This window comes from Rhizobium sp. 01L419 (assembly GCF_056400025.1).
The window spans coordinates 112,607-168,414 of sequence record NZ_JBFTSM010000004.1 but is presented as its reverse complement, the minus strand read 5'-3'; the positions used below and the strand labels follow the sequence as shown (position 1 = coordinate 168,414).

Annotated in this window: 57 protein-coding genes and 2 pseudogenes; 29 read left to right on the top strand and 30 right to left on the bottom strand. The window is 60.2% G+C overall.

Annotated elements, in window-relative coordinates; translation table 11 throughout:
- Positions 1-135 precede the first annotated feature (135 nt).
- Both AC1DUP_RS10835 and AC1DUP_RS10830 read left to right on the top strand, forming a co-directional pair.
- Positions 136-1,680, top strand: a complete 1,545-nt coding sequence (locus AC1DUP_RS10835) for a sigma-54-dependent transcriptional regulator (RefSeq protein WP_113296078.1) — start codon at positions 136-138, stop codon at positions 1,678-1,680.
- 179 nt (positions 1,681-1,859) lie between these two features.
- Entirely contained in the window at positions 1,860-3,737 is a 1,878-nt protein-coding gene (locus AC1DUP_RS10830; protein WP_113296079.1) for a peptidoglycan L,D-endopeptidase MepK, read from the top strand.
- A gap of 160 nt (positions 3,738-3,897) precedes the next feature.
- Here the strand turns inward: AC1DUP_RS10830 and AC1DUP_RS10825 are convergent, their stop codons facing one another.
- The 3 genes from AC1DUP_RS10825 to AC1DUP_RS10815 all read right to left on the bottom strand — a co-directional run bounded on the left by AC1DUP_RS10825 (position 3,898) and on the right by AC1DUP_RS10815 (position 5,362).
- Entirely contained in the window at positions 3,898-4,161 is a 264-nt protein-coding gene (locus tag AC1DUP_RS10825) for a DUF2312 domain-containing protein (RefSeq protein WP_113296080.1), read from the bottom strand.
- A gap of 89 nt (positions 4,162-4,250) precedes the next feature.
- Positions 4,251-4,556, bottom strand: a complete 306-nt coding sequence (locus AC1DUP_RS10820) for a DUF1244 domain-containing protein (RefSeq protein WP_113296081.1) — start codon at positions 4,554-4,556, stop codon at positions 4,251-4,253.
- 17 nt (positions 4,557-4,573) lie between these two features.
- On the bottom strand, positions 4,574-5,362 hold the full coding sequence (locus AC1DUP_RS10815; RefSeq protein ID WP_477832647.1) for an N-formylglutamate amidohydrolase: 789 nt from the start codon (positions 5,360-5,362) through the stop codon (positions 4,574-4,576).
- 214 nt (positions 5,363-5,576) lie between these two features.
- On the opposite strand from AC1DUP_RS10815, the gene AC1DUP_RS10810 reads away from it, so the two are divergent.
- Both AC1DUP_RS10810 and pyk read left to right on the top strand, forming a co-directional pair.
- On the top strand, positions 5,577-6,050 hold the full coding sequence (locus AC1DUP_RS10810) for a DUF1036 domain-containing protein (protein WP_477832646.1): 474 nt from the start codon (positions 5,577-5,579) through the stop codon (positions 6,048-6,050).
- Entirely contained in the window at positions 6,050-7,489 is a 1,440-nt protein-coding gene (gene pyk / locus AC1DUP_RS10805) for a pyruvate kinase (RefSeq protein WP_113296084.1), read from the top strand. The genes AC1DUP_RS10810 and pyk overlap by 1 nt, the downstream gene beginning before the upstream one ends.
- Positions 7,490-7,564: 75 nt before the next feature.
- Here the strand turns inward: pyk and AC1DUP_RS10800 are convergent, their stop codons facing one another.
- From AC1DUP_RS10800 to AC1DUP_RS10790, 3 genes are read right to left on the bottom strand one after another with little or no spacing between them, the layout of a single operon-like run.
- Positions 7,565-8,116 (bottom strand): DUF4865 family protein, encoded by a 552-nt coding sequence (locus AC1DUP_RS10800; protein WP_477832645.1) that lies wholly within the window; start codon positions 8,114-8,116, stop codon positions 7,565-7,567.
- Positions 8,113-8,517 carry a cupin domain-containing protein gene (locus tag AC1DUP_RS10795; protein WP_115036331.1) on the bottom strand — a complete coding sequence of 135 codons (405 nt, stop codon included), beginning with the start codon at positions 8,515-8,517 and terminating at the stop codon, positions 8,113-8,115. Before AC1DUP_RS10795 ends, AC1DUP_RS10800 begins: the two co-directional genes overlap by 4 nt.
- Complete coding sequence (locus AC1DUP_RS10790; protein WP_113310297.1) at positions 8,514-8,933, bottom strand: tautomerase family protein; 420 nt, start codon at positions 8,931-8,933, stop codon at positions 8,514-8,516. Before AC1DUP_RS10790 ends, AC1DUP_RS10795 begins: the two co-directional genes overlap by 4 nt.
- 107 nt (positions 8,934-9,040) lie before the next feature.
- Here AC1DUP_RS10790 and AC1DUP_RS10785 point away from each other — a divergent pair, with 107 nt between their 5' ends.
- Positions 9,041-9,973: a LysR substrate-binding domain-containing protein gene (locus tag AC1DUP_RS10785; RefSeq protein WP_113310296.1), complete on the top strand. Its 933-nt coding sequence runs from the start codon at positions 9,041-9,043 to the stop codon at positions 9,971-9,973.
- A 226-nt stretch (positions 9,974-10,199) separates the two neighbouring features.
- Positions 10,200-11,006 carry a phytanoyl-CoA dioxygenase family protein gene (locus AC1DUP_RS10780; RefSeq protein ID WP_477832644.1) on the top strand — a complete coding sequence of 269 codons (807 nt, stop codon included), beginning with the start codon at positions 10,200-10,202 and terminating at the stop codon, positions 11,004-11,006.
- A 402-nt stretch (positions 11,007-11,408) separates the two neighbouring features.
- Here AC1DUP_RS10780 and AC1DUP_RS10775 read toward each other — a convergent pair whose 3' ends face one another.
- Complete coding sequence (locus AC1DUP_RS10775) at positions 11,409-12,353, bottom strand: GlxA family transcriptional regulator (protein ID WP_477832643.1); 945 nt, start codon at positions 12,351-12,353, stop codon at positions 11,409-11,411.
- Between the two features lie 128 nt (positions 12,354-12,481).
- Between AC1DUP_RS10775 and AC1DUP_RS10770 the strand changes: the two genes are divergently transcribed.
- Entirely contained in the window at positions 12,482-13,279 is a 798-nt protein-coding gene (locus AC1DUP_RS10770) for an SDR family NAD(P)-dependent oxidoreductase (RefSeq protein WP_477832642.1), read from the top strand.
- 55 nt (positions 13,280-13,334) lie between these two features.
- Here the strand turns inward: AC1DUP_RS10770 and AC1DUP_RS10765 are convergent, their stop codons facing one another.
- The 3 genes from AC1DUP_RS10765 to AC1DUP_RS10755 all read right to left on the bottom strand — a co-directional run bounded on the left by AC1DUP_RS10765 (position 13,335) and on the right by AC1DUP_RS10755 (position 16,599).
- The gene (locus tag AC1DUP_RS10765) at positions 13,335-14,363 is read right to left on the bottom strand and encodes an alpha/beta hydrolase family protein (protein WP_477832641.1); all 1,029 of its coding nucleotides are present in this window, start codon (positions 14,361-14,363) and stop codon (positions 13,335-13,337) included.
- Between the two features lie 130 nt (positions 14,364-14,493).
- The gene (locus AC1DUP_RS10760; RefSeq protein WP_477832640.1) at positions 14,494-15,468 is read right to left on the bottom strand and encodes a threonine ammonia-lyase; all 975 of its coding nucleotides are present in this window, start codon (positions 15,466-15,468) and stop codon (positions 14,494-14,496) included.
- A 69-nt stretch (positions 15,469-15,537) separates the two neighbouring features.
- On the bottom strand, positions 15,538-16,599 hold the full coding sequence (locus AC1DUP_RS10755) for an AraC family transcriptional regulator (protein WP_477832639.1): 1,062 nt from the start codon (positions 16,597-16,599) through the stop codon (positions 15,538-15,540).
- 151 nt (positions 16,600-16,750) lie between these two features.
- On the opposite strand from AC1DUP_RS10755, the gene AC1DUP_RS10750 reads away from it, so the two are divergent.
- Entirely contained in the window at positions 16,751-17,458 is a 708-nt protein-coding gene (locus tag AC1DUP_RS10750) for a hypothetical protein (protein WP_113296094.1), read from the top strand.
- A gap of 9 nt (positions 17,459-17,467) precedes the next feature.
- On the opposite strand, the gene ggt is transcribed toward AC1DUP_RS10750, so the two are convergent.
- On the bottom strand, positions 17,468-19,210 hold the full coding sequence (gene ggt, locus AC1DUP_RS10745; protein ID WP_477832638.1) for a gamma-glutamyltransferase: 1,743 nt from the start codon (positions 19,208-19,210) through the stop codon (positions 17,468-17,470).
- 67 nt (positions 19,211-19,277) lie between these two features.
- Entirely contained in the window at positions 19,278-19,631 is a 354-nt protein-coding gene (locus tag AC1DUP_RS10740; RefSeq protein ID WP_113296096.1) for a winged helix-turn-helix transcriptional regulator, read from the bottom strand.
- Between the two features lie 106 nt (positions 19,632-19,737).
- Here AC1DUP_RS10740 and AC1DUP_RS10735 point away from each other — a divergent pair, with 106 nt between their 5' ends.
- Positions 19,738-20,067, top strand: coding sequence for a nuclear transport factor 2 family protein (locus AC1DUP_RS10735; protein ID WP_113508419.1), 330 nt, complete (start codon positions 19,738-19,740; stop codon positions 20,065-20,067).
- On the top strand, positions 20,064-20,867 hold the full coding sequence (locus AC1DUP_RS10730; RefSeq protein ID WP_113310288.1) for an SDR family oxidoreductase: 804 nt from the start codon (positions 20,064-20,066) through the stop codon (positions 20,865-20,867). The genes AC1DUP_RS10735 and AC1DUP_RS10730 overlap by 4 nt, the downstream gene beginning before the upstream one ends.
- On the opposite strand, the gene AC1DUP_RS10725 is transcribed toward AC1DUP_RS10730, so the two are convergent.
- From AC1DUP_RS10725 to AC1DUP_RS10700, 6 genes are all read right to left on the bottom strand, one after another.
- Positions 20,819-21,868 carry an alpha/beta fold hydrolase gene (locus AC1DUP_RS10725; RefSeq protein ID WP_477832637.1) on the bottom strand — a complete coding sequence of 350 codons (1,050 nt, stop codon included), beginning with the start codon at positions 21,866-21,868 and terminating at the stop codon, positions 20,819-20,821. The genes AC1DUP_RS10730 and AC1DUP_RS10725 overlap by 49 nt on opposite strands.
- A 78-nt stretch (positions 21,869-21,946) precedes the next feature.
- Positions 21,947-22,564 (bottom strand): hypothetical protein, encoded by a 618-nt coding sequence (locus AC1DUP_RS10720; RefSeq protein ID WP_477832636.1) that lies wholly within the window; start codon positions 22,562-22,564, stop codon positions 21,947-21,949.
- A gap of 99 nt (positions 22,565-22,663) precedes the next feature.
- Positions 22,664-22,789: a type B 50S ribosomal protein L36 gene (gene ykgO / locus AC1DUP_RS10715; RefSeq protein WP_007826467.1), complete on the bottom strand. Its 126-nt coding sequence runs from the start codon at positions 22,787-22,789 to the stop codon at positions 22,664-22,666.
- A gap of 137 nt (positions 22,790-22,926) precedes the next feature.
- Positions 22,927-24,033 (bottom strand): 5-(carboxyamino)imidazole ribonucleotide synthase, encoded by a 1,107-nt coding sequence (locus AC1DUP_RS10710; protein WP_477832725.1) that lies wholly within the window; start codon positions 24,031-24,033, stop codon positions 22,927-22,929.
- A complete protein-coding gene (purE, locus tag AC1DUP_RS10705; protein WP_113296137.1) occupies positions 24,030-24,524 on the bottom strand; it encodes a 5-(carboxyamino)imidazole ribonucleotide mutase in 495 nt (164 codons plus the stop codon). Before purE ends, AC1DUP_RS10710 begins: the two co-directional genes overlap by 4 nt.
- Before the next feature lie 16 nt (positions 24,525-24,540).
- Positions 24,541-24,744, bottom strand: a complete 204-nt coding sequence (locus tag AC1DUP_RS10700) for a DUF465 domain-containing protein (RefSeq protein ID WP_113296101.1) — start codon at positions 24,742-24,744, stop codon at positions 24,541-24,543.
- Positions 24,745-24,974: 230 nt separating this feature from the next.
- Between AC1DUP_RS10700 and AC1DUP_RS10695 the strand changes: the two genes are divergently transcribed.
- Complete coding sequence (locus tag AC1DUP_RS10695) at positions 24,975-25,148, top strand: DUF465 domain-containing protein (RefSeq protein WP_113296102.1); 174 nt, start codon at positions 24,975-24,977, stop codon at positions 25,146-25,148.
- Positions 25,149-25,299: 151 nt separating this feature from the next.
- On the opposite strand, the gene AC1DUP_RS10690 is transcribed toward AC1DUP_RS10695, so the two are convergent.
- Both AC1DUP_RS10690 and AC1DUP_RS10685 read right to left on the bottom strand, forming a co-directional pair.
- Positions 25,300-25,560 carry an ArsR/SmtB family transcription factor gene (locus AC1DUP_RS10690; RefSeq protein ID WP_113296103.1) on the bottom strand — a complete coding sequence of 87 codons (261 nt, stop codon included), beginning with the start codon at positions 25,558-25,560 and terminating at the stop codon, positions 25,300-25,302.
- 65 nt (positions 25,561-25,625) lie between these two features.
- Positions 25,626-26,390, bottom strand: a complete 765-nt coding sequence (locus tag AC1DUP_RS10685; protein WP_477832635.1) for a sulfite exporter TauE/SafE family protein — start codon at positions 26,388-26,390, stop codon at positions 25,626-25,628.
- Positions 26,391-26,498: 108 nt separating this feature from the next.
- On the opposite strand from AC1DUP_RS10685, the gene AC1DUP_RS10680 reads away from it, so the two are divergent.
- The gene (locus AC1DUP_RS10680; RefSeq protein WP_113296105.1) at positions 26,499-27,152 is read left to right on the top strand and encodes a thiamine phosphate synthase; all 654 of its coding nucleotides are present in this window, start codon (positions 26,499-26,501) and stop codon (positions 27,150-27,152) included.
- A 10-nt stretch (positions 27,153-27,162) separates the two neighbouring features.
- Complete coding sequence (locus tag AC1DUP_RS10675) at positions 27,163-28,245, top strand: tetratricopeptide repeat protein (RefSeq protein ID WP_115036343.1); 1,083 nt, start codon at positions 27,163-27,165, stop codon at positions 28,243-28,245.
- Positions 28,246-28,260: 15 nt separating this feature from the next.
- On the opposite strand, the gene AC1DUP_RS10670 is transcribed toward AC1DUP_RS10675, so the two are convergent.
- Positions 28,261-30,006 carry a chemotaxis protein gene (locus tag AC1DUP_RS10670; protein WP_477832634.1) on the bottom strand — a complete coding sequence of 582 codons (1,746 nt, stop codon included), beginning with the start codon at positions 30,004-30,006 and terminating at the stop codon, positions 28,261-28,263.
- Between the two features lie 342 nt (positions 30,007-30,348).
- On the opposite strand from AC1DUP_RS10670, the gene AC1DUP_RS10665 reads away from it, so the two are divergent.
- From AC1DUP_RS10665 to AC1DUP_RS10610, 12 genes and pseudogenes are all read left to right on the top strand, one after another.
- Positions 30,349-30,678, top strand: a complete 330-nt coding sequence (locus tag AC1DUP_RS10665; RefSeq protein ID WP_115036700.1) for an STAS domain-containing protein — start codon at positions 30,349-30,351, stop codon at positions 30,676-30,678.
- Complete coding sequence (locus tag AC1DUP_RS10660; RefSeq protein WP_113296108.1) at positions 30,675-31,043, top strand: response regulator; 369 nt, start codon at positions 30,675-30,677, stop codon at positions 31,041-31,043. Before AC1DUP_RS10665 ends, AC1DUP_RS10660 begins: the two co-directional genes overlap by 4 nt.
- A complete protein-coding gene (locus AC1DUP_RS10655; RefSeq protein WP_477832633.1) occupies positions 31,040-33,094 on the top strand; it encodes a chemotaxis protein CheA in 2,055 nt (684 codons plus the stop codon). Before AC1DUP_RS10660 ends, AC1DUP_RS10655 begins: the two co-directional genes overlap by 4 nt.
- On the top strand, positions 33,091-33,600 hold the full coding sequence (locus AC1DUP_RS10650) for a chemotaxis protein CheW (protein WP_113310281.1): 510 nt from the start codon (positions 33,091-33,093) through the stop codon (positions 33,598-33,600). The genes AC1DUP_RS10655 and AC1DUP_RS10650 overlap by 4 nt, the downstream gene beginning before the upstream one ends.
- A 29-nt stretch (positions 33,601-33,629) precedes the next feature.
- Positions 33,630-35,342: a methyl-accepting chemotaxis protein gene (locus tag AC1DUP_RS10645; protein WP_477832632.1), complete on the top strand. Its 1,713-nt coding sequence runs from the start codon at positions 33,630-33,632 to the stop codon at positions 35,340-35,342.
- Between the two features lie 224 nt (positions 35,343-35,566).
- Positions 35,567-36,079, top strand: a pseudogene (locus AC1DUP_RS10640) (MCP four helix bundle domain-containing protein); the annotation flags it as partial.
- Between the two features lie 102 nt (positions 36,080-36,181).
- Positions 36,182-37,504, top strand: a pseudogene (locus tag AC1DUP_RS10635) (methyl-accepting chemotaxis protein); the annotation flags it as partial.
- Between the two features lie 199 nt (positions 37,505-37,703).
- Positions 37,704-39,767 carry a HAMP domain-containing methyl-accepting chemotaxis protein gene (locus AC1DUP_RS10630; RefSeq protein ID WP_477832631.1) on the top strand — a complete coding sequence of 688 codons (2,064 nt, stop codon included), beginning with the start codon at positions 37,704-37,706 and terminating at the stop codon, positions 39,765-39,767.
- Between the two features lie 165 nt (positions 39,768-39,932).
- Positions 39,933-41,753, top strand: coding sequence for a methyl-accepting chemotaxis protein (locus AC1DUP_RS10625; RefSeq protein WP_113310278.1), 1,821 nt, complete (start codon positions 39,933-39,935; stop codon positions 41,751-41,753).
- A gap of 76 nt (positions 41,754-41,829) precedes the next feature.
- Complete coding sequence (locus AC1DUP_RS10620) at positions 41,830-42,306, top strand: chemotaxis protein CheW (RefSeq protein WP_113296115.1); 477 nt, start codon at positions 41,830-41,832, stop codon at positions 42,304-42,306.
- Positions 42,307-42,338: 32 nt separating this feature from the next.
- Complete coding sequence (locus AC1DUP_RS10615; RefSeq protein WP_113296116.1) at positions 42,339-43,193, top strand: CheR family methyltransferase; 855 nt, start codon at positions 42,339-42,341, stop codon at positions 43,191-43,193.
- A gap of 9 nt (positions 43,194-43,202) precedes the next feature.
- A complete protein-coding gene (locus AC1DUP_RS10610) occupies positions 43,203-44,300 on the top strand; it encodes a protein-glutamate methylesterase/protein-glutamine glutaminase (protein WP_113310277.1) in 1,098 nt (365 codons plus the stop codon).
- A 56-nt stretch (positions 44,301-44,356) separates the two neighbouring features.
- On the opposite strand, the gene AC1DUP_RS10605 is transcribed toward AC1DUP_RS10610, so the two are convergent.
- Together AC1DUP_RS10605 and AC1DUP_RS10600 are read right to left on the bottom strand one after the other, a co-directional pair.
- A complete protein-coding gene (locus tag AC1DUP_RS10605) occupies positions 44,357-45,097 on the bottom strand; it encodes a 3-oxoacyl-ACP reductase family protein (protein WP_477832630.1) in 741 nt (246 codons plus the stop codon).
- A gap of 76 nt (positions 45,098-45,173) precedes the next feature.
- Entirely contained in the window at positions 45,174-45,752 is a 579-nt protein-coding gene (locus tag AC1DUP_RS10600) for a TetR/AcrR family transcriptional regulator (RefSeq protein ID WP_477832629.1), read from the bottom strand.
- A 210-nt stretch (positions 45,753-45,962) separates the two neighbouring features.
- Between AC1DUP_RS10600 and AC1DUP_RS10595 the strand changes: the two genes are divergently transcribed.
- The 3 genes from AC1DUP_RS10595 (at position 45,963) to AC1DUP_RS10585 (ending at position 49,009) form a co-directional block, all read left to right on the top strand.
- Positions 45,963-46,763, top strand: a complete 801-nt coding sequence (locus AC1DUP_RS10595) for an inositol monophosphatase family protein (RefSeq protein ID WP_113295345.1) — start codon at positions 45,963-45,965, stop codon at positions 46,761-46,763.
- Positions 46,764-46,876: 113 nt separating this feature from the next.
- Positions 46,877-47,974 (top strand): flagellar motor protein MotA, encoded by a 1,098-nt coding sequence (locus AC1DUP_RS10590; protein WP_477832628.1) that lies wholly within the window; start codon positions 46,877-46,879, stop codon positions 47,972-47,974.
- 3 nt (positions 47,975-47,977) lie between these two features.
- Entirely contained in the window at positions 47,978-49,009 is a 1,032-nt protein-coding gene (locus tag AC1DUP_RS10585) for a peptidoglycan -binding protein (RefSeq protein ID WP_113295347.1), read from the top strand.
- Here AC1DUP_RS10585 and AC1DUP_RS10580 read toward each other — a convergent pair.
- From AC1DUP_RS10580 to AC1DUP_RS10560, 5 genes are all read right to left on the bottom strand, one after another.
- Positions 48,996-50,240, bottom strand: coding sequence for a DUF6596 domain-containing protein (locus AC1DUP_RS10580; protein ID WP_113508410.1), 1,245 nt, complete (start codon positions 50,238-50,240; stop codon positions 48,996-48,998). The two genes, AC1DUP_RS10585 and AC1DUP_RS10580, sit on opposite strands and share 14 nt — an antisense overlap.
- 7 nt (positions 50,241-50,247) lie before the next feature.
- A complete protein-coding gene (locus AC1DUP_RS10575) occupies positions 50,248-50,589 on the bottom strand; it encodes a YciI family protein (RefSeq protein WP_113295349.1) in 342 nt (113 codons plus the stop codon).
- 232 nt (positions 50,590-50,821) lie between these two features.
- The gene (locus tag AC1DUP_RS10570; protein ID WP_113295350.1) at positions 50,822-51,010 is read right to left on the bottom strand and encodes a YegP family protein; all 189 of its coding nucleotides are present in this window, start codon (positions 51,008-51,010) and stop codon (positions 50,822-50,824) included.
- 173 nt (positions 51,011-51,183) lie between these two features.
- Positions 51,184-52,173 (bottom strand): tripartite tricarboxylate transporter substrate binding protein, encoded by a 990-nt coding sequence (locus tag AC1DUP_RS10565; RefSeq protein WP_113310272.1) that lies wholly within the window; start codon positions 52,171-52,173, stop codon positions 51,184-51,186.
- Between the two features lie 136 nt (positions 52,174-52,309).
- Entirely contained in the window at positions 52,310-54,112 is a 1,803-nt protein-coding gene (locus AC1DUP_RS10560) for an ABC transporter transmembrane domain-containing protein (protein ID WP_477832627.1), read from the bottom strand.
- Positions 54,113-54,305: 193 nt separating this feature from the next.
- On the opposite strand from AC1DUP_RS10560, the gene rpmE reads away from it, so the two are divergent.
- Positions 54,306-54,527, top strand: a complete 222-nt coding sequence (gene rpmE / locus AC1DUP_RS10555) for a 50S ribosomal protein L31 (protein WP_007826526.1) — start codon at positions 54,306-54,308, stop codon at positions 54,525-54,527.
- A gap of 137 nt (positions 54,528-54,664) precedes the next feature.
- On the opposite strand, the gene rcdA is transcribed toward rpmE, so the two are convergent.
- A complete protein-coding gene (rcdA, locus tag AC1DUP_RS10550; RefSeq protein WP_113310398.1) occupies positions 54,665-55,180 on the bottom strand; it encodes a protease adaptor protein RcdA in 516 nt (171 codons plus the stop codon).
- A gap of 373 nt (positions 55,181-55,553) precedes the next feature.
- The gene (locus AC1DUP_RS10545) at positions 55,554-55,745 is read right to left on the bottom strand and encodes a DUF1192 domain-containing protein (RefSeq protein ID WP_113295352.1); all 192 of its coding nucleotides are present in this window, start codon (positions 55,743-55,745) and stop codon (positions 55,554-55,556) included.
- Between the last annotated feature and the right edge of the window lie 63 nt (positions 55,746-55,808).

Sequence of the window (55,808 nt, the reverse complement as noted above, 5' to 3'; positions counted from 1 at the left end):
CCAGCGCTCGAAAGGCCCTGTTACGGCACGAAAACGGCCTGTCCTAACAGTTAAAATGCAATTGTTTCTCAAAACTGGATGTTCAAGCCTTTCTGTCAGGGTGCGCTCTAAGGTTTCGCATGAAGTGAGGCGACAATGACCGGTTACAATGAGCTCAAAGCAGCAGGGCAGATCCTCGTGGTCGAGGACGATCCCGTGCAGCGCCGTCTGCTCAAGAACGCGATCGAGCGTAGCGGCCATGTGGTGCATCAGGCCGAGAACGGCCGCATCGGGCTGGAGATGGTGAAGCGCGATCCAGGCCTTTTCAATGTCATCGTGCTCGATCTGATGATGCCGGAAATGACGGGCCTCGAATTCCTCGAAGCCCTGCATGATTTCGGCACGCAAATTCCGGTCATCGTCCAGACCGGGCAGGGTGGCATCGAGACGGTCGTGCAGGCCATGCGCGCCGGTGCTTTTGATTTCGTCGTCAAGCCGGTCTCTCCGGAACGCATCAACACATCCATTTCCAATGCGATGAAGCTCGACCAACGCGAGGTGAAGGCCCGTGTCGGCCGCAGATCGCGTGCCGGCTCCGTCGGCTTCGACGACATCGTTTCGGCAAGCCCGGCGATGATCCGCGTCATCGATCTGGCGCAACGCGCCTCGCAGTCCAATATCCCGGTTGTGCTCGAAGGCGAATCGGGCGTCGGCAAGGAATTGGTGGCGCGCGCAATCCAGTCGGCAGGTGACAGGGCCAACAAGCCGTTCGTCACGGTCAATTGTGGCGCCATCCCGCACAATCTCGTCGAAAGCATTCTCTTCGGCCATGAAAAAGGTGCCTTCACAGGTGCTACCGAAAAGCATATCGGCAAATTTATGGAAGCCGACGGCGGCACCATTTTCCTCGATGAGATCGGCGACCTGCCGCTCGAAGTGCAGGTCAAGCTGCTGCGGGCCGTTCAGCAGGGCGAGATCGAAACCGTAGGCGCCCGTACGGCGCACAAGGTCAATGTCCGCCTCATCTCGGCGACGAACAAGGATCTTATCGAAGAGGTCAAGAATGGCCACTTCCGCGAAGACCTCTATTACCGCCTGAACGTCTTCCCGATCACCATTCCAGCACTGCGCAAGCGCAAGGAAGATATTCCGAATCTGGTCCGCGTCTTCACCGACCGCTTCTCGAGCGAGCAGAAGAACGGCCGCCGCATGACGGTCAACGCGGGTACGCTGGCGATGCTGACCTCCTATGATTGGCCGGGCAATATCCGCCAGCTCGAGAACGCGATCTTCCGCGCCGTGGTGCTTGCCGAGGGTCCCGAGCTGACCGAATCGGACTTCCCGCAGATTGCCGCCCAGCTTCCGAACTACGAGGTCGTGGATCACCTGGCACTTGTCGCCGACAATTCGCATCTCGATCCGGACGCCGAATTCCCCGAGGATTATCAGGCAGTATCCGTCGCCGAGACGATGCGCCGCGTGCCCGAGGCCTCCGACAGCGCGATCCCGAGCGTCAATCAGGCCGGAGATGTGCGCCGTCTTGCCGATGTCGAGGAAGAACTGATTCGTTTCGCGTTGAAGTTTTATCGCGGACAAATGAGTCAAGTGGCAAGAAAGCTAGGTATTGGCCGATCCACACTTTATCGGAAGCTCAAGGATTACGGTATCGATCCCGATAATCCTCAGAAAGATGCGGCATAGAGGCGTTTTTATTAAGAATAAGGCAACCACGTTTGGTTACCCGCCATAAACCACTTGTTAGCGGCCCGTTCACTATGTAAAGAAAAGGTTGATCATGTGTGGCATTTTTGCCATCGTGTGACCGCAATTGACAGCCATTTGAGGCAGTACGGGACATTGACTGTCTGACGGGGATCGAGTTGCCGAATCTGAATGGGAATACCAAGCCTTCGCGCTTGAGCTGGCGCTTGTCGTGCGCCAAGATTGGCGGAAAGGCAATTAGGACGGCAGCGGCCGCCCTGATTGCACTCGCGGTTTCCTCACCGGTATTCGTAAGCACACCGTCTCAGGCCGCCGGGGACACCCGCAGTCTGAAGCTCTATTTCATCCATACCGGCGAAAAGGCAGTCATCACCTACAAGCGCAACGGCAGGTTCGACCCGAAGGGTCTTGAGCAGCTCAACCGCTTTCTGCGCGACTGGCGCAAGAATCAGCCGACGAAGATGGACCCGCGTCTCTTCGATCTCATCTGGGAAGTTTATCGTCAGTCGGGCTCCAGGGATTATATCAACGTCGTCTGCGGTTTCCGTTCGCCAGGCACCAACGAGATGCTGCGTGGACGTTCGCGCAATTCCGGCGTCGCCGAAAAGAGCCAGCACATGCTCGGCAAGGCGATGGACTTCTTCATTCCCGACGTGAGGCTCGCTACGCTGCGCGGTATCGGCATGAAGATGCAGGTTGGCGGTGTCGGCTTCTATCCGAAGTCCGGTTCGCCCTTCGTACATATGGATGTCGGCGGCGTTCGCGCCTGGCCGCGCATGAGCCGCGACGAATTGGTCAGGCTCTTCCCTGACGGTAACACCATTCATATTCCAGCCGACGGTAAGCCGCTGCCGGGCTACCAGCAGGCAATGGCCGATTATAAGCGCCGCGTGGCGAACGGCAGCCAGATCATGATGGCCAGCTCCTCCGGTTCCGCTTCGGATGAAGAGCCTCGCAAGCAAAAGACACTGTTTGCTGTCCTGTTTGGCGGTGGCGCCGACGAGGAAGAGGATAATTCGGAGGATAGCGCACCGGTGGCTGTCGCCAAGGCCACGCCGCCGAAGGCTGAGGCTGTTCCGGCTGCAGAACCGCAGCCACAGACCGAAGTCGCAAGCCTGAATGCACCGGTGCCGCAGGTTCGTCCGGCTTTCAGCAACCAGCTTGCAGGCAACGAGGTTGCGAATGCTTTGGTGCCGCCGTCTGCGGCTAATGCCGCCCAGCAGGCGCTTGCCGCCATGCCGGCAGGCCAGCCGCAGGAGCCTGAGCATTTCGCCGACCTCAGCGCCTACAGCATTCCGGTTCCTTCTCTTCTCGGCCAGCGCCGCGCTCCAGGTGATGCCCAGATCGCCTCCGTCGATCCGAACCTGATGTCGACAGGCGTTCCGACCCCGGCCGAACGCCCAGCCGTCGCCGAAAACCTGCTCGCTGCACAGAATGCCGATCCGGAAGCGGCAGAGGATGAGGCCGATCAGGATACGCTTTCGCCTGCCATGGCGGCTGCGCTTGCAAAGCAGCAGGATGAGGCCGGTGAAGCGCAGGTAGCCGCGAACGCGCCTTCGGAGCCACAGACCGTGGAGCAGGCGATCAACGCTGCTGCGCCTGCAAAGGTGCCGGCTCTCGATAAGCCGCCGCTGCAGCTTGCAGCGCTGGTGCCGATGACCAAGTCTGCTAGCTTCGCTGAACCTGTCCAAGCGCCGAAGTCAGCTGTCGTCAACAGCTCGATCGCACAGGGTCTGCCCGCCAAAGGCGGTCGTCCGACGAAGCAGGAAGCGGCAGTTGCCGACGAAAGCCGCCAGACGATGCGCACCGAGCCGAAGCTGACGCAGAAGATGATCTCGCAGTGGGCTCTCACCAACGCCCGCCTGGAAATGGCTTCCAAGAAGGTGCAGGCACCACGTTTCGTCAGTCAGACGCTGCGTGCCCAGCCGACGGCGGTCTATGCCGAAGGCTTCGTGAAGACGGCTTCTGTCGATCCGGACCGCTTCAGCGGCACGGCTGTCAACTTCATGGAAGTGCGCAAGTTCAACACGCGCTGATGCGTTTATATTCCGAACAGGCATGGGGCCGCCGGGCAATGTCCGGCGGCTTTTGTCTTTGCGGACGAAGGCAAGGCGACAATTGGCGGAGACTGTTGCCGACCAAAAGAAAAGCCGCCGTAAACGGCGGCTTTCATGAAGAGCGGTGGAGTTTTTATCCTCAGCCTTCTGGCGGGGCTTCGATCATGCCGAGCGCGGCGAGGTAGGTGTCGAGGATTGCTTCCTCTTCCATACGCTCCTGCTCGTCCTTCTTGCGCAGCGCGATGACCTTCTTGAGAATCTTGGTGTCGAAGCCGGTTCCCTTGGCTTCGCCGTAGACGTCCTTGATGTCGTCGGCGATGGTCTTCTTTTCTTCTTCCAGTCGTTCGATGCGCTCGATGAAAGCGCGAAGCTGGTCGCGGGCGACGCCATGAGCATCAGACATCGTATTCTCCTGATTGGGATGATTAATTTTGGATGCACGTGACTGCCGCGAAGCGGCGTCGTGGTCAAGCCTCTTGATGGGCCACAAGCCTATTTATGCGGGTTGTTCACCTCAAAAGCTGCCTTTTGCACAGGCGATGCCTCCTTCTGGTGAAGGTCCTTCCAGTCTTCGTAAGGCATGCCGTAGACGATCTCGCGCGATTCGTCCTTGGTGACGGCGACACCTTCGGCCTCCGCAGCCTCACGATACCAATTGGAAAGACAGTTACGGCAGAAGCCGGCAAGATTCATCAGGTCGATGTTCTGCACATCGGTGCGTTCGCGAAGATGCGCAACGAGGCGGCGGAAGGCGGCAGCCTCGAATTCCGTCTGCTGTTCCTTGCTGAGCGTGGTCATGGGCCAAGTCCTTTCACTCAATAGGGGCCGGTGCGTGAAGCATGCACGCTGTATGCATGAAGGGCCGGTTCGGCATTCATGTCTGCAAAGACAGGGGCCAGACGCGCTGCCCATTCCTCGATGCCTGCCTCATCGCCGATGAGGTCCTGGCGTACTTCCAGAAGCGCGTGCGGAATGCCCGTAATCATGCAATGGCGGTACATGGTGTCACCCTTCAGCGCACCATCATATGGGTCGTTGTCACCGACGACGAGATCGGGATCGGCCCGTAGTTTTTCAAGCAATGGGGCCACAGCGCGGCGGTCGCTGTCCCAAAGTACCGCTGCATGCCAAGGGCGGGGAACGCCCTTCCAGGCGGGTGTAAAGGAGTGCAAGGAGAGTACGAGCGGCGCTTTGCCGGTCGTATTCGCCACCCTGTCGATCGTCTCCGACACTGCATTGTGATAAGGTCTGTGGAAGGCCTCGATCCGGTAATTCCACTCTTCTTCGGTGATCGGATGATTGCCGGGGATGATGGCGCCGTCCGAGATCTTCATGATCAGGGTCGGATCGTCTTCGCCTCTGTTCGGATCGATCAGCAGGCGCGAAAAACCGCCGAGAACACCGGGGACGCCCAGTTTTGCGCAAAGCCGGCGCGTGAGGCCTTCGATTCCGATGTCGTAGGCGATGTGCCTGACAAAGGCGCTTTCCGGCAGGCCGAGCCGGCCATATCCTTCGGGCAGGCGGTTCATGGCATGATCTCCAAGGATCACCATGCCTTTGTCATGTTGGCCGGTTAGGATTTCGAAGGATTGGAAGCGGTGCATCAGGAAATTGCCAATTGTCAGTTCTCGTCTTCGGGCAGTGATCGCATGCGCCTTCGGTCGGTTCAAGCGCGATAGGCGGGCTGGCGCGGCAAAATGCGCCCAACGGGCGGTTATGAAAGGAAATATAATCGATTAGCATTGCGTTGACTTTCGCTTGACGGCGGCGCAAGAAGACACGGATAACGAATAACCGTGGAGCTATTTGGGAGCCGTGTTGATCCAAGCCGCGCCAAGTTTCCTCACGCGGTCCGGACCGCTGGTCCGTCTCGCATTGTTCGCTCTTGCAGCCGTCTCGCCGTTCTTCATCGCTGATGCCGCGCGCGCGGATTTCCGTGTATGCAACGGTACGCAAAATCTGGTTGGCGTTGCGATCGGATACCGCGCGAAAGACGGCTGGATCACGGAGGGATGGTGGCAGGTACCGGCAACGACCTGCGCCACGTTGATCGAGGGAGAACTGCAGTCGCGTTATTATTACCTCTACGCAGAAGACGCCGCCCGCGGAGGCCGATGGACGGGTGATGTGCAGATGTGCGTAGCGGAAAATGAATTCAAGATCTCGGGTGTGCAGGACTGCTATGCCCGCGGTTATCAGAAAATGGGTTTCAAGGAATACGATACGGGCCGCCAGGGAAGCTGGATGGTTCAACTCTCCGACACCCCAGGGACGCAAGAAAGCCAGAATTGATGAAGCGTAACCGCAAAGTTAAAATCCTCGCCACCCTCGGCCCCGCCTCCTCCGAGGAATCGATGATCGAGAAGCTGCATCAGGCGGGTGCGGATATCTTCCGCATCAACATGAGCCATGCGAGCCATGACGTGATGCGTACGCTGGTGCAGCGCATTCGCGCCGTCGAAGCTCGTTCGGGCCGGCCGATCGGCATTCTGGCCGACCTGCAGGGTCCGAAGCTTCGCGTTGGCAAGTTTGCCGATGTGAAGGTTGAGCTGAAGCCCGGCCAGACATTTACGCTCGACAACAACGATACCCCCGGCGACAACACCCGCGTGTTCCTGCCGCATCCTGAAATTCTGGAAGCCGTTCAGCCGGGCCACCGCCTGCTCATCGACGACGGCAAGCTGGCACTGCGCGCCGAAAAGTGCGACGGCAAGAGCATTGTTACGACCGTCGTCGCCGGTACCAGCATTTCCGACCGCAAGGGCGTCAGCCTGCCTGACACGCTGCTTGGCGTCGGAGCGCTGACCGACAAGGACCGTGTCGACCTCGACGCGGTTCTCGCGACCGACGATGTCGACTGGGTGGCGCTGTCCTTCGTTCAGCGGCCCGACGACCTTGCCGAAGTGCGCAAGATCGCCCGTGGCCGCGTCGGCATTATGTCGAAGATCGAGAAGCCGCAGGCTCTGGAACGCATCGAAGAAATCATCGAGCTGTCCGATGCGCTGATGGTCGCCCGCGGCGACCTTGGTGTCGAAATGCCGCTCGAAGCCGTTCCGGGTATCCAGAAGCAGCTTATCCGGTCCTGCCGCCGTTCGGGCAAGCCCGTTATCGTCGCCACGCAGATGCTGGAATCGATGATCTCGTCGCCGGTTCCGACACGCGCCGAAGTTTCGGACGTGTCCATCGCCGTCTTCGAAGGCGCCGACGCGATCATGCTGTCGGCAGAATCAGCTTCCGGCGCCTATCCGGTCGAAGCCGTCTCGATGATGGCGTCGATTGCGAGCACGGTTGAGAAGGATCCGCATTATCCGGGCATCATCTACGCGCAGCGCGCCCAGCCGGAAGCAACCGGTGCGGATGCCATCTCGCTTGCTGCCCGCCAGATTGCCGAGACGCTGAAGCTGTCGGCCATCGTCTGTTACACCTCGTCCGGTACGACGGGTCTGCGCGCCTCGCGCGAGCGTCCGCAGGTGCCGATCATCGCGCTTTCGCCGATCATCAAGACGGCTCGCCGCCTTTCGATCGTCTGGGGCATGCATTGCGTCGTCACCCATGACGCGACCGACCTTGACGATATGGTCAACCGCGCCTGCCGCATCGTGGCTGCTGAAGGCTTCGGCAAGCCGGGCGACCGCATCATCATCTCGGCCGGCGTGCCGCTCGGCACACCGGGCGCGACCAACATGCTGCGCATCGCCTATATCGGCTCCGACGGCCAGAGTGGCATCTGATCGTTTTTCAGGCTTGAAATAGTAAAGAGCGCTCCTCGAAAGAGGGGCGCTTTTTGTTTTCCGATTTGGATGTCGTCAGCCGCGAGAGAGGTGGCAGACGCGATAGATCTGGTTGGTGCCTGAGGCGGGCGGGGCTTCTGCGTAAAGGCCGAAGCGCACCATCGTCCAGTCATGGGGATCGAAGGCGGCGATGCGGGCGAGAACGTGTCTGCCGCGGGCTTCCTGCTGTGCCAGGTCAATCTCCTGCTGTCGCAAGTCGGGCAGAGACGCATGCGGTTCGATGGCGAGGTATTCGCTATCGGCAAAGCGGCCGTTGGCAAGGTCCGATAAGGCATGCGCATGCCAGACGATCCAGTTGCGGATGCGCGGCCGGCCGAAGGCGTCTGTCAGCGCGGCAAAGCCTGGGCCGCAGATGAAGTCGGCGGCGCCTTCCGGCTGATCCCAGAGATAGAAGGGCGCATAGAGGTTCTTCCGGCTGCCGAATTCACCGCGGCGGGCGCTCAGGAAGGCCTTGAAGCCGAGATGCTGGAAGCCGTCCATCGCCGGCCCCTTGTCGCGGATGCGGCGGTCGATGATCTCCATATCGTAGTCGGCAGGCAGGGTGAAGGAATATTGCATCGCCATCATCGCTGAGGTTCCACTCTGTCAGACCAATCGACGAAGCGCCCCTTCTCGAAGCCCTGGATACTGAGGTAGCTGAAGGGGCTGTCGGGTGTCGCTCCATGCCAGTGAAGCTCATCGGCTGCGAACCATTTGGCGTCGCCGGTTCTGACTTCCTCGATTGCTTTTCCCTCCCGCTGCACAAGGCCGACGCCGGAGAGAACATAGAGAAGCTGGCCGCGCGGATGCGTGTGCCAGTGCGTGACGGTGGCAGGATCCAGTGTTGCGCGCATGGCCGTGTTTTCGCCATCGATCTGGCTGTCGAGCAGCATTTCGACCCAGAAGGGCGCATTCGAAATGCCCTCGGGTGCACGGACGGCATTGCCGGGACGGCGGATCGTCATCGTCTTGGGATTGGCCTCGTTCATACCGGAACTCCTGATGCGCGCGCTTCCCAGCCAGATTCGGCCATCTGCGCCAGCCCGTCGCCGAAGGACCATTCGTCCGGTTCGCTGGTCGAGATGACGATCATCACGTCTTGCGGGCGCAGGCCGGGCGATTGCTGCAGCAGTTCGACTGCCCGGCGGAAGAGAGCCTTGCGCATCTCGGTCGTGCGCGGCTTGCCGGTGGTGATCGAAATCAGCACGAAATCATCCGAGCGCGGACCCGCGAGGTAGTTGCGATCGAAGATCAGTTCGCCCGGTTCGTGCTGGTGGATGATCTGGAAGCGGTCGGCCGGCGGCACATTGAAGGTCTCGACCATGGCCTTGTGGATGCTGTCCGAAAGGGCGTGCAGATAATCCGGCGACTTGCCTTTCAGAAGGGAGATGCGAGCGAACGGCATTGGAAGCCTCCTTGTTGTGTGTCTTGACAGAGAAAGCATCTCACGTCACGATAATGCAGAAAATCAGAATTTTATGGACTTATAATCCTGAAAATTGGGATAATTGGATGAGGCGGATTACCTTCGATCTGGATGTGCTGAGGACCTTTGCGACGGGCATGGATCTCGGCAATTTCGCCAGGGCGGCGGATCGGCTGGGACGATCGACATCCGCCGTCAGTGCGCAGCTCAAGAAGCTGGAGGAGCAGGCCGGCACGCCGATCTTTCGCAAGTCGGGACGCGGGCTGGCGCTGACGGAGGCCGGCGAGACGATGCTTGCCTATGCCCGGCGGCTACTGGAACTGAATGACGAGGCGGTGGCGGCAGTTCAGCGTGTCGAGCTGGAAGGCTGGGTGCGGCTCGGGCTGCAGGAAGACTTTGGCGAGAACCTGCTTCCCGAGGTGCTTGGACGCTTCGCGCGGGCACATCCGAAGGTGCGCATCGAAGCGCGCGTGGTGCGCAATGCCGAGCTTCTGGAACGCGTGACGACAGGCAAGCTCGATCTCGCGCTTGCCTGGAGCGTCGGTACTTTGACCGCGCATTGTGAGCATATCGCCGATGTGCCGATGCGCTGGATCGGCCCGGCAAATGACCTGCAGGCATGGACGAGGGCAAGTGGCGAGCCGATGCCGCTTGCTTCGCTCGAAGCGCCCTGCCTGCTCAGGAATGCCGCGACGAAGGTGCTGGATGAAGCCGGCATTTCCTGGCGGCTCTCTTTCGTCAGTCCGAGCCTCGGCGGTCTCTGGGCTGCGACCGCGGCGGGACTAGGTATCACCGTGCGTACGCCGATCGGACTGCCTGCCAAGGTGCGGATGCTGGCACCCGGCGAAGCGGGCCTGCCGGAATTGCCGAAACTCGGGCTGGTCTTGCATCGGGCAGAGGCCGAGCCCGATGCCGCAACGGCGCGGCTGGCTGAGCTGGTGCTACAGTCGGTGCATGAAGCGGTGAGGGATGTTTCCATGCCATCCGATCATGAGAGAGGATTGCGAAGGGTCGGGTGAAGTGTTGACGCTTCCTGCTGAAGCCGATAGCCTTTCATGACTATGAAAATGATCGCTCTCAACATCGCTACGGTCTTCTTCTTGAGCCTCTAAGGCTCTGCCCTCGGGCAAAGGAAGATGCGGCCACTTCACCAGCCGATTGGCTGGCGCGTTGCCGTGGATTGTAACCACCCTGCATCCGGCCAATGGACAATGCCGGCAGGGTTTGGCGATAGAGAGATATTTCATGACATCTACTGGTTACCCGCCGGCGCTCAGCGCCGAGCAGATCGAGCAGTTCATCGAAGACGGCTTCGTGCGGATCGATGATGCTTTTCCCCGCGACGTGGCCGCGGAAGCCCGCGCCATCATGTGGCGGGATATTCCCTTCGACCCCGAGGATCCTAAAAGCTGGGTGCAGCCGGTCGTCCGGCTTGCCGGCTATGGCGGCGGCCCGTTCGAGACAGCGGTCAACACGCCTGTGCTGCATTCGGCTTTCGATCAGCTCGTCGGTAAGGGGCGCTGGGAGCCGCGCAGCGGTCTAGGCAGTTTTCCGGTCCGCTTTCCGCATCCGGATGACCCTGGCGATGCCGGCTGGCATGTGGATCTGAGCTTTCCGGGAGAGGATGGAAACCCGGGCGAGCAGCGGGATTTTTCCGCCTGGCGGGTCAATGTCAACTCGCGGGGACGGGCACTCCTGATGCTCTTCCTGTTCTCGGATGTCGGCGAAGAAGACGCGCCGACGCGGATCCGGGTCGGATCGCATAAGGATGTAGCAAGGATGCTGGAGCCGGCCGGCGAAGCGGGCATGGCGCATCTGTGGCTGGAGCATGTCGGCGAGGACAGACCGCTTGCTCTGGCGACGGGGCAGGCGGGCACGGTTTATCTGTGCCATCCGTTCCTCATCCATGCGGCGCAGATGCATCGCGGCAAGGAGCCGCGCTTCATGGCCCAACCCGGTCTTTCGCCAACGGAGCCGCTGAAGCTTGTGCGTGAGGACGGCGCCTATTCGCCTGTCGAAATCGCCATCCGCAGGGCGCTCCAGCAAGGTTGAGGCGTGTCGTAAAACGCTGCGTAGCTTTGCGCGGCACGACAGGAGTGGAGGAGGTTGCTTCGTATCGGAACCTCCTCCACTTCAGGGAACCTCCGCCGCAAGATGCTCTGATACAAGAAGAGGGCGCCATTTTGTGCTCAAACGTGGGCTTGGTGGCGGAGGTTCACCTTTAATGGAGGAGGTTCGGCGGAGGTTGCCTCCGCCGGCTTAACATGTTGATATATATTGATTTAAATTGGGTGGAGGAGGTGGCGGAAGTTATTTTGGCAAACCTGCCGGAAGCCACTTATTCCGTTAGTTATGGTGCTGGTATAGCGACGCTTACGGCGACTCTTGGAAAAACGCATTTAACCTCCGCCACCCCCTCCACGGCCGGAGAGGATGCTCAGTTTGCCTGTTACATCACGCCTGCAGTTCCTGCTGTGCAGCCCGGCGGATCGCCTGTGGCGGCTGGCCGAAGGCGCGCAGAAAGGCACGACGCATGCGCTCGCGATCGGCAAAGCCGGTTTCGCGGGCGACGGTATCGATCGGATGGCGGCCTTGTTCCATCATCAGGCGGGCGGCCTCCAGCCGCAGGTTCTCGACCGCTTTTGCCGGTGATTGGCCCGTTTCGGCGCGGAAGGCACGGCTGAACTGGCGCGGGCTCAGATGCGCGGCTTCGGCCAGTTCCTCCACCGAGAGCGTGGATTTCAGATTGCTGCGCGCATGCGCAAGCGCCTTCTGGATACGGTCGGATTTCGGCTCCAACTCCAGAAGGGCGGAAAACTGCGACTGACCGCCAGCGCGGCGATGGTAGACGACGAGCTTGCGGGCAACGGCGCGGGCGATCTCCAGGCCATGGTCTTTCTCGACCATTGCCAGCGCCAGATCGACACCCGCCGTCATGCCCGCCGAGGTCCAGACGGAACCGTCGATGATATAGATGCGGTCTTCCTCCATCCGGATCTCGGGGTACCGGCTCTGCAGCTCGCGGGCGAGATACCAATGGGTCGTGGCACGGCGGCCGTCGAGAACGCCGGCATCGGCGAGCAGAAAAGCACCGGTGCAGATCGAGGCGAGGCGGCGGGTGGCGGGAAGTGCTGCGCGAATGAAATCCGCCTCGGCTTCATTGGGCAGTTTGATATCGGGCGCGCCGGCGACGATCAACGTGTCGAAGCCGGGATCGCCGAAAGCCTCCGTCTCCATGATCATGCCGAGCGAATTGGCGATCGGGCCGCCGGTCTCGGAGAGATAATGGACGTCATAGACCTTCTCGCCGAGCTCGATATTGGCGAATTCGAAGGCCGAGACTGCGGCAAGGCTCATGATCTGAAAGCCGGGAAAGAGCAGGAAAGCAATTTGCTGCATCGTGTCATGTCCTTAAAGGAGGCTGTCCTAAAAGGTGGTATATATGACATTTAGGACATTAGCAATTGGGCGTAAAACTCTCCTCAAGCGCAAGCAATCGGGCCGGCGCATGAGACGGAGAAACGATCATGGCACATGAACATAAGGGTACGGCGCTGGTTACGGGCGCATCGTCGGGCATCGGCGCTGTTTACGCGCACCGGTTGGCAAAGCAGGGCTATAACCTCATCCTCGTCGCCCGCAACACTGAGCGGCTGAAGGCGCTGGCAAGCCGGCTGACCGATGAAACGGGCCGCACGGTCGAAACGATTTCCGCCGATCTCGGCAAGAAGGATGATCTCGCGAAGGTGGAGAAGGTCCTGAAGGAAGATCAGAGCATAACCCTGCTGGTCAACAATGCCGGCTTCGGCGGCACCGCGCCGTTGCTCAACTCCGACATCGACAAGATGCAGGAGATGATCGAACTCAACGTGACCGCCCTGACACGGCTGACCTATGCCGCCGTGCCAGGCCTCGTTGCCCGTGGCGGTGGGACGATCATCAACATCGCCTCGATCGTGGCGATCGCGCCCGAGGTCCTGAACGGTGTCTATGGTGGCACGAAAGCCTTCGTGCTGGCCTTCAGCCAGTCGCTGAAGCATGAGCTTGCCGACAAGAATATCCGTGTCCAGGCAGTATTGCCGGGCGCTACCGCCACGGAATTCTGGGGCATTGCCGGCACGCCGGTCGAACATCTGCCGGGCGAGATCGTCATGTCGGCGGAAAACATGGTCGATGCTTCGCTGGCAGGTCTTGCCGAGGGTGAATTTGCGACGATCCCGGCGCTCGAAGATGCCGGCTTGCTTGCTGCCTACGAACAGGCCCGCCAGGCGCTGATGCCGAACCTGTCGCGTTCGGCTCCGGCTCCGCGTTACAAGATCGTCTGAGGACGATCGATAGAGAACAACATCGTCCGCGGCAGGTCGCTGCGGACGATGTTTTCTATTGAGGAAGATCCGCGCGGAAGGCGGCTGCGACATTCTCTGCGAGGCGATCGTGGATAGCGGTCCGGCTTATTCCCTCGGGATCGTCACAAAGAGGCTCTTCACCTTCTTCCCGAAGGATGGCGGCGCCCGACGGCTTGCATTCGCTAAAGGCGCTGTATTGCGAAGCATCGCTCAGAAGATCGAACTGCGCGCCGGGTATGGCGTCCTTCAGGCCTGACGCGCGTAGCCCAGGCCAGATCGTTGGCGGCGTGCCGAGATTGATCAGGCGGACGGGGATCGATAGGCGCTTGAGGCTGTCGGGTGCGAAATTCACGCCGAATTCAGGATCGATGACGACGGCCGCCTTCACCCGCGGATCGAGATGAGAGCGAGCGATATTTTGCGGATCGATGGAATGAAGATCGATGCCGGCGCTCGCGAATTCGGCGCAGTCGACGCCTGTGCCGCCGGGGTCGCAGGAGCGTGCGAAGCTTTCCGGATCGAGGCGACCGCCTGCGAGGAAAAGTGCTGACGTTCCGCCGACGAGAAACCCCAGCACGCCGATACGATCGTGGTCTATCTGGACAGGCAATGTGCTGCGCTTCTCGATCGCCGTCAGCGCCGCCGAGAGATCGGCAGGCCGCAGCCATATTTCGTGGAGGCTCTCCTCGCTCGTCATCGTCTGAGGATCTGGCTGGCGCATCATTGCGACCACGAAGCCTTTGGATGCGAGGCGCGATGCCATCCAGGCGCCGATGAACGGGCCGGATTTCAGGCCGCCGTGGGAAAGCAAAATCAAGGGATGACTGCCGGCAGCGGCCGGCGCGTCCTGTTGCGCGGCCTCGCCTTTGAAAAGCGGACTGTCGCCAATCAGGATAGACGCTCCGCCTGCCATCGCCGGATACCAGAGCGTGATGTCCATGGTACCGCCGCGTTCCGGCACGGGAACCGGGAGGAGAGACAGGCCGATCGTGTCGGCCGCATGTGCCGGGGTGTTGGTGGCAAGGAGGCAGGCCGACAGCAGCAGGGTGAGAAGATGTCTCATAGAAACCTCGGAACGAAGACCGCCACATGACGGCAAGACGAGGTTTCGCTATTTCCGAGGTACGCGAGACCCCGATCACGATTGAGGTCGTTGCCGATCGCGATCGGGGTCTTCGGGCGGTTATCGGCTCTTAGCCGAAGCGCTCCAGCGCGGTGGTGAAGACGTCGGCGTCGATATTGCCGCCTGACGTGACAACGATCGTCGTATCGCTATCCAGTTGATCGCCATGGAAAAGTGCTGCGGCAAGGGCAACGGCCCCGCCCGGCTCGACGACGATCTTGAGGCGGGTGAAGGCGAGGGCTACGGCGCGCAGCGCCTCATCATCCGTCACGACAATACCCTGCCCGGCCAGACGCTTGAGGATCGGGAAGGTGATATTGCCCGGCTGCGGCGTAATGATCGCGTCGCAGATTGACCCGCTCATGGTGGCGTTTCGCTCGATCTTGCCCGATGCAAGCGACCGCGTGGTGTCGTCGAAGTTTTCAGGTTCGCAGGGACGGACGCGGAAGCCCGGCGCACTTGCTTCCAATGCCAGGGCGATGCCCGAACTCAGACCGCCGCCGCCGCAGGGAACGAGGACTTCAGCGTTCTTGACGCCTTCCTCTTCGGCCTGTTCGGCGATTTCCAGCCCGGTCGTGCCCTGGCCGGCAATGACCAGCGGTTCGTCGAAAGGCTTGATGAGCGTCAGTCCGCGTTCGGCCGAAAGTCTTGCGCCGATCTCGTCGCGGTCTTCGTTGGCGCGGTCATAGAGCACCACTTCGGCGCCGAAGGCGCGCGTATTGGCAATCTTCAGCTTCGGCGCATCGCTCGGCATGATGATGACGCTGGGGACGCCATGCAAGCGTGCGGCAAGGGCGACACCCTGGGCATGATTGCCGGAGGAGAAGGCGATGACGCCCTTCCTGCGCAGTTCGGGATCGATGCCCGAGACGGCGGACCAGCCGCCGCGGAACTTGAAGGAGCCGGAATGCTGCAGGCATTCGGCCTTCACGAACAGCCGCCGGCCGGCGATTTCATCGAGGAAGGGGGAGGAGAGAAGCGGCGTGCGCCGCGCATGACCGCGCAGGCGAGCCCGGGCGGCAACGATCATTTCAATGGAAGCCATGGGAATCTCTTTTTGCTGAATGCCGCTCATGCATAGAGCGCGCATCTTTGCTTGTGAACGGCGACTTTGTCACGGTGACATGAATATGACATTGGACGCCGTGCCACCCGATTCCCGCAGGACGCGCCGTTTTCTGAACTGGGACGGGCTTTCGCCATTCATACGCGCGAATTCGCGGTTGAAGTTGGACTTGCTGATGAAGCCGGAGTCGAACATCACCTGCGTTATCGGATGATCGGTGCCGATGAGTTGCTCGCAGGCGGCGCGAATGCGGAAGTCGTTCACATATTGCGAAACGCTCATGCCGTGGATGCGGTTGACGGCGGTGGAGACGCGCCGGGCGGGCAAGTTCATCTTGCGAGCGATGCGGGTCAGATTGAGATCTGGATCCCGATAGAGTTGACGGACGCGCATCAGCGTATCGAGGGCAGCGGCGACGGCCCCGTCTTCTTCCGTTGCCGGTGGCGGTGGAGGCGGCTCGGCGGATGTCGCTTCGACACTGCTGCCGCCGCTTGCCACGGAAGCGGCGGTGCCGAGGATCAGCAGCGCGATGACGTTGCCGAGTGCAACGATGGCGCCGGCATGGGTGCCGCCGGTCTTGGTGAAATCGAAGCTGATGATGACATCGGTGATGGCTGAGGCGATGAGGGCAAAGCCGGTGATCTGCAGCGAGCGGTAGGAAAGCACGGCACCATCGAGGCGGGAGGATACCAGCGCATCCGGTCCATGCCGGGCAAGCCAGAGCAGAGCAAGACCGTAGCCAAGGAAGATCAGGATGATGGCAAGGCTGATCGGTTCGGGATAGAGGGCGATGAAGATAGCGATTGCGGCCGTCGGCAGAAGATGCGGCCAAAAACTGGAAAGGGTGGGCTGCTCCTCCATGGCGAGCCCCTTGAAACAGACCCAAGCAAGGGCCGCGATCAATGTCGCCATCATCGACTGCAACGGCATGATCTCGATTATGTCGTAGCCCCAGCGGATGCCGATGATCACGGATTGGAAGATGTAGAACCCGATCAGCAGCAGGAAAGGCCGCCTTTCCGCAAGCGATCCGTCACCCTGCCGCAGCATGCGGATCAGTAGAATAGAAAGCAGCAGAGCCACGACGAAGGGTAAGGGAACGAAGATCATCGGCGATATCCGGACAGCGACAATGACCGTCAGAATGAACCCGATTGCGTTCGCGGTCGACCCGGATCGTGATCGAGGTCTCGAAATGGTGCCTGAAAATCCATCCTGAAAGTGTCCTCGACGGGAGGGCTTCATTCATGGACGGATTTCGATGATCATTCTTCTTGTGATGCCGGTGTTTCTGGCTGCCTCCGTTTCCGCTCTGCCGGACAAGGTATCGACGGCTGCAATTCCCGATCTTTCCGGTGTGCGGGCGGTTGCCATCAGCGGTGATGCAAGCTCGATCAACATCACCACGCGAAGCGACCGGCCCTATGGGGCATCGCTCATTGGGCGACGGAAGGGCTGGTTCTCATCCTGGTATTCGAGCTGGTACTTTATCGATTGCCGCGACAACAGCGATATGAGGGTCGAAGGAACGATATTGCATATCGACATCGCCGCATCGTCCTGGCTGGATCCGTCCGATTGCATGATCGAGGTCAATGCCAACGTGCCGGCGGGTGCAGCCCTCAGGATCGACCAGAATGCTTTCTCGGCCAAGCTCAATGGCCATTTCTCCGACCTTGTCATCGCCGGAAAGGCAGCAGACATCACCCTCGATGGACATGCCGGAAGTGTCGATATCCGCGCCGATGCGGTCAGGGCTTCCCTTGATTTCGACAGAGTCGAAGCGGACGAGAACGTATCGATCCGCGCTCGTGCACTGGACGCCTATCTCGGGTTCGGAGACAGTGTACCTGTGGACTACAAGGTGACGGCAAAGGCTTCCTGGGTCGATGCCATGCAGCCGAGCGTGCCGGGTGCAATGCCGCGCGTCGAGATCGACGGCGATTTCGTTCGGGTCAGGATCCGATGAGGCGGCTGTTCAATAGCCGTTGGCGGAGCCTTCGGTCGCGCGGTTGTCCATTGCGCCATTATAGCGAGCGCCGCCGCCCTTCTCGATCGCCGCGAGGCTCTTGCCGCCAACGAGAATGCCGGCGGCCTGTCCCCAGACCGGAGCACCATTGCCGCCATCGAACTTGTAACCCATCTCCGCAAGCGCCTTTTCGGTATCCGGAGAGAGCGCAAAGGGCTCCAGGTAGACGGTGTCCGGCTGCCATTGGTGATGGATACGCGGGGCGTTGACCGCCTGGCTGATATCCATGCCGAAATCGACGACGTTGAGGATTGCTTCCAGCGTGATGGTGATGATGCGCGAGCCGCCGGGGCTGCCGATCACCATGAAGGGCTTGCCATCCTTGGTGACGATCGTCGGGCTCATGGAAGAAAGCGGCGTCTTCTTCGGTGCGATGGCATTGGCCTCGCCCTGCACAAGGCCATAGAGGTTCGGGACGCCGGGCTTGGAGGTGAAGTCGTCCATCTCGTTGTTGAGCAGTACCCCGGTGCCGGGAGCGACCACGCCGGCGCCGAAGGAGCCGTTCAGCGTATAGGTCACGGCGACGGCATTCCCCTCGTCATCGACAACAGAATAATGCGTCGTCTCCGTGCTTTCCTTGCCGCCGAGCGGCTTCAGATTGGCCGAAGTACCCGCCTTGTAAGGATTGATTTTGGAGCGGATTTCCTTGGCGTAGCTCTTGTCCAGCAGCTTGGAGACGGGATTGTCGATGAAGTCAGGATCGCCGAGCGCGGCGTTGCGGTCAACATAGGCATAGCGCATGGCCTCGACCATGATATGCACGGCTTCGGCCGATCCATAGCCAAGATAAGAGAGCGGATAGCCTTCGAGGACGTTCAGGATCTCGCAGATGATGACGCCGCCGGAGGAGGGCGGCGGCGAGGAAATGATGTCATAGCCGCGGTAATTGCATTCGATCGGCTTCAGTTCCCGCACCTTGTACTGCTCGAAATCTTCCTTGGCGAGGATGCCGCCCTTGGCCTGGCTCGCCTTGACGATCGCATCGGCCGGTGCGCCCCTATAGAAGGCGTCGCTGCCTTTTTCGGAGATCGACTGCAGGACGGCGGCAAGGTCCGGCTGCACCAGTTTTTCACCGGGTGAGTAGGGGCTGCCGCCGGGCTTCAGGAATATTTTTGCGGCCTCTTCATCCTTGGCGAGCCGCTTGACGCCGCCGGCAAAGCTTGCCGTATCACCCTGTTCCAGCGCGAAGCCGTCTTTCGCATATTTTAGGGCTGGCGCGATCAGTTCCTCGCGGGGCTTCGTGCCGTATTTCTCGCGTGCGGTCTCGAAGCCCATGACAGAACCCGGTGTGCCGATGGCGAGATAGCCGTCGAGGCTGGCGCGGGGAACGATATCGCCCTTGGCATCGAGATACATGGTCTTGGTAGCGGCGAGTGGTGCGCGTTCGCGGAAATCGAGGAAGGTCGTGCGTCCGTCCTTCAGGCGGATCGTCATGAACCCGCCGCCACCGAGATTGCCGGCCGTCGGATAGACGACAGCAAGCGCATAACCGACCGCGACCGCGGCATCGACAGCATTGCCGCCGCTTTTGAGCACGTCGACGCCGACATCGGTTGCCAGATGCTGGGCAGTCACGACCATGCCATGTTCAGCCTCGACGGGTGCCGGCGAAGCGGCAAAGGTCGGCAATGGCGCGAGCCAAAGCGAGATGGTGGCGAGAATGGCGATGTATTGTCTGTGATGGCGGTCCATGAATTTCCCCTCGAAGGACGGCGATGGAAAAGATATGGCGTCGCGGCTGCAGCCGGCAATGTTGAAGTCAGAGGCTTTCTTCAGGAATGAAAACCATGCCGGTCAGGTCTTTGTCCTTCAAGGCCGCCCATTTCAAAAGGGCGTCCAAAGCAGGGCAAAGGGCCTGGCCCCAGTCAGTCAGGCGATACTCCACCTTGGGCGGCACCTGATGATGGACGATGCGCAGCACGATGCCGTCATTTTCCATCTGGCGAAGTTGTTGGATCAGCATCTTCTGCGAGATGGCAGGTATGGCGCGTTCGAGATCGGAAAAGCGCAGCACCTTGCCGCCGAATAGGTGGAAAAGAATGATGAGCTTCCAGCGTCCTTCCAGAATCTTCAATACGTTCTCGACGCCGGTTGCGGCGGAATAGGGTGTCATCGCAGTACCTTACTTTCAGGTAAGTACCTGACTTTTTTGTAGGTTCTTGTCATCTGGTAAGCCTATGCCCATTCTTTTCGCGGAGCAACCGAACAGGAGTTTCCGAATGAGTATAGAGCTTCCGAAACCGATGGCCGCCTACTACGCCGCCAAGAATCAGAAGGATGTCGAGAGCATGCTTGCCTGCTTTGCAGCAGATGCCATCGTGCACGATGAGGGCGAGGACAGGCGCGGTCATATCGAAATCCGCGAATGGATGGAGGAGACGACGCGCAAATATGGTGTGACGGTCGATCCCAGGGAGATTTCCGGCGACGCTGATAAGCCGGTTGTGACTGCGCGGGTCGCCGGGAATTTTCCGGGCAGCCCTGTCACCCTATACTATCACTTCACGCTTGCCGGCGACGCCATCACGCATCTGGAGATCAATCCATGATGGTCGCACCGGCTTTATCGTTCGACCCGACCGAGTTCAGCGGCAAGCGTGTCCTTGTCACCGGTGGTACGAAGGGCATGGGCGAAGCGATTGTGCGGCGACTTTCCGCAGGCGGCGCGAAGGTCGCGACGACCGCACGCTCGCCGCTGCCCGAGGGTCAAGTGCCGACGCTCTTCGTTCAGGCCGATATCAGCACGGCGGAAGGCGTGAACGCAGTCGCGTCGAGGGTGCTTGAGGCCTTCGACGGTCTCGATATTCTCGTCAACAATGTCGGTGGTTCATCGGCACCAAGTGGCGGTTTTGCCGCGTTGACGGATGAGCACTGGCAGGCAGACGTGAATGCCAATCTGATGGCGCCGGTACGCCTCGACCGGGTATTTCTGCCCGGCATGATCGAGCGCGGCCACGGCGTCATCATTCATATCTCCTCGATCCAGAGACGATTGCCCCTGTATGAAGCGACGCTCGCTTACGCGGCGGCCAAGGCCGGATTGTCGAATTACAGCAAGGGATTGTCGAAAGAGGTTGGCCCGAAGGGCGTTCGGGTGAATGCCATAGCACCTGGCTTCATCGAAACCACGGCCGCCACGGCGCTGATCCGGCGTATCGCCGAGGAGGCCGGCACCGACGAGGATGGCGGTCGCAAACTGCTGATGGATTCACTCGGCGGCATATCGATCGGCCGGCCGGGTCGCCCGGAAGAGGTGGCGGAGCTCGTTGCCTTCCTGGCCTCGCCCCGCGCCGCTTCCATTCATGGTGCGGAATATACGATCGACGGCGGCACCGTTCCGACGGTTTGATCGATGGAAGAGCCGGCCATCCGCTCCTCCGCCTTGCGGGCGATTGCCGCAAGGTCGCGCGGCCTGCCGGCAATTTTCTCCAAAGCGGCAATGGCGACGTCGGTCGCAAGATAGTCAGGCTTGTGGCCGACGCCTTTGACCGTGATGAGTTCGGATCCCCTGATGTCCCGCGCCAGTCCCCGCGAATGCAGGTGCTCCCAGACGATCTCGTCCTTGTCGCCGGTGATGATGACCGTCGGCGCGGCGATCTCGGAATAGTGCTGCGCGTTGGCCGTCAGATATTCGTGGAGCCGTTTGAAGTCGACGGCATTGTTGTAAAAGGCGCGTGGCCGCAGCACCAGCGACGGGCCGGTTCTGGCTATGTAGTCGGCAGGCCGGGGATTGGGACGGAAGACGTTCACCGTGCCGCGCTCCAGCCGCCGCAGGCCGAGAGGCACGACGACCGCATGATTGAACAGCCAGCCGATGATCGGTGCAGTGGCGACGTGATAATACCAGTCGATGCCGCCTGGCCACGGATGGGTGGCCGGCGCCAGGAACAGGAGACCTGCCGTCTTGTCCGGGTGCCGGACGCCGAACGCCGCGGCAATCGCGCCGCCGAAGGAATGGCCGATGATTACAGCTCTTTTGACGCCCCGCTTTTCCATAAGGCTGGCGATGGCGTCGGCCTGACCTGAGGGCAGGGCATTTTCCGGCCCACCGCGTTCCGAATAGCCATGACCGGGGCGATCGACGAAGAGCATCTCGGCGCGGCCTTCGAGGGGTTTCCGGAATGCGCCGGTCTGGTCCAGCAAGTTGCCGCTTGCGCCATGAATGAAGACCAGGGGCGGAAGATCGGTGGTGTCGGGGCGCGGAACATGTACGGCATTCATGCGATAGCCGCCAATATCGGTCAGTTCGCCGATATTGGGGTAGGCATGTTCGAACTGGCGGGCCTTGTAGGAGGAATAGCCAATGGCCGCAGCGATGGGAGCGAGAAGGGCAGAGACTTCGGTAAGCATGGCTTCAACCGCACAGGGACCATATCATCGAGCTAAGATCGTGCGCCTTCTTACGCCGTCAAGTGCGCGCCGGATCTGTCAGGTGCGGCTGCCGGCAAGCTTTTCCGAGAGCGTGCCGATCTGCTCCTGCGCGGTGCGATCGGCGGGGTAGACATCCAGGACGCGCTCCCAGGCTTTGAGGGTAATCTGGTCATTGCCCGTGGTGGCGAGGATAGCCGCCATGCCCGACAGGGCGCCGAAATGACGAGGCTCGATCTTCAGCACTTGTTCGATATCGGCCATCGATTTGCGATAGTTGCCGAGCACGAAGTTCAGCGTTGCACGCCGGTTCCAGCTTTCGGCATAGGCCGGTTTCAGGGCGATGGCTTCATCCAAAAAATCGAGCGCTGCCGGATTGCGCTTTTCCTCGATCGCCTTGTCGGCCCATTGCATCAGGAGATTGATCGTCGCGCTGTTGGAATCGTTCCATTCCATGCGGATCTGATTGGCGATGCCGCTTGCCTTGTCGGGGTCGCGCTCACGCTTCAACTGCCCATAGAGTCGGTCAAGACGCTGCTTTGGAGACGAATCGGAATCGGCCGGCTGTTCGACGATAACGTTCTTCTGCTGAGCCATAGCGGGGAGAGCAGGAACGAACAGGGTGAGGGCAAGCGGCAGCGCCGCTGAGGTCAAAGCAAAAAAACGCATGGCGGACATATTAGCCCGCCATCGCAGAAGATCAAACAAATTTGGCGTGATCACCGAAGCGACCAACCGATATGCCCGCCTGAGGGCAGGCAAACCGGATACGCGCAATCAGCCCTGACGAGCCTTGTAGCGCGGGTTCTGCTTGTTGATGATGTAGATGCGGCCCTTGCGGCGAACGAGACGGTTGTCACGATGACGCGCCTTGAGCGACTTGAGCGAATTCTTGATCTTCATTTTTCTGATCCGCGATGTTTCTGGGGGAATTCACATTCGCCCGTGTCTTTTAACAATCAAAAGCGCGCCAGCTGGGCGCGCTCTTTAGGTGGGGGAGCAGATAACCCGGCCTCTTTCTTGTGTCAACCACGTGAAGGTTATTTTCCGTGGTTTTCAGGCGATATCCCGGGCAGTGCTCCGGATGCTTTACCCGTCAGCGTGGTCACATGACCCATCTTCCGGCCAGGGCGCGACTCGGTCTTGCCGTAGAGATGCACCAGGGTGTCGTCGTGCTTCAGCCAGTCCGGAACTGCAAGGATATCATCACCGATCAGGTTCTGCATCACACAATCGGAATGCCGCCTGGGATTGCCGAGCGGCAGGCCGGCCACGGCGCGGATATGCTGCTCGAATTGCGAGACGACGCAGGCAGCTTCCGTCCAGTGGCCGGAATTGTGCACGCGCGGCGCCATCTCGTTGACGATCAGGCTGCCATCAGCCAGCACGAAGAACTCGATGCCGATGACGCCGACATAATCGAGCGCAGCGAGAATCTGTTCGGCAGCCTTGCGCGCCGCATCGGCGGTGGCAGCCGAGATCGCCGCCGGTACGGTCGATGTATGAAGGATGCCGTTGCGATGGACATTTTCGGCCGGATCGAAGCAGAGCACGGTGCCATCGGTGGCGCGCGCGGCGATAATCGAGACCTCGCGTTCAAAGGCGACGAAGCTTTCGAGGATGAGCGGCACCGAGCCGAGCTCCGCATAGGCGCCGTCTGGAATGTCGGCCGGCGAACGGAACACCTTCTGGCCCTTGCCATCATAGCCGAGGCGGCGGGTCTTCAGCACACCCTGATCGCCGAAATCCTTCAGCGCCGATTCGAGATCGGCCTGGCCGTCGACGGCATGGAAACGGGCGGTCGGGATGCCGCAGCCATTGATGAAACGTTTTTCGATGAGGCGGTCCTGCGCGGCTTCCAGCGCCTTTGGCGGTGGATAGACAGGCACGTTCTTCGCCAGCGTTTCGGCAGCGGCAACGGGCACGTTCTCGAATTCGTAGGTCACGACATCGCAAAGCTTGGCCAGTTCGGCGAGTGCTGCCGGGTCGTCATAGGCAGCGACAATCTGCCGGTTGGCAAGCTGGGCGGCGGGGCTGTCGGCCTGCGGCTCCAATATTACCGTGCGGAAATTCAGCCGGGCTGCGGCCATGGCAAGCATGCGGCCGAGCTGGCCGCCGCCGATAATGCCTATTGTCCTTACCATCAGAGATCGTCCATCGGATATTCGGCGACGGAGGCGCTCTGGCGCTCGCGCCATTCGTCAAGGCGATCGGCGATTTCATCGTCGGAGAGGGCAAGCACGGCAGCGGCAAGAAGGGCCGCATTGATCGCGCCGGCCTTGCCGATGGCAAGCGTGCCGACGGGGATGCCGCCCGGCATCTGTACGATAGAAAGCAGGCTGTCCTGGCCGGACATTGTCTTGGACTGGACCGGCACGCCGAAGACCGGCAGCGGCGTCATGGCTGCCGTCATGCCCGGAAGATGGGCCGCGCCGCCTGCACCTGCGATAATGACTTTGAAACCCTCGGCACGCGCGCCTTTGGCGAAGGTCACCAGCCGGTCGGGTGTGCGATGAGCCGAGATGATACGCGCGTCATACTCGATTTCCAGCGCCTCCAGCGTATCGGCAGCATTCTTCATGGTTTCCCAGTCGGACTGGCTACCCATGATAATGGCGACTGGCGGTCTGTCTGTTATCGTCACAATCGTTCCTTCAGGCGATGATATCAGGTATGATCTGGTCTTCCAGCTTGGAGAGCTTGTCCTTGATGACCAGCTTCTTCTTCTTCATGCGCTGGACGCGCAGGGCATCGCAGCCGGTTTCAATCATGGCGTTGATCGCGGCGTCGTAATCCTCGTGCTCCTGACGCAGACGCGCCACGATGAGCCTGATTTCCGCCTGTTCCTGATCGGCCATTAATATTCCCCATAGTCGTCTTCGGACCTTGTCCGGTCTGCCGATAATTTCCGCAAGCTCCTATCACCAAATAGAGGTAACGGGAAGTTAGTGTTGATCATGAATTTGCCGCTTAGTCTCCATCTTTTGGCCTTCGACAAGCCTTCAAAAATGTGTCACAGTCCGCTGGTTGACACCTTGGATCTCCAGCGATGGATGGCTGGGGAGAGGTAAGAGGAAGGAAGGGTCAAATGACTGTTCAAGCTCATCTTGAATCGCTCCAGAAAAAGCATGTCGCTCTCGAGGAAGAGTTGCATGTCCTGAGAACATCTCCCTCTATTTCCGATACTGAACTTGCCGAATGCAAGCGCCGTAAGCTGCGTATTAAGGACGAGATCGAGCGTCTCAAGTCATCCGTCCATTGATCTTTCCAGGATCGCCGGACATCAGTCTTGCGCAAGAAAAGGTGAAACCCCGCAATTTTCCAGACAATCAAGCAAGACCCGGTGATTAACCGAGATCAAGCGCCAGTCCCATGCATGCGGCATCGGGCTGGCGTTTTCACGAGAGGTGCCTTCAGGCCCAGAACTGATCCAGCCAGAGATTGAGCTTATCGAAGCCGCGGTTATTGACCGTGTAGATGCGTTTCGTGCCTTCCGAGGTCACGGAAACGAGGTTGCTTTCAAGCAGTGCCTTCAGGTGTTGCGACACGGCAGGGCGGCTGATCGGCAGGCCCTCGGCGAGCTCATTGACCGTCTTTGGCGCGCGCCGCAATTCTTCCAGCAGAAACCGCCGGTTCGGATCGGCAATCGCAGTGAAGGGGTCCGCGTTCGACATGACAAAAAGCTACGTCAAACAGGCCTTTCCAGCAAGGAAATTGTGCATCGCAATGGAACGGAAACCTATTCGAGTATGCCTTCGTGCAGGATCAGAAAAGCCGCGATCAGCGCCATGGCATACATGAAGGGATAGAATATCTCCGGCTTCATGCGCCGTACACACCATGCGCCGGTAATCGTTGCCAGAGGGGCGAAGGGCAGGAGCGTTGCGGAAGCCAAGAGATTACGGGTGTCGAGCTGGCCGAGCGCGAAATAGGGAACGAGTTTTACGGCATTCAGAATTGCGAAGAAGCGCACGCTCGTGCCGATGAACTCCCTCGGCGGCAGTTTGAGCGGGAGGGCGTAAATCTGGAAGGGCGCGCCGCCGGCATGGGCGACGAAGCTGCCGTAGCCGGAAAACGTACCCCAGAGGCTCGCCAGCACCGGGCGCTGGAGACGCGGCGGCATGATCTTTCCCTTGCCGGGGCCGAAATTGTTCCAGAAGTAACGCAGGCAGAAGGCCACCGTGACGGCACCGATGAGAATCCGGAGCACATAGCCGGGCACGAGGGCGGAGGTAGCCCAACCGAAGGTGATGCCGAGGATAGCCCCCGGCAGCATGATCTTCAGCGTCGTCCAGTCGCCATGCTGGCGCCAGATCACCAGCGATATCATGTCCATGAAGACGAGGATGGGCAGCAGGATCGCGGCGGCCTCGACAGGTGCGACGACGAGGGCAAGAAAGGGAAGGCCGATCAGCGACAAAGCGTCGCCCATCCCGCCTTTGGCAAGCCCGATCAGGATGACAGCCGGGATTGCGGCGTAGTAGAATGACAGATCTTGCGGCACGCTTTTGAAGTTCCTCCCCTTGCAAGCCCCCTCTATCGGAATTACTCACTCAAAACGAGTGCGGATCCGCCATAGAGCTGGAAAAACCGCCGCACATGGAAAGACTTCATGACCGAACCGGAAAATCGCTGCCGTCTTGTCCTTGTTGTACCCGACATCGCTGATGCCGATGAGCGGGCAAAAATCGTCGCCGATGCGCTTGACGGTGGCGATATCGCGTCCGTCATTCTGCCGCAATACGATCTGGATGACGGCAGCTTCCAGAAACATGCCGAGAAGCTCGTACCCATCATCCAGGACGCGGGAGCTGCGGCTCTCATCGCCGGCGACAGCCGCGTGGTCGGCCGTTCGAAGGCCGATGGCTTGCACATCACCGGACCGGCAAGCGAGATTGCCGATGCAATCGATCGTTATGCAGACAAGTTGATCGTCGGCGGCGGCAATGCGGCCGACCGGCACACGGCGCTGGCCGTGGGCGAGGAACGGCCAGACTACATCTTCTTTGGTAAGCTCGACGGCGACATCAAGCCGGACGCGCATCCGAAGAACCTGGCGCTTGCCGAGTGGTGGGCTTCGATGATCGAAATTCCGTGCATCGTGATGGGCGGCACTGATCCTGCTTCCGCGCTTGCCGTTGCCGAGACCGGAGCAGAGTTCGTCGCGATGCACATGGGCGTGTTTGCCGAGCCGGCACAGGCGCGGTCGATCGTGGCTCAGATCAATGCGTTGCTTGACGAAAAAGCGCCACGGTTTGAGGATTGATATCGCGCTTATGCCGATCCCCGCCCGCCTTTCGAGATGCGCTCTCCTCTGCATGACCGCCCTGTTGGCGGTCCAACCGGAATTCGTGCTGGCGCAGGCGAATGAAGCGATCACCGAACCCTCCGCAACTCCGAGCCAGACATTCCGCACCGACCGGCCGCAACCGCCCGACGGCACCATTCCATCCGATGGCGTCGGGGTTTTTGATCGCATGGGTGCGAAGCTACCCGACCTGCCGCCTGAAAAGGAATATAAGGGACAGATCGACGAGGCGTTCGGTGCCTATCAGCGCGGCTATTACCTGACCGCCATGGACAAGGCGCTGCCGCGGGCACAGCTCGGCGATCCGGCTGCCCAGACTTTGATCGCGGAAATCCTGTCGCAGGGGCTCGGCGTCAAGCGGGACATGAAGAACGCAGCCTTCTGGTACGGCAAGGCGGCCGAGGGCGGTGATCCTGCCGCCATGTTTAAATATGCCCTGCTTCTCATGGAGGGCAACAACGTCACGCGCGACAAGGCGAAGGCCGACGAATTCATGCGCAAGGCGGCTGATGGGGGCAATCCGTCTGCCGAATTTAACTGGGCGCAGACGCTCGTTGCCGACAATCCCGGCGACAAGGGGTTGAAGCTCGCCTTGCCTTATTATGAGAAGTCGGCAGAACAGGGCGTCGCCGATGCGCAATATGCAGTCGCGCAGATCTACCAGAAGCTTTCCGATCTGCCGGACGAAAAGAAGCTTCTGGCCCGCGAGTGGCTGGCGCGCGCTGCGCGCGCGGGGTTCGATACGGCGCAGCTCGACATGGGTATCTGGCTGGTTAACGGCATCGGCGGGCCGAAGGATTATGTGCGCGGCTTCGAATGGCTGAAGCTTGCCGCCAACCGCGGCAATGTCGTTGCACAAAATAAGCTCGCACATCTCTACATCAATGCGCTGGGCACGCCGCCCAACCCGATCGAGGCCGCGAAATGGTACGTGCTGTCGCGGCGGGCAGGCCTGACCGATCCGCTGCTCGAGGATTTCTACCTCGGTATCGAGGACGATCAGCAGAAGGCGGCGATCGAGGCGGCAAACAAGTTCCGCCGGACCAACTGACGCGCGGGCCTTGCCTTAGAAAAGCGCGTCCTCGAACAGATCTTCGTCGCTCTGGGCTTTTTGCGGCTCAACAGGCGCGGCTGCGGCGGTTTCCTCGGTGGGGGGAATGATGTCGCGATGGACATTGCGTTCCTGCACCATTGTGTAGAGCTTGAAGATCTTGCGGTCGAGCGGGGCGATCGCTTCGGCAATGTCGGAGATATCGGCGATCTGGTCGCCGGCCACGGTTTCCAGCACGTCGGCGCAGCGGGCGAGCACGTCGCCGAGATCGTGCTGGAAATCGAGCTTGCCGATCAGCAGGTTGATCTTGGTCGCGACCTCGCGGCCATGTTCGGCAAGCACCTTGAGCTCGTCTTCCATCAGGTTGGCGGCGGAGCGGATCGTGCCGACGGCCGATGTGAGGCTTTCGGCAAGGCCGCCGTTCTTGGCACTGCCTGCAGGAGCAACGCGTCCGGCCGAGGCTTCGAGCGCTGGCAGGCCGTTGACGATGGCATCGGCTGAATCATCGAGCTTGCCGGCAAAGATGCGTAATTCGCCCGTGACGACGTTGATCGACTTGCCCTCTTCGCCGAGGCGGCTGCAGCGCAGGTTGGTATTCAGCGCCATATAGTGGATATCGATCTTGACCGCGCGGATCGCCTCGATGGAGTGCAGAAGCGTCGCGGCGGTGCCGAGCGTCGACTGGCTGACCTGGTCGGCCTGACGGCTTGCGGCATCGACCTGCTTGACGATCTCGTGGGCGGCCGAGACGCTGGATTCCAGCGCACGCATGAAATTGCCGTCGCTTCCGTCGCTCCGACCGCTCATCTGGTCGCGTAATCTCAGAATTCCCTGCGTATCCTGGCTGAAGCTCGCGATGGTCTGCACGACATTGCGGGAATCCCGCTGGAAATCCGTGCACATGTCCGCCATCTGCGCAGCAGTCAGGTGATGGATGACGTTCATCAGGCGCTTGCGTGCATCGGGATTAAGTTTGGCGCCGTCTTCGCTCGCGAAGAAATCCTGCAGCAGCGAAAAGGTGCTTTGTACATGCTCGATGCGCTGACGGGTGATATCGCCGATCTGCAATGCAGAAAGCGTGGATGCAACCTTGCTCTGCACACCACGGGCGATGGCGCCTACGTCGCGGGCGATCGCTCCGAGATTCTGGCGGTGATCGGCAATCTTCTTTGCGTCGTCCTGGAGCGCCCTGGCGACAGCGGGAACGGTATCGGCATAGTTCTTGGCGAGATTATAGCCGAAGGACAGGGCGAGCTTGACCTCCTTCTGCAGACTGTCGAGATGGGTGGCAAAGCGATTGACTTCGTCGGTCCCTGAATAGATGCGTTCGAGAATTTCCTGAGCGAAACCCGCAAATTCGGCGAGGCCGGCGCCTGTTATTTTCACCGTGACCGCAAAGGTGCGCAGATAACGCATTGTTTCCTGCATATCCGCGACATGCCGGTGCAGTTCCGAACCTGTCTGGGCAAGTGCCGTCAGTGCCTGCTGGCGGTTTTGTTCCGCCCCCGGAAGCTCGATCAGGTTCTGGACGGTCGCATTGAGATCGGCGCTGGTGTCACTCGCCTCATTGTTGTCCAGTGCCCTGGTGATCTGGTCCAACGACGTCAAAAGACGATTGAGGACATCCATGACTGACAACAGGACGGTGCCACCTTCGAGGAAGCGTTCCTCGACCTGGGAACGAGCCGATTCCAGAGTCTGACTTATATCCGAACCTGAAGCATAGAGCGCAGTCTGTGCCGATGCCGTCGCGTTTGTCACTTTTGTACCTTTACTTATAAACACAGGCAATTTGACTCTATTTTTACGCGCAGGATGGAAATGGCAGGTAAACGCCACAGACTCGTAGACGTTGTGCTTAACAACCTATGAAGGCATTCGGCAAGAATTGATAAGCCCTCCACGGACATCTATCTATCTATCTGTTTTTATATGGTATTTTATAATATGAGAAGGCTTCAGTATAAATTATCTTGGATGATAATTCAGGGAGTCGGGACTCGCGTTAATTGCACTTCCTACAACCGCCGTTTACGCGCTGTTAAGCCTGTCATGAGAATCCTTTTATGGTCGTTAAGTATTTCTCCGACCCTGGAGGCTGCGTTGGATACTCAGGTGCAATATTGTGAATCTATATCTCTTCCGGAAGTTCTGAACATTCGTAATGTTTCAGAAGTATATGCGAAGATTATTGATCAATTTCGTGACAATAATACAATTACTCTAAGTCTTCCCGAAAACACGGAAGCGGATCTGAGTGCTCTCCAGCTCATCGAAGCCGCCCGCCGTCAGGCAAGGGCCAAAGGCAAGACTTTTACCCTTTCGGCTCCGGCCAGCGGTTCGCTTCTCAAGGTCCTTGAGCGGGCCGGATTTACCGAGGCCTTCGATCAAGAAGACAAGAAGTTCTGGTTGCATGAAGAGGTGACGTTATGAGCGCAAACATCCTGACCGTTGACGATTCCGCCAGCATTCGGCTGACCACCAAGGTCACGCTGACCAATGCAGGCTACGCTGTCACGGAAGCCGTCAATGGCGCCGAGGGCCTGGCAACCGCCAAGAGCGGCAATTTCGACCTGATCGTCACCGATCTCAACATGCCGGTCATGGACGGGCTGACGATGATCGAGGAACTGCGGAAGCTGCCCGCCCAGGCCGGTGTGCCGATCATCTTCCTGACGACGGAATCCGATGCGGATCTGAAGGCGCGTGCCAAGGCTGCGGGTGCTACCGGCTGGCTTACCAAGCCGTTCGATCCGGAAAATCTCGTGAAGATCGTGAAGAAGGTGCTTGGCAGATGAGCTCGCTCGATCCAGTCGCAGTATTCCGTACCGAAGCGGCCGAATGCCTCGAGGCGATCGAAGCCGGCCTTCTCGACCTTAACCACGACCTCGAAAACAAGGATCTCGTCGACGCGGTGTTCCGCGGCCTTCATACATTGAAGGGCTCGGGCTCAATGTTCGGTTTCGAGCAGCTTGCCGCTTTCACCCATCATTGCGAAACGGCCTTCGACCGTGTCCGTAAGGGTGAAGTTCCGGCAACCGCCGAGCTCGTTGCCGCCGTTCTTGCCGCGCAGGATCACATGCGGGCGCTCGTCGAACAGCCCGATGCCGATCACGGCGATACCGGCCACAAGCTGCTTGCCCAGCTCCAGGCGGCCGTCGGCGGCAAGGCCGAGGCCAAGGAGGCTGCCGCGCCTGCAACATCCGCTGTCGCAGCCGCGGCTCCTGCCAAGAAGACGACGACCTGGCGCATCCGTTTCAGCCTACCGGCGAATTCCATGGCGAACGGCACCAATCCGCTCGGCCTTCTGGATGAACTGCGCGATCTCGGCGAATGCACAGTTCGTGCAAACACATCAGGCATTCCGCCGCTCGATGATCTGGTCCCGACCGAACTCTATGTTTCATGGGATGTTGTTCTGACGAGCGAGCAGGACCGTTCTGCCATCGACGACGTTTTTATCTTCGTCATGGATGACATGCAGCTCGACGTTCAGGAAATCGCCGGTCCGCAAGCCGCGCCGGCCGAGGCAAGAAAGGATGTAGCTGCTGCTCCGGTCGCCGCAGCATCCGTTGCACCGGCTCCAGCCGCTGCTTCGGAGTTCCGCCCGGTCGAGGCCGTTCCGGTAAAGCGCGAAACGCCCGCGCCTGCCCAGGCCGCAGCCCAGGCAAAGGCGCAGGAAAACGTCCGTGTCCCGGCAGAACGTCTCGATGAACTGATGGACCGCGTCGGCGAGCTCGTCATCGCCCAGTCGCGCCTCAGCCAGCTGGCAAGCTCCAGCTCGGACATCGCCTTGCGCTCGGTGTCGGAAGAAATCGAACGCCTCTCCGGAGAACTGCGTGACACGATGATGGTGCTGCGCATGGTGCCGGTCGGAACGCTCTTCTCGCGCTTCCGCCGCCTCGTCCACGATCTCGCCCGCGAAACCGGCAAGGTCATCGAACTCGTCACGGAAGRCGAGACCACCGAAGTCGACAAGACCGTCATCGAACGCCTCGCCGACCCGCTGGTCCACCTCGTCCGCAACTCGATCGACCACGGCCTCGAACCGCCTGCCGAACGTCTTGCTGCCAGCAAGACGGAAGCCGGAACCGTGACGCTGTCTGCCCACCAGTCCGGCGGTGAAGTCATCATCTCCATCAAGGATGACGGGCGCGGCATCAACCGCGAGCGGGTTCGCGCCAAGGCGGAATCCTCGGGCCTCATCGCGCCCGGCCAGCCACTTTCCGATCAGGAACTGCTGCAGCTCATCTTCGCGCCGGGCTTCTCCACCGCCGCGCAGATCACCAATCTCTCCGGTCGCGGCGTCGGCATGGATGTCGTCAAGAAGACGGTCGAAGCGCTGCGCGGCGCGATCCAGGTCGTCAGCCTGCCGGGGCAGGGTTCGGAAGTCTCGCTGCGCATTCCGCTGACGCTCGCCATCATCGACGGTCTGCTGGTGCGCGTCGGCGCCGGGCGTTACGTCATCCCGCTCTCGGCGGTCGAGGAGTGCCTCGAACTGTCGCTGGAAGAAGACCTCCGCTCGCGTGGGCGCAGCTTCATCTCGCTGCGCGACAGTCTGGTGCCGTTCCTGCGGCTGCGCGATCTCTTCCGCACCGGCACCAAGCCGGACGTCCATCAGAAGGTGGTCGTCATCTCGACAGGCACCGAACGTGTCGGCCTCGTGGTCGACCAGATCATCGGCGACCACCAGACGGTCATCAAGTCTATGTCGAAACTGCACAACGACGTGGCGACCTTCTCTGGCGCCACCATTCTCGGCGACGGCAGCGTCGCCCTCATTCTTGACGTCGGGCACCTCGTTGCCGCGGGTCAGCAACAGGAGGCGCAATTGCGCGTGGCAGGATGAGCACAGCAGCAACAGCCGAAAAATTCGACAAGCACTGGAATTATGCCGAAGAAGTCGAAGTTCTGACCTTCGATCTCAATGGCGAGACCTTCGCACTGGAAGCCGTCATCGTCCAGGAAATCCTGGATCTGCTTCCCGAGACCGCGGTGCCGGGCAGCCAGCCCTTCGTCGCCAGCGTCATCAACTTCCGCGGCAAGGTTATTCCGCTTGCCGATCTTCGCCTCGCTTTCGGGATGGAAGCCTCGGAAGCGACGATCGACAGCCGCATCGTCGTCATCGAGGTCGATCTGCAGGGGGAGCAGACGCTCGTCGGAATGCGTACCGACAAGGTGAACGAAGTGACGACGCTGACGAAAAGCGCCAGCGAACCGCCGCCAAGCGTGGGTATGCGCTGGCGCGCGGATTACATCAATTGCCTGGTCAAGCGGGGCGGGGAGTTCATCATCCTCCCGAATTTGCAGGCGATTTTCTCATCGAGGCATGAGACGGCGGGGGCCGTCAGCTAGCCGGGGGCCAATCATTAGGGGTTAAGACGATGCGATTGACGATCAAGACAAAGTTGGTGACTGCGTTCACCTTTATCATTCTCATGCTGATAGGTACCGCCGGCTACGGCATCTTCAGCCTCGGTTCGCTGAACGATACGATCGGCAATCTTCTTGCCGGTCCTGCCGCGCGCCTCGACCTGGCGCAGCAGATCAATATCGCCCAACTCGAAGCCATCCGCCAGCAGAAGAACCTTCTGACCGCGCGCAATGCCGATGACGCTTCCGGTGCAATCGAAAAGGGCAACCAGGCCCGCAAGGATTTTGCCGACGCCTTCGCCGCTGTGACGAAGCTTGCGACCGAGGAAGGCAAATCACGCTGGGATCGTGTTACCGAACTCTCCAAGTCCTTCAACCAGGCCGACGACCAGATTCGCGATTTCATGAAGGCCGGCAATATGGACGCCGCCAACAATATCTCGGTCACGACGGCTCGCCAGGCAGCCAACGATATCGACTCCGCTCTGGATGAAATTCTGACGCTCGAAAAACAGCGCATGAAGGATGCAGACGACAGCGCCGAACAGCAGTATGGCACGACGCGCACGATGATGATCGCGGTTGCCGCTGTGGCACTGCTGATCGCTGCCTTCACTGCCTTCTGGATCGCGAATACCATCAGCAAGGGTCTCAGCCGTGCCAACACTGTCGTCCGCGAAGTTGCCGAAGGCGACCTGACGAAGATGGCCGAAATTACCTCGCATGACGAAATCGGCGAACTGCTCGGCAACGTCAACGTCATGATCGAGCGCCTGCGTGGTGTCGTCGCCGACGCCCTGTCTGCCGCCGACAATGTCTCTTCGGGCAGCCAGGAACTGTCGGCCAGCTCCGAGCAGGTCTCGCAGGGTGCGACCGAACAGGCGGCTTCCGCTGAAGAGGCCTCCGCTTCGATGGAAGAGATGGCTGCGAACATCAAGCAGAATGCCGACAATGCCGCCCAGACCGAGAAGATCGCCCGCCAGTCCGCCAAGGATGCGGAAGCGTCCGGCGAGGCTGTGACACGCGCGGTCGAAGCGATGCGCACGATCGCCCAGAAGATCGGCATCGTTCAGGAAATCGCCCGCCAGACCGACCTCCTTGCTCTCAACGCTGCGGTCGAAGCAGCGCGTGCCGGCGAGCATGGCAAGGGTTTTGCGGTCGTCGCCTCGGAAGTCCGTAAGCTCGCAGAACGCAGCCAGTCTGCCGCTGCCGAGATCAGCTCGATGTCGGGCGATACCGTCAAGGCGGCAGCGGATGCCGGTGAAATGCTCGGCCGCCTGGTGCCCGATATCCGCAAGACCGCCGAACTCGTCTCCGAGATCAGCGCTGCCTGCCGCGAACAGGATATCGGCGCCTCGCAGATCAACGAAGCGATCCAGCAGCTCGACAAGGTGACCCAGCAGAATGCCGGCGCTTCGGAAGAAATGTCTGCGACTTCGGAAGAACTCGCCGCTCAGGCTGAGGAATTGCAGGCTTCGATCGCCTTCTTCAAGGTCGATACGGCAGGTACGACCCGTGCTGGCGTGAAGAAGACCGCTGCGAAGACGACTGCCAAGGTGGTCAAGGCTCCGGCCGCCGCCCCGCGCAAGCCGGCTCCGGCCACGCATAGTAATAATCACGGCCATACGGTCTCCGCCCAGCAGGCACGTGCAAAGGGCTTTGCTCTGGATATGTCGATGGGCGGCCCGGATGCGGTCGACGACGATTTCCGCGAAAGCGCCTGAGCGCTTCGCAGTCAACCGAAACTCTCCGCGGCGGCTTCGGTGGCCTCGGACCAAAATATCCCGCAACGTGTGTATGCGTTAGCGTCGTGATCACTAGATGTCCGACTGCTGGGAAGTGAATCACTCGCTGTCCCCCTTTTTTGGCTCTTCATTGATTTTTCTTACTGGCGATCTGCTCACGGGCCGCCTTGCGAGACAGTATTTTCCGCTTTCAGGGGATAGAGATGCGTTTCACCATTAAAATGAAGCTAGGTATTGCTTTTGGCCTCGTAATATTACTGGCGTTGGGGATGGCAGGCCTTGCCATTTCCAATCTTTATTCACTCAATGCCGCCATCAGCGATATCGTTACTGGCCCTGCCAAGAACCTTTTGAATTCGGGTGGGCTTTCTGATGCGGTCGCCGCATCGATCCGCGCCGAGAAGAACGCCGTTATGAACACGGATCCGGCTGCCATCACCGGATATCGGGACACGGTCGCGCAGGAACGGAGGACTATCGACGACCGGCTGGCCGAGCTCGATAAGGAGACCAATCCCGCAGTCGTCAGCAAGCTTGCAGAATTCCGTTCGGTCTATCCGAACTGGACACGGATGCAGGACCAGATCCTTGATCTGGCAACCCAGAACACTGCTGAAAGCAACGCGCATGCCGCTCAGATCTCCATGGGCGACGGTGCCAAGATCACCGATAGTCTCCTGAAGATCCTGGGAGAACTTAACACTCATATCGTTGAAGATCTTCACGCCACCGATGCGGCGACGAATGTCCAATACGGCAATTCCAGCAGCGCCCTGATCGGAATGGCGGTGGTGCTGTTCGTCTTCTCGACGGCCATCGCGGTCTGGATCGCATTCGGTATCAACCGCGGCCTGAAGAAGGTTGCCTTCATCGCGGAAGCCGTCTCGAAAGGCGATCTCGAGCAGAAGGTCGAGATCAAGACCAATGATGAGATCAAGGATCTGATCGACACGGTCAATATCATGACCGCCAACTTGCGCAGCACTGCGGCTCTTGCCGACAAGATCGCCATGGGAGATCTCTCGGTCGACGCAAAGCCGCTGTCGGACAAGGATGCTCTCGGCATCGCCATGCAGAGCATGGTGACCAACCTGCGCATAACTGCCGAAGTGGCCAACCAGATCTCGAACGGCGACCTGACCGTTTCACCGAAGCCGCTTTCGGAAAAGGATGTGCTCGGCACTGCGCTCGAGCAGATGGTGGAGCGCCTGCGCGGCGTCGTCGCCGATGCGATTTCGGCTGCCGAGAACGTCTCTGCGGGCAGCCAGGAACTCTCGGCAAGCTCCGAACAGGTCTCTCAAGGTGCGACGGAGCAGGCCGCCTCCGCCGAACAGGCTTCGGCCTCGATGGAAGAGATGGCCTCCAACATTAAGCAGAACGCCGACAACGCCGCTCAGACCGAGAAGATCGCCCGCCAGTCGGCCAAGGATGCGGAAGCCAGCGGCGAAGCCGTCTCCCGCGCAGTCGACGCCATGCGCACGATCGCGCAGAAAATCGGCATCGTCCAGGAAATCGCTCGCCAAACCGACCTGCTCGCCTTGAACGCCGCCGTCGAAGCGGCACGTGCCGGTGAGCACGGCAAGGGTTTTGCAGTTGTCGCCTCGGAAGTGCGCAAGCTTGCCGAACGCAGCCAATCAGCCGCAGCCGAAATCAGCGCCATGTCCGGTGATACGGTGAAAGCCGCCCAGGAGGCGGGCGATATGCTCGGCCGCCTGGTGCCCGACATCCGCAAGACGGCGGAGCTGGTTTCCGAGATCAGCTCGGCGTGCCGCGAGCAGGATATCGGGGCAGCCCAGATCAACGAGGCAATCCAGCAGCTCGACAAGGTGACACAGCAGAATGCCGGTGCCTCTGAGCAGATGTCTGCGACCTCGGAAGAGCTCGCTTCCCAAGCCGAGGAACTGCAGACGTCGATCGCCTTCTTCAAGGTGGACATGGCCGGCAACCGCCAATCCCGCGCGCCGGCCGCTAAGGTCACGGTCCGCAGCCCGGCTCCGGCAGCAATCCGTAAGCCTGTCGGCAAGAAGACCGTTGCCGCCAATACGGTTGCCGCCCAGCAGGCACGCGCCAAGGGCTTTGCCCTGGATATGTCGATGGGCGGCCCGGACGCTGGTGACGACGATTTTCGCGAAAGCGCCTGAGCGCTTTCTCACTCCGATACCGTCAGGGGCCAGGCATGTGGCCCCTGACACAAGCTTCCGGTGACCAGGAACGCCGGACGCAAGGTCGCAATTTCTTCGATAACTGTCTTCGCCTCCGGAATGTTTTTGCTGCGTGACGCCGCGCCCAGGAAACCACCGGTCCACACTTATTCCGTCACTTTCAAATAGGGGTATTGCGATGCGTATCACGATCAAGCTCAAGCTCGCGGCCGCGTTCGGCTTCGTCATACTGTTGCTGGTAGGTAGTGCAGTCTTTGGAATTATAAGCCTCAGCTCGCTGAACGACGCCGTCGGCGACTTGATCGCAGGTCCATCAAAAAGACTGGAATTGGCTCTGGAAGCAAAAGCTGCCGAGCTCAATGCCATCAGATGGCAGAAGAACGCCCTTTTGGAAATGGATCCCGAAGCGGCCAGGAAGAACTACGAAAACTCGGCAAAGAGCATGGATGAAATGCTCACATTTGCGACGGGCGGCCAACAGCTCGCAACTGCTGATGGCAAGCCCACGTGGGACAGGTTGGTCGAACTGGGCAAGCGTTTCGCGGAAGGTTCCAACAAAGTTGCCTCCATCCAGGAAAGTGGCGACAGGGCAGCGGCCACGGCTTATTCCGGCGGAGAGGTCCGCGCCATCGTCATGGAATTGGAGGACGTCTTTACGACGCTCGTCGCACTTCAGCAGAAGTCGATGACGCAAGCCGACGACGACACCGAAATCCTCTACGGTAATACCAGAAACCTCCTGATCGGCATCGCCATCGGCGCTTCCGTCATAGCGTTCGCTGCCGCACTCTGGATTGCGCTCGGCATCAACAGCGGGCTGCGGAAGATCATGAACGTCGCCAGCGCGGTCGCGATCGGCGACCTGAACCAGAAGATCGAGATCAGGAGCAATGACGAGATCAAGGACCTGGTCAACACGATCAACGTCATGACGGACAATCTGCGCAATACTGCTGGCATCGCAAACGAGATTTCGAACGGTGACCTCAGCGTCACACCGAAGCCTCTTTCCGACAAGGATACGCTCGGCATTGCCATGCTTGGCATGGTGAATAACCTGCGCTCTACTGCCGACATTGCCAACCAGATCGCAGAAGGCGACCTCTCGGTCGACGTCAAGCCGCTTTCGGCCAAGGATACGCTCGGCATCGCGATGGAAAGCATGGTCACCAATCTTCGCATCACTGCCGATATTGCCACGCAGATTGCTGCCGGCGACCTGACGGTTTCTCCGAAGCCGCTCTCGGCCAAGGATACGCTCGGCACCGCGCTGGAGCAGATGGTGGAACGCTTGCGCGATGTCGTCGCAGACGCAATTGCGGCCGCCGAGAATGTGTCGGCCGGCAGCCAGGAACTTTCGGCGAGCTCCGAACAGGTATCGCAGGGCGCCACCGAGCAGGCTTCGGCGGCCGAAGAAGCCTCCTCTTCGATGGAAGAGATGGCAGCCAATATCAAACAGAACGCCGATAATGCCGCTCAGACGGAAAAGATCGCCCGTCAATCCGCAAAGGATGCGGAGATGAGCGGGAGTGCCGTTTCCCGCGCTGTCGAGGCCATGCGTACGATCGCCCAGAAGATCGGCATCGTTCAGGAAATCGCCCGCCAGACCGACCTTCTCGCCCTCAACGCTGCAGTGGAAGCTGCCCGTGCCGGCGAGCACGGCAAGGGGTTTGCGGTCGTCGCTTCGGAAGTGCGCAAGCTTGCCGAGCGCAGCCAGTCGGCGGCAGCGGAAATCAGCGCCATGTCGAGCGATACCGTCACGGCCGCCCAGGAAGCCGGGGACATGCTCGGCCGCTTGGTGCCTGACATCAGAAAGACTGCGGAACTCGTAGCTGAGATCAGCTCTGCATGCCGTGAGCAGGATGTCGGTGCGTCGCAGATCAACGAAGCGATCCAGCAGCTCGACAAGGTCACCCAGCAGAATGCGGGCGCTTCCGAGCAGATGTCTGCGACGTCAGAAGAGCTCGCCGCCCAGGCCGAGGAATTGCAGACATCGATTGCCTTCTTCAAGGTCGATACAGCGGGCGGCAAGGCAATGGCGACGAGTGGCCGCCAGGGCCGTACCCCGGCCGCCAAGGTGACCACGCGCAGCCCGGCTCCATCAGCAGCCCGCAAGCCGGCCGGTAAGGTGGCTCCCGCCAACGGCGTTGCCGCTCAGCAAGCCCGCGCCAAGGGTTTCGCCCTGGACATGTCCATGGGCGGGCCGGATRCCGCGGACGACGATTTCCGCGAGAGCGCATAGGACTTTCCGACTTTGACAAGGGAGGGGCCGACCCAACGTGGCCCCTCCGACATCCGGCGATGTTCAAGCCGGTCTGTGCCGGATTTACCCGGTGACGCATGAAGCGTTTTTATCAGAGGCCCTGTTTCGCGGCACAGCCGCAGCCATTCTAAAAGAGGTTCGCAAATGCGCTTCACCATCAAACTGAAACTGGGCTTGGTCTTCGGTTTCATTGTTCTCCTGACCTGCGCCATGGCAGGTCTATCGATCTACAATCTTTCGTCGCTCAACGACGACATCTCCGTCATGGTTGCCGGTCCGGTCGCCAACCTGCGCGACTCCGGTGATCTTTCCGATGCAGTCATGCGCTCGATCCGTTCCGAAAAGGACGCGATCATCAACACGGATCCGACCAAAATCGGCGGCTATGTCGATGAAATCTCGCAGCAGCGCGATGAGATCAAGACACTGCAGGCCCGTCTTGCGACATCGCCCGATCCGGATATCCGCAACGGCATGACCCAGTTCGGCGATCTCTACAGCAGGTGGACGGCGCTGCAGGACCGTGTTGCCGATCTCGCCAAGCAGAATACCAATGAGTCTAATACCCAGGCTGGCACCATTTCCATGGGTGAGGGCCAGCAGGTCACGACGCAGCTTCTCGGCATTCTCGAAAAGCTGAACGACACCGTGACCGGCAATGTGGCCGAGACGGACTCAGCCACAAATGACCAATATGCCCAGTCGCGCAACGTGCTCGTGATGATGACGATCGGTCTGATCATCTTATCCTCCGCTGCCGCCATCTGGATCCTGCTCAATATCTCCCGTGGCCTCAAGCGTGCGGTTCAACTTGCGGATGCTGTCAGCATCGGCGACCTCGAACAGGACATCGAGCACAAGAGCAACGACGAAATCCGCGACCTGGTCAATTCCATGACGAGGATGACCGGCAACCTGCGTAACACGGCACAGATCGCCAACCAGATCTCGAACGGCGACCTGACTGTCTCACCGAAGCCTCTCTCCGAAAAGGATACGCTCGGTATCGCTCTGGAGCAGATGGTGGAGCGCCTGCGTGGTGTCGTCGCCGATGCGATCGCCGCTGCGGAAAACGTCTCGTCCGGCAGCCAGGAACTCTCGGCGAGCTCCGAGCAGGTTTCCCAGGGCGCGACAGAACAGGCAGCCTCCGCTGAGCAGGCCTCCTCCTCAATGGAAGAGATGGCTTCCAATATCAAACAGAACGCCGACAACGCTGCCCAGACTGAGAAGATTGCTCGCCAGTCCGCCAAGGATGCGGAGAATTCCGGTGAAGCGGTCAACCGTGCTGTCGCTGCCATGCGTACGATCGCCGAGAAGATCGGCATCGTTCAGGAAATCGCTCGCCAGACCGACCTGCTTGCCCTGAACGCCGCCGTCGAAGCTGCTCGTGCCGGCGAACACGGCAAGGGCTTCGCGGTCGTCGCCTCGGAAGTCCGCAAACTTGCAGAACGCAGCCAGTCGGCCGCCGCTGAAATCTCTGCCATGTCCGGCGATACGGTGAAGGCGGCACAGGATGCAGGTGAAATGCTTGGCCGCCTGGTTCCGGATATCCGCAAGACTGCGGAACTCGTCGCCGAGATCAGCTCGGCCTGCCGCGAGCAGGATGTGGGTGCCTCGCAGATCAACGAAGCGATCCAGCAGCTCGACAAGGTGACGCAGCAGAATGCGGGTGCCTCCGAAGAGATGTCGGCCACCTCTGAAGAGCTCGCCACGCAGGCTGAAGAACTGCAGGCCTCGATCGCCTTCTTCAAGGTGGATATGGCCGGGAACCGCCTGTCCCGCGCTCCAGCCGCCAAGGTTACGGTGCGCACGCCGCTTCCGACCGGAGGCCGCAAGCCGCTCGCCAAGAAGACCGGGGCTGCCAATTCGGTCGCCGGTCAGCAGGCCCGGGCGAAGGGCTTTGCCCTCGACCTCTCCATGGGTGGCCCCGACGACGGGGATGCCGAGTTCAAAGAAAGCGCCTGAGCATTCGGGTCCTTTCAATCTGTTAACAGGCGTCCCCGATAATGGGGACGCTCGAATCCAAGGAAAGCGGTTGATCATGGCAACAACATCTCTGGAAGCTCAATTCGTGACCTTCAGCCTCGGCGAGGAGATCTTCGCCGTTCCGGTGGAGGTGGTGCGCGAAATCCTCGACTATGCGGAAGCATTCAAGATTCCGAATGGTCCCGATTATCTGCTCGGCCTGCGCGATGTGCGCGGCCAGGGCGTGCCGACGATCGATCTGCGCCTGAAGCTCGGCATGTCGAAGACCGTGCCGACGTCACATACGCGCGTGCTCGTTCTCGACGTTCCGATGGAAAGCCGTCTTCTGACGCTCGGCCTCGTCGCCGACCGCGTTTTCGAAGTGACGCCGTTTCGCCGCGACCAGATCGAAGCCGCGCCCGATATTGGCGTGCGCTGGCGGTCGGACTACATCGCTGGCGTCGTGCGCCGTGAGAACGGATTCGTCGTTATCGTCGATCTTGCCCGGCTTCTGTCGCGCGAAGACGCCTCTGTCCTGCAATCGGCCGCTTGAGGCCTTAATACCTATCCGGAGCGTCGCGTTTTATGAGTATGGCAGCGGTAGAAACCCAATTGCCGGGTGACAGGATCAGCAAGCGTAACTTCGACAAGCTGGCACGGTTCATCTATGACTATAGCGGCATCAAAATGCCGCCGACGAAACTGACGATGCTGGAGGGCCGCCTGCGCCGCCGTCTGCGCGCCACACGTCACTCGAGCTTCGACGATTATTGCGATTTCCTGTTCAACGACGGCGGGCTCGATCAGGAGACCGTCTATCTGATCGACGTCGTGACGACCAACAAGACCGACTTCTTCCGGGAAGCCAAGCATTTCGAATATATGCAGACGGTTGCCCTGCCGGCGCTTGCCGATAGCGGCGTGCGAACCGTTCGCACATGGAGTTCGGCGTGTTCGACCGGCGCAGAGCCCTACACCATGGCAATGGTGCTGGCGGAGTTCGTCGAGAGCCGTAGCGATCTCTCCTACAGCGTGCTGGCGACCGATCTCTCCACCGATGTGTTGCAGACCGCGCGCAGGGGTATTTATGCGGAAGATCTGGTCGCTCCGGTACCGCGCGACCTGCAGAAGAAGTATGTCATGGTGGCCAAGCAGCAGGGCCGACGCGATGTTCGCATCTCACCGAAACTGCGCAGCCGCGTCGGCTTCGCCCGCATGAACCTGATGGACGAAAAATATCCTGTTGGTGACATGATGCATCTGATCTTTTGCCGCAACGTGCTGATCTACTTCGACAAGCAGACGCAGGCGGGTGTTCTTACTCGTCTCTGCGATTGCCTCGCGAAGGGTGGTTACATGTTTATCGGCCACTCGGAATCGATCACCGGCTTCGATCTTCCCTTGAAGCAGGTTTCGAATACGGTGTTCCAGCGCATCTGAGAGTATCCTATGGCCAAAAAAGTCCGCGTCCTCATCATCGACGATTCTGCCAGTGTCCGGCAGACGCTGACACGGGTTCTGGAAGAAGACCCGGAGATCGAGGTCATGGGCGTCGCCTCCGATCCGTTCATGGCGGCGCGCAAGATCCAGGAGGAGATTCCCGACGTCATCACGCTCGATGTCGAGATGCCGCGCATGGATGGCATCACGTTTCTGCGTAAGCTCATGTCACAGCGGCCCATCCCCGTCGTCATGTGTTCCTCGCTGACGGAAGCAGGTTCGGAGACGCTGCTTCAGGCGCTGGAGGCCGGCGCTGTCGATGTCATTCTGAAATCGAAGATCGGCGCAGCCGACAGCCTCGCCGACGATGCGATGCGTATCCGTGAAGTGGTCAAGAGCGCTTCGCATGCGCGGCTTGCCAATGTGCGCCGCGCTGCGGGCAGCGTCCGTTCGGCTTCGGCGGAAGGGCCGGCCAAGAAGCTCACGGCCGATGCGATGCTGCCGCCGCCAACCGGCCGGGCCATGGCGAAGACGACGGAAATGGTCGTCTGCGTCGGCGCCTCGACGGGCGGGACGGAAGCCCTGCGCGAATTTCTGGAGGCGCTGCCGGCCAATGCGCCGGGCATGGTGATCGTCCAACACATGCCGGAAAAATTCACAGCGGCTTTCGCCAAGCGCCTAAACGGTCTCTGCGAAGTCGAAGTCAAGGAAGCAGCCGACGGCGATCCGGTGCTGCGCGGTCATGTGCTGATCGCGCCCGGCGACAAGCATATGCTGCTGGAGCGGCAGGGTGCGCGCTATTACGTGTCGGTCAAATCCGGACCACTGGTTTCCCGCCACCGCCCGTCCGTCGATGTGCTCTTCCGCTCCGCTGCCCGTTCGGCCGGCTCGAACGGGATGGGCATCATCATGACAGGAATGGGAGATGATGGTGCGCGCGGCATGCTGGAAATGCATCAGACCGGCGCCTATACCGTCGCACAGGACGAAGCGACCTCGGTCGTTTTTGGCATGCCGAAGGAAGCGATTGCCAAGGGCGGCGTCGACCGTATTCTGCCGCTTGACCAGATCGCCCGCGAAGTGTTGATCACTCAGCAGAAGTCCTGAGCTTCCAACGTGAAGCCCTTGTATGGCGGCGCAGATGCGCCGCCATTTGCTTTCTGTTAGGCGAGATAGCCGCCATCGATCGTCAGGCTGGCGCCGGTGATGAAAGAGGCTTCGGGGCTGGCCAGGTAGGCGGCGAAACTTGCGATTTCCTTGTCTTCACCAAGGCGGCCAAGCGCCATCAATTGTTGCAGCATCTCGTTGCTCTTCTCGTTCGGATTCATATCGGTCGCAGTCGGGCCGGGCTGGATATTGTTGACGGTGATGCCGCGCGGACCGAGATCTCGGGCAAGGCCGCGCGTCATGGCAGCGACGGCGCCCTTGGTCATGGAATAGACCGAGGAGGTCGGAAAACCGCTTCGCTCGGCGACGATGCTGCCGATGGTGATGATGCGCCCGCCTGCTTTCATGTGGCGTGCGGCCGCCTGCGTACCGGCAAAGACGGCGCGCACATTAACCGCGAACATGCGGTCGAAATCCTCGAGGGGAAAATCATCGACCGGGTTCAGCATCAGGATCCCCGCGTTGTTGACGAGAATATCGACGCCGCTGAATGTCGAGACGGTCTGTTCGACCGCATTCTGAACGGCTTTCGGATCAGCGCTGTCCGCCTGGATGGCCAGCGCCTTGCCGCCCTTTGCTTCGATATCGGCAACGATGGCCTTCGCCTTGTCGCCGGAAGCCGAATAGGTGAAGGCGACGGTCGCGCCGTCGCTGCTGAGACGGCGGACGATTGCGGCGCCAATACCGCGTGAGCCGCCGGTGACGAGGGCGATCTTGCCGGAAAGTGGCTGGGACATTGTAGTTTCCTTTCTGTTTTTGGACTGTTTAGTCTAGAATTAAGCACGCCAAATTGCGGTTAGGAGTGGTGTTGCTTTAGCGGAGGCTTCGAACAGCGAGGCGCGCTATGCCGAGGAGCATTTCGGGGGAGGCGCCGTTACGGGCACTGACTTTCATGCCTGACAAGGTCGAGCCGAGAAATTGAACGGCGTCGGTCGTATCGACATCATAGGCGACTTCGCCCCGCTTCTTGCCTTCTTCCAGGATCGACCGCATGGCGGCGGCAAGCAGGCGCGATGCCTTGTCGGTCAGTGCCGAGACTGCACTGTCGGTGCGTCCGAACTCGCAGACGGCGCTGACGCCGAGGCAGCCGCGACCGGCTTCGGTCTCGGGGCGGGACGCGAAGGCAATTAGCGTCTCTTCCAAGGCTTTCAACGGTGTCGTATCGCGGCGCAGATCGGCCACGAGTTGAGAGACGCTGTCGAGATTGTAGCGGTCGAGCGCTGCCAGATAGAGGCTGCGCTTGTCGCTGAACGTGTCATACATGCTTTGGCGGCTGATCTTCATGGCCGACAGCAAAGCATCCGTCGACGTGCCCTCGTAACCGTGTTCGGTAAACACGGTAATGGCCGCCTTGAGTGCGGTGTCGCGATCGAATTCCTTGTGTCTTGCCATAAGGGCTAAATAGGGTTTCCAGACTGATCTGTCCAGAATTATTTTGGGCTACCATGCATGCTGCAATCCTGCCATGCGGCAATCCCCTTGAAATTTCCGTGATTTTGTGGTCTTGAGGCCGCCAATCTATGCAGCGCTGTCGCTTCCGGCGTTCAGGGACATACCCCGCCCCTGACAGCGCGTCCCGTATTATCCAAGGAATATGTTCACATGGCCCGTTCAGCTCTTCTCAATGTCATGGTTCAGGCTGCCATCAAGGCAGGCAAGTCGCTGGGGCGTGATTTCGGTGAAGTGCAGAACCTGCAGGTGTCCGTGAAGGGACCGGGCGACTTCGTCTCGAATGCGGATCGCAAGGCCGAGAAGATCGTCAAGGAAGAGCTTCTCAAGGCTCGTCCCACCTATGGTTTCCTCGGCGAGGAGAGCGAAGAGATCAAGGGCACGGATGGCGCGCATCGCTGGATCGTCGATCCGCTCGACGGCACGACGAACTTCCTGCACGGCATTCCCGCTTTTGCAGTTTCCATCGCGCTCGAGCGCAACAATGAGATCGTCGCAGGCGTGGTCTTCAATCCGGCAACGGACGAGCTCTACACCGCCGAGCGCGGCGGTGGCGCATTCCTGAACGATCGCCGGCTGCGCGTCGCCTCACGCCGGGTGCTCTCCGACAGCGTCATCGCTTGCGGTGGACCGCATCTCGGCAGCAGCAACCACGGTAAATTCCTGATCGAGCTTCGCCACGTGATGGGTGAGGTCGCCGGCATCCGTCGCATGGGTGCGGCCTCGCTCGATCTTGCCTATGTGGCGGCCGGCCGTTTTGACGGGTTCTGGGAAACGGCGCTGTTGCCCTGGGACATGGCGGCCGGCATTCTGCTTATCCGCGAAGCGGGCGGTTTTGCGACCGACTGGGATGGCGGCACGTCAATCCTCGAAACCGGCGCGATCATCGCCGGCAATGAGCACATCCACAAGGCCCTGACGGAAGTCGTCAAGCGGCCCGTTCCGACCCGTTGACGCGCGTCGGAAACAGCCTGTTGTAAAGTCCCGCTTTTCGGCATCGCATACTTCAATTCGGCGCAATGTTGATCTAGTCTCCGGCTGCGATGAGTCCGGAGGCCCAGGAATCTATGGAAAATGTGAATGCGGCCGAGTTCGGCTCCACTGAGAAGACGGCCGGTGGCTACGCCTACAAACTCTCCAGTCCCATGTCGTTCTTCTGGAYGATGGTGTTGTTCCTTATCATCGTGGGCTTCATAGCGGCGATCCTGTTCCGGCAGACACAGACCGCCTTCATGCATAATCCGGGCCTCAACGGTCTCATCGTCGGCGTTCTTGCTGTTGGAATTATTCTCGTTTTCAATCATGTGCTGTCGCTTCGCCCGGAAGTGCGCTGGTTCAATTCCTTTCGCGCAGCAGGCAGCGCCGACAAGGTGAACCGCAATCCGCGGCTCCTTGCACCGATGCGGGCGCTGATCGGCAATCGCAAGTCCGCGGTTGCATTGTCGACCACGGCGTTGCGCTCCATTCTGGACTCGATCGCCAATCGTCTCGACGAATCGCGGGACGTTTCGCGTTATCTCATAGGCCTGCTCGTCTTCCTCGGCCTGCTCGGCACCTTCTGGGGTCTCATCGGCACGATCGGATCGATCAGCTCGGTCATCCAGTCGCTCGATGCCGGCTCGAACGGCACGGGTGATGTGCTTTCGACGCTCAAGGAAGGGCTTGCCACGCCCCTTTCAGGCATGGGCCAGGCCTTCTCGTCATCACTTCTCGGCCTCTCGGGTTCGCTGATCCTCGGCTTCCTCGATCTGCAGGCCGGCCGCGCGCAGAACCGTTTCTACATGGAGCTGGAAAACTGGCTCTCCTCGGTTACCGATGTCGGCTCGGACATTCCGGTGTCTGCATTCGACGGCGTTTCCGGGGGCTCGTCGGAGGATATGAAGGCGCTGTCGGAATATCTGCGCAAGGTTGCCGAGGGGGACGGCCCGTCCAGCCAACGGTCGGTCGCGGCCATGGCGAGCCTCGCCGAAGGCATTCAGGGCCTCGTCAAGAACATGCGTAACGAGCAGCAGATGCTGCGCGACTGGATCGAGGTACAGCAGGACGAGGCGAAGGCGATGCGCCGAACGCTCGACCGGCTGGCTGAGCGCATCGGCGTGCAGGACCGCGGCAGCGAGAGAGCGCGTGAGCGGTCCAGCCAGGTCGAAAAAAGCGAGGGCAAGTAAGCCATGCCTCTTGCCCGCAACCGGCGCCACCAACGTGCGGTGGATTACTGGCCGGGCTTCGTCGACGCGCTGTCGACGCTGCTCATCGCCATCATGTTCATCCTCACGGTCTTCGTGGTCGGCCAATTCATTCTCAGCCGCGAAATCAGCGGCCGCGACGAGGTGCTGACGCGCCTGAACGGCCAGATCAACGAGCTGACGCAGTTGCTGGCTCTTGAAAAAGGCAGCAACCAAGACCTTCAGGATTCCGTCGCCAATTTGCAGGCTTCACTTGCATCAGCCGAGGGCGATCGCTCGCGGCTGCAGGCGCTGCTCAGTGCCGGAACCGGCGGCCAGGATGTGGCAAAGCAGCAGATCGGTACGCTGACGCAGGCTCTCGATGAGCAGAAGCAGGTGAGCGACCGCGCTCTCAGCCAGGTCGATCTTCTCAATCAGCAGATCGCCGCGCTGCGCAGCCAGATCGCTGCTGTCGAGGCCGCGCTGCAAGCCTCCGAGCAGAAGGATCAAACTTCGCAGACAAAGATCGCCGATCTCGGCCGTCGCCTGAACGTGGCGCTGGCCGCGCGCGTGCAGGAACTCAACCGCTACCGGTCGGACTTCTTCGGACGTCTGCGCGAAATTTTGTCAGACCGAGAAAACATCCGCGTCGTCGGTGACCGTTTCGTCTTCCAGTCGGAAGTGCTGTTTCCGTCTGGCGGAGCCGACCTCAATCCGGATGGCCAAACGGAAATGGCAAAGCTTGCCGCCGCCTTGCTCGACCTCGCCAAGGAAATTCCACCTGAGATCAACTGGGTGCTGCGTGTCGACGGGCATACGGACAATGTCGCGCTGTCAGGCTCAGGCCGGTACCGCGACAACTGGGAGCTTTCGTCGGCTCGCGCAACCTCTGTCGTGAAGTTCCTGATCGCGCAGGGCGTGCCAGCCGACCGGCTTGTGGCCGCAGGTTTCGGCGAGTTCCAGCCTATTGCGCCCGGCGATACGCCGGATGCGCGTGCCACGAACCGCCGCATCGAGCTCAAGCTTACCGAGAAATAACGGTCTGAAGCTTGCCGGTGAGGAAGGTGCGGACGGCGGGACTGTCGCTCAGGCCGATCGCGATCCTGTAGGCTTCCATCGCGGCATCATTCTCACCGAGTTCGGAGAGCAGATGCCCGCGCACCGCCCAATAGGGCTGGTAGCTGGCAATGGCACGTTGCTCCAGCCTGTCCAGTAAAACCAGGGCCGGGGCCGCGCCTTCGACCCTGCCGATGACGGCGGCGTGGCTGACCTTCGCGCCGAGTGTCGGTTTCATGGCAATCAGCGCCCGATAGAGCGCGACGAGAGCTTCCCAGTCCGTTGCCGCCGTCCGTCGGCGTGTGGCGTGGACGGATTGAATGGCCGCCTGGCACTGAAACGGACCGAAGCGGTCTAAAGCGCCGGCCTTGCGAAGCAGCGTATCGGCTTCCGCCATCGTGATCTCGTTCCAGAGGCGGGTATCCTGCTCCTCGAGCGGTCTATAGACGCCGTCGGCATCACGCCGCGCGTGTCTTCTTGACTCGCAATAAAGCATCAGCGAGAGCAACCCCATAACCTCCGGCTCTTCCGGCAGAATTGTCATGAGCGCACGGCCAAGCCAGATCGCCTCGCCGGTCAAGCCAATGCGACTGTCCTGCTCGCCATCGAGCCCGTCCCAACCCAAGCCGTAGGCGGCATAGATTGCCGAAAGCACACCCGCCAGTCGCTCCGGCAGGATATGCCGATCAGGAATGGCGAAGGGAATGCCTGCATCGCGGATCTTGATTTTGGCCCGCACCAGACGCTGGCTCATGGCATTCGGAGAGACGATGAAAGCTTGCGCGATAGTCTTTGCGTCAATACCGAGCACGGTCTGAAGCATTAGGGGTGTGTGGATGGACCCATCGATTGCCGGGTGCGTACAGGCAAAAAGAAGCTTCAGCCGTTCATCGGGGAAGACTGCGTTTTGCGCATCATTCATACGCTCCTCGGCTTCTTCGAAGGCCAGCGCAATGGTCTCGCTGGCATTGTCGCGCACGGTTCGATGGCGCGCAGCCTGCATGAGGTTGCGACGGGCTGCGGTGAGCAGCCAGCCCTCGGGATTGTCGGGAACGCCACGCTCCGGCCAGACCCGCAACGCGGCCGCCAGGGCATCGGACAGGGCATCCTCCGCTGCCGGAACGTTGCGGGAGCGGGCGGCAAGAAAGGCGATGAGCTTGCCATAGGAGTGGCGCGCCACCTTTTCGGCGGCGCGATCCGAATCTGATATCACAAGGGCCTCACGCGACCTGCAACCGGGGCCGTATTTCAACCGAGCCTTGTTCGGAAACGGGAACGCGTGTGGCCCATTCGAGCGCAGCATCGAGATCCGGCACCTCGATCACATAGAAGCCGCCGAGTTGTTCCTTGCCTTCCGGATAGGGACCATCCTGTACATCATGGTCCTCGCCCTTGCGGCGCACGATCGTGCCTGTCTCAGGCGGGGTCAGGCCGGCACCGGCGGTCAAGATCCCGGCTTGCACCAGTGCTTTGGTATAGGCCGTCCAGCCGTCGCGGTAGGCGGGGTCGCCGCGACGGACAAAGTCTTCTGCGGATTCACGGATGATAAGCGCATATTGCATCGGAAACTCCTGATCCTCTGATGGTGTTTGACCGGGCAAGCAGCATGTAAGGCCGAATTTGCCCATGCTGCAATGTTCCCGCGGCGCGACCTCATGCCGTTCCGAAACAATGAGGTCTCAGTCGTCCCCATTTCGACATTGCGGTCGAAAAAAATCGATCAAGGAGAAATGTGCGCGAAAAATACGCTGAGTGGGAAGTGCTGGAGGCGACTGATGCCGCCTCCGCTTCCGGTCAAGCTTCCGCCTTTGTCTGGTCCACCACATCCGCGCCAGGCGAATTCTTCTTGATGGATTCGATGGCGTTCACTGCGGATGCTTTCGCCTTGTAACCTTCGGACGAGAACATGGTCTCGCCGTTCGAAGCCTTGAAGCGGAAGCGGAATTCACCGGCCTTATCCTTGTAAACTTCAAATCTGTACATGGATCCCTCCTGGTAAGCTGAAATCGTGCATCAGCCTTTCGAAAGCTAGCCCAGAATTGCGAGCTTTTCCACTACCTTAATTAGAATTCAATTGCATGGCGTCCAATTGCCGCCGGTTGGATTGAGCGCAAGAGAAGGAGAGGAGAACGGCACGCTATCTCCTCTTGTTGCAATCACTCCATCTGGATATGGGCGCCGTCGACGACCGGTTTCCATTTCGCAAGCTCGGCCTTCACATGGGCGCCGAGTTCTTCCGGCGTGGAGCCGACGATCGTTGCGCTGAACTCCTTCATGCGCCCGGCAACGGCCGGATCGATTAGTGCCTTGTTTGCCGAGGCGTTGAGCCGGCTGACAATATCGGCTGGTGTCTTAGCCGGCGCAAAGAGCGCATTCCACGTGTAAGTCTCATATCCGGGAATGCCGGATTCGGCGATGGTCGGAACATCGGGGAAGGACGGTGCGCGCTCGGCGGTCGTCACGGCCAGGGCCCTCAGCGTACCGGCCTTGATGTGGCTCGACGACGAGGGCAGGTTGTCGAACATGATCGGCACCTGATTGCCGATGACGTCATTCAGCGCCGGTCCCGCTCCCTTATAGGGAATATGCTGCATGTCTACGCCGGCCATGCTCTTGAAGAGTTCGCCGGAAAGATGCAGCGGCGTGCCGTTGCCGGATGAGGCATAGCTGTATTTGTCCGGATCGGCCTTCAGAAGCGCGATCAGTTCCTGCACATTCTTTGCGGGCAGTTCCGGATTGACGACCAGCACGTTCGGAACGACCACGAGCAACGAGATCGGCGCGAAATCCTTCTCGGCATCATAGGGCGTCGATTTCAGGATCAGTGGATTGAGAGCGTGGGTCGCAACGGTGCCCATCAGGATCGTATAGCCGTCCGGTTCGGCGCGCGCGACGTTGTCAGCGCCGAGATTGCCGCCGGCACCCGCAACGTTCTGCACGATGACCTGCTGGCCGAGGTCTTCGGACATTTTCTGCGCGACGATGCGGGCGACGACATCAGTCGAACCACCGGCGGCGAAGGGCACGATCATGGTGATCGAGCGATCCGGAAAGCTCTGGGCCGATGCGACAGTGCCTGCGGCAGCGGCCAGCAGACCAAGGCCCAGCACCAGGCTCGCGCGACTGACAATATTGGAAAGCGCCATTCGAATCCCCTCCCATAGATTTCAACAGCAAAGACCCCACTCCTGGGCATAGGGAGGTTAGGGCAGGTTGCGGCAAAGGCAACCGCTGGCGGGGAGTGTGCCGATCAGACTTTAGTCGCTATGCAATGGGGGCAGCTTATTTGGCGGCCGCCAATACGTCCTCGTTGGCCGCATCGAATTGCAGCCGGGCGAGCTTCGCATAGATGCCGCCGTGGCGGATCAGGCTCTGGTGCGTGCCTTCCTCGACGACGCGGCCCTGGTCCATGACGAGAATGCGGTCAGCCTTCAACACTGTGGCTAGGCGGTGGGCGATGACAAGCGTAGTGCGGCCCTGCATCAGCCCGTCCAGGGCCCTCTGGACCAGCGTTTCGCTCTCGGCATCGAGGGCCGATGTCGCCTCGTCCAGAAGCAGGATGGGTACGTTCTTCAGGATTGCGCGGGCAATAGCGATGCGCTGGCGCTGGCCGCCGGACAGGGTAATGCCGCGTTCACCGACCTCAGTGTCATAACCCTTTTCCAGCCTGTTAATGAATTCATCGGCCTGGGCCGCCATTGCGGCAGCGCGCACCTCGTCGCGCGTGGCGCCTTGAAAGCCGAACGCGATATTATCGTGGATCGAAGCTGCGAAGATGGTGACATCCTGCGGCACGATGGCGATGCGCTGGCGCAATGCGTCCGGATCTGCCTGACGGGCGTCGATGCCATCGATCTTTACCCCACCCTGTTGCGGATCGTAGAATCGCAACAGGAGAGAGAAGACGGTGCTTTTGCCGGCGCCGGATGCGCCGACGATCGCGACCGTTTCCCCCGGCTGCACTGTGAGATCAAGGCCATGCAGAGCCGATCTGCCGGGGCGGGACGGATAGGCGAAATGCACGCCATCGAATTCCACGCGCCCCTGGGCGGGCGAGGGGAGAGGCTGTGGGTTCGCGGGAGCGGCAATCGGCGAAACCTCGTCAAGAAGTTCTGTCAGTCGGTCGGCCGCGCCCGCCGCCTGCGAAAGCTCGCCCCAGACCTCCGACAATGCGCCGAGCGAGCCGGCTGCGATAACCGCATAGAGCAGGAACTGGCCGAGCGTGCCGGCCGAAAGCGTGCCGGCGAGCACGCTATGGGCTCCAAACCAGAGAACGGCGACCACGCTGCCGAAGATCAGGGTGATGGCAATGCCTGTCAGCAGGGCGCGGGAGGATACGGCGGAACGTGCCGCCTGATAGGCGGATTCGACTGCCGAGCCATAACGATCGGCGGCCGCGACCTCGGCGTTGAAGGCCTGTACAGTGCGGGTTGCGGCGATCGTCTCATTGGCGAAGGCAGAGGCGTCGGCCAGCGTATCCTGCGCCGCGCGGGAGCGCTTGCGCACCGATCGCCCGCCGGCGACCAGCGGAAAGACGATGACCGGGATCGCGATGATGACGAGGCTCGAGAGCTTCGGCGAGGTGATGATCATCATGCCGAGCGCACCGATGCAGAGGATCAGGTTGCGGAGCGCCACGGAAGCCGTGGCGCCGACGGCGGATTTGATCTGCGTCGTATCAGCCGTCAGCCGCGAGACGATCTCGCCCGACTGGTTGACGTCGAAGAACGAAGGTGAGAGCCGTGTGACATGCGCAAAGACATCGCGGCGGAGATCCGCAACGATGCGTTCGCCGATGGTAATGACGAAATAATAGCGAAGAGCGCTGGCGACGGCGAGTGCGATGGCCATCATCATCAGCATGGCAAAATAGCTGTTGATGAAGGTACCATCGGCCTGGGTAAAGCCGTGGTCGATCATGCGGCGCACGGCAAGCGGTATGGCAAGCGATGTGACGGCGGCGAGCGCCAGCGAGATCAGAGCGCCCGCGACCAAGCCGCGATAACGTGCCACATAGGGTGTCAGCCTGCCGAGCGGTCTTAGCGAACGCGACTTCTTCTCCCCAAGTTCTGCCTGCTCTGCCAAATCGTCTCCGATCGCCGTCAAGACCGCGTATTGCGGCTTCGTTGGCCCTTGTTATCCGGGCGCCCTTCATGTATAGGCACCGCATCCTAATGGGAAGCCGTAGCCTTCACGACTGCGGCTTCATTTATTCAATCGGTTCTTTCCCCGCAACTGTCTGCGGCAAATTGAACCTCGGCATCGCAGGAAGATTGTCATGAAGGAAGGCATCCATCCCGACTACCACGTCATCAAGGTAGTCATGACCGATGGCACCGAGTACGAAACCCGCTCGACCTGGGGTTCGGAAGGTGCTGTCATGAACCTCGAAATCGACTCCAAGTCGCATCCGGCCTGGACCGGCGGTAACCAGCAGCTGATGGACCGCGGCGGTCGTGTTTCGAAGTTCAACAAGCGTTTCGGCGGCCTCGGCCTCTAATTCGTTTCCGGTTACGCGGAACATTCAAAAGCCCGGTCTTGTGCCGGGCTTTCTGTTTTGTGGGCCTATACCGGTGAGCAAACAAAAAACCGGCCGCGTTGCCGCAGCCGGTTTTCATAAAATTCTATGATGCCAGATCAGTTGTTGCCGAAGGCCGTCTGCAGCAGGGAAAGCTGGGCCTGGACGCTGTTCTGGTTGTCGGGAACGATCGCAGCTTCCGACGGGCGATAGATTTCGCGGTCGAGCAGAGCGATGCGGTTCTGCAGGCGAAGCGAACGTTCAACGAGGTCGCGGAAAGATTCCGGCAGGTCACCCCAACCCGGTGCGTTGCGGTCAACGTTGAAGCCGTCGAGGCGAACCTTGTTCTTTTCCGTCAGAACCTGATCGCGGGACATTTCGCCATTGTTGACAGCGCGCTGCAGGAGCAGCCAGGATGCCATCTGCATGAGGCGCGTGGTCAGGCGCATCGATTCAGCAGCGTAAAGGACCGAGGCCATGCGCGGCAGCACCTTGGCAGCTGCGCGGCCCTGGCCGTCGAGGTAGGATGCGGTTTCTTCGACGAGCGACATGCCCTCAGCATACAGCGTCTTGAACTGCGAGGATGCGGCAGCGCGACCCGCAAAACTGATCGTATTCAATCCAAGTTCCGACATCTCAAGAATCCCTGTTGCACGCATCTACTATCAGGTAACGCCGGTTTCCGTGGAAAAGTTTCCCAGGCCGGTCTTTATGATTTCAAGATGGTAGCTTTAACCTAAATGCGCAAGCCGTTTCTTAAGAAAAGGTTAATCTCCACAGTTTCGTGGAAAGGAGTAGGGCAGCGCAAAAAGAAGAGCCGCAAAAGCGGCTCTCAAGGTAAAACAGGGAGAAAAATCAGACCAATTCACCGCTTGGAAAACTGTCTGAGGTCCAGAAAGATCTGAACGGTATGAGTAATATCTTATAAAGCTTAATTTTTTATTAATATCGTCCCAATTTAAGACTTACCGAAAGTAATTTCGAAGCAATAGTTGCATGTCCACAGTCTTATGATCGGAAAAGGCCTTCGGCGGCAATCCGGCCGGACGCCTTCTTGGCGGCCTCGGCTTCAAGCCGCGCGATCTCGGTTTTCAAGAGTTCCACGCGCGCCTTCAGCTCGTCCACCGAAAGCATGGAGAGATCGGAGCCGATCTCGTGTGCGATCTTCTTCTGCGGTCTGTCGTCGTCCATGAAGCTCATCGTCGCTCCTCCTTTAACCGTGTTGCGATCTCCAGGATTCGCTTCCACGCTTTCTGTTTCAAG

Coding starts and splice junctions, on each gene's coding strand:
- AC1DUP_RS10725 (WP_477832637.1), bottom strand. CDS start 21,868: ATGCTTACCGAAGTCTCTGCCCTTCTCGCTCCCATCGCTGCGGCCATT.
- AC1DUP_RS10585 (WP_113295347.1), top strand. CDS start 47,978: ATGCCTCTTGCCCGCAACCGGCGCCACCAACGTGCGGTGGATTACTGG.
- AC1DUP_RS10825 (WP_113296080.1), bottom strand. CDS start 4,161: ATGTCTGATGCTCATGGCGTCGCCCGCGACCAGCTTCGCGCTTTCATC.
- AC1DUP_RS10740 (WP_113296096.1), bottom strand. CDS start 19,631: ATGACACCCTATTCCGCCGCAACCGGCGTCGAGAACGTATTGAAGATT.
- AC1DUP_RS10610 (WP_113310277.1), top strand. CDS start 43,203: ATGGCCAAAAAAGTCCGCGTCCTCATCATCGACGATTCTGCCAGTGTC.
- AC1DUP_RS10785 (WP_113310296.1), top strand. CDS start 9,041: ATGAGGCGGATTACCTTCGATCTGGATGTGCTGAGGACCTTTGCGACG.
- AC1DUP_RS10600 (WP_477832629.1), bottom strand. CDS start 45,752: ATGGCAAGACACAAGGAATTCGATCGCGACACCGCACTCAAGGCGGCC.
- AC1DUP_RS10570 (WP_113295350.1), bottom strand. CDS start 51,010: ATGTACAGATTTGAAGTTTACAAGGATAAGGCCGGTGAATTCCGCTTC.
- AC1DUP_RS10545 (WP_113295352.1), bottom strand. CDS start 55,745: ATGAGCTTCATGGACGACGACAGACCGCAGAAGAAGATCGCACACGAG.
- AC1DUP_RS10795 (WP_115036331.1), bottom strand. CDS start 8,517: ATGAACGAGGCCAATCCCAAGACGATGACGATCCGCCGTCCCGGCAAT.
- AC1DUP_RS10770 (WP_477832642.1), top strand. CDS start 12,482: ATGGCACATGAACATAAGGGTACGGCGCTGGTTACGGGCGCATCGTCG.
- AC1DUP_RS10675 (WP_115036343.1), top strand. CDS start 27,163: ATGCCGATCCCCGCCCGCCTTTCGAGATGCGCTCTCCTCTGCATGACC.
- AC1DUP_RS10645 (WP_477832632.1), top strand. CDS start 33,630: ATGCGATTGACGATCAAGACAAAGTTGGTGACTGCGTTCACCTTTATC.
- AC1DUP_RS10780 (WP_477832644.1), top strand. CDS start 10,200: ATGACATCTACTGGTTACCCGCCGGCGCTCAGCGCCGAGCAGATCGAG.
- AC1DUP_RS10750 (WP_113296094.1), top strand. CDS start 16,751: ATGATCATTCTTCTTGTGATGCCGGTGTTTCTGGCTGCCTCCGTTTCC.
- AC1DUP_RS10790 (WP_113310297.1), bottom strand. CDS start 8,933: ATGCCGTTCGCTCGCATCTCCCTTCTGAAAGGCAAGTCGCCGGATTAT.
- AC1DUP_RS10650 (WP_113310281.1), top strand. CDS start 33,091: ATGAGCACAGCAGCAACAGCCGAAAAATTCGACAAGCACTGGAATTAT.
- pyk (WP_113296084.1), top strand. CDS start 6,050: ATGAAGCGTAACCGCAAAGTTAAAATCCTCGCCACCCTCGGCCCCGCC.
- AC1DUP_RS10605 (WP_477832630.1), bottom strand. CDS start 45,097: ATGTCCCAGCCACTTTCCGGCAAGATCGCCCTCGTCACCGGCGGCTCA.
- AC1DUP_RS10730 (WP_113310288.1), top strand. CDS start 20,064: ATGATGGTCGCACCGGCTTTATCGTTCGACCCGACCGAGTTCAGCGGC.
- AC1DUP_RS10615 (WP_113296116.1), top strand. CDS start 42,339: ATGAGTATGGCAGCGGTAGAAACCCAATTGCCGGGTGACAGGATCAGC.
- AC1DUP_RS10680 (WP_113296105.1), top strand. CDS start 26,499: ATGACCGAACCGGAAAATCGCTGCCGTCTTGTCCTTGTTGTACCCGAC.
- AC1DUP_RS10815 (WP_477832647.1), bottom strand. CDS start 5,362: ATGCACCGCTTCCAATCCTTCGAAATCCTAACCGGCCAACATGACAAA.
- AC1DUP_RS10660 (WP_113296108.1), top strand. CDS start 30,675: ATGAGCGCAAACATCCTGACCGTTGACGATTCCGCCAGCATTCGGCTG.
- AC1DUP_RS10760 (WP_477832640.1), bottom strand. CDS start 15,468: ATGGCTTCCATTGAAATGATCGTTGCCGCCCGGGCTCGCCTGCGCGGT.
- ykgO (WP_007826467.1), bottom strand. CDS start 22,789: ATGAAGATCAAGAATTCGCTCAAGTCGCTCAAGGCGCGTCATCGTGAC.
- AC1DUP_RS10835 (WP_113296078.1), top strand. CDS start 136: ATGACCGGTTACAATGAGCTCAAAGCAGCAGGGCAGATCCTCGTGGTC.
- AC1DUP_RS10700 (WP_113296101.1), bottom strand. CDS start 24,744: ATGGCCGATCAGGAACAGGCGGAAATCAGGCTCATCGTGGCGCGTCTG.
- AC1DUP_RS10595 (WP_113295345.1), top strand. CDS start 45,963: ATGGCCCGTTCAGCTCTTCTCAATGTCATGGTTCAGGCTGCCATCAAG.
- ggt (WP_477832638.1), bottom strand. CDS start 19,210: ATGGACCGCCATCACAGACAATACATCGCCATTCTCGCCACCATCTCG.
- AC1DUP_RS10695 (WP_113296102.1), top strand. CDS start 24,975: ATGACTGTTCAAGCTCATCTTGAATCGCTCCAGAAAAAGCATGTCGCT.
- AC1DUP_RS10565 (WP_113310272.1), bottom strand. CDS start 52,173: ATGGCGCTTTCCAATATTGTCAGTCGCGCGAGCCTGGTGCTGGGCCTT.
- rpmE (WP_007826526.1), top strand. CDS start 54,306: ATGAAGGAAGGCATCCATCCCGACTACCACGTCATCAAGGTAGTCATG.
- AC1DUP_RS10820 (WP_113296081.1), bottom strand. CDS start 4,556: ATGACCACGCTCAGCAAGGAACAGCAGACGGAATTCGAGGCTGCCGCC.
- AC1DUP_RS10765 (WP_477832641.1), bottom strand. CDS start 14,363: ATGAGACATCTTCTCACCCTGCTGCTGTCGGCCTGCCTCCTTGCCACC.
- AC1DUP_RS10620 (WP_113296115.1), top strand. CDS start 41,830: ATGGCAACAACATCTCTGGAAGCTCAATTCGTGACCTTCAGCCTCGGC.
- AC1DUP_RS10800 (WP_477832645.1), bottom strand. CDS start 8,116: ATGATGGCGATGCAATATTCCTTCACCCTGCCTGCCGACTACGATATG.
- AC1DUP_RS10755 (WP_477832639.1), bottom strand. CDS start 16,599: ATGATCTTCGTTCCCTTACCCTTCGTCGTGGCTCTGCTGCTTTCTATT.
- rcdA (WP_113310398.1), bottom strand. CDS start 55,180: ATGTCGGAACTTGGATTGAATACGATCAGTTTTGCGGGTCGCGCTGCC.
- AC1DUP_RS10735 (WP_113508419.1), top strand. CDS start 19,738: ATGAGTATAGAGCTTCCGAAACCGATGGCCGCCTACTACGCCGCCAAG.
- AC1DUP_RS10775 (WP_477832643.1), bottom strand. CDS start 12,353: ATGCAGCAAATTGCTTTCCTGCTCTTTCCCGGCTTTCAGATCATGAGC.
- AC1DUP_RS10720 (WP_477832636.1), bottom strand. CDS start 22,564: ATGTCCGCCATGCGTTTTTTTGCTTTGACCTCAGCGGCGCTGCCGCTT.
- AC1DUP_RS10575 (WP_113295349.1), bottom strand. CDS start 50,589: ATGCAATATGCGCTTATCATCCGTGAATCCGCAGAAGACTTTGTCCGT.
- AC1DUP_RS10690 (WP_113296103.1), bottom strand. CDS start 25,560: ATGTCGAACGCGGACCCCTTCACTGCGATTGCCGATCCGAACCGGCGG.
- AC1DUP_RS10625 (WP_113310278.1), top strand. CDS start 39,933: ATGCGCTTCACCATCAAACTGAAACTGGGCTTGGTCTTCGGTTTCATT.